Source organism: Nonomuraea sp. NPDC048881 (genome assembly GCF_040649795.1).
GTDB lineage: Bacteria > Actinomycetota > Actinomycetes > Streptosporangiales > Streptosporangiaceae > Nonomuraea.
The window spans coordinates 448,751-503,426 of sequence record NZ_JBEZGC010000008.1 but is presented as its reverse complement, the minus strand read 5'-3'; the positions used below and the strand labels follow the sequence as shown (position 1 = coordinate 503,426).

Sequence of the window (54,676 nt, the reverse complement as noted above, 5' to 3'; positions counted from 1 at the left end):
AACGCGGCGGCGCCGATCACGCCCAGCATGGCCAGCACCCCCGGCCTGAGCCGAGCCACCCCCCGCCCCTCCGCCCCCCGCCCCTCCGCTCCGCCCACCCCGCCCGCACCGTCGCCGACGGCCCCGCCCGCACCCCCGCGGGCGGCCCCGACAGTGGTCCTGGCAGCGCCTCCGACGGTGGTCCCGACGGTGGTCCCACCCGTGGTCCCGGTGGTGGTTCCGGCCGTGGCCCGGGTGGTGGCCATGGCGGCGCCCCCGACGGCGGCCATGGCGGCGGTCAGCGCTGTCGCGCCCACCAGCATCAGCACCCGCACGTCGGCCCCCGCACGCAGGGCCGCCGTGACGAGCGCGCCGCCCGCCACCGCGCCGAGCGTCCATGTGCCGTGCACCGTGGCCATGATCGGCCGCCCGAGCCCCCGCTCGACGGCCACCGCCTGGACGCTCAGGGCCACGTTCAGCAGGCCGAAGAGCACCCCGAGCAGAGCGGCCGAGACCATCAGCGGCCCGGAACCGGCCGCCAGCGCCGGGCCGGCCAGCGCCAGCGCCGCCGCCGGTGCGCAGACCCGCAGCAGCCCGCCCCCGGACCACCGGTCGCACAGCCGTCCGGCCACCGGCATGGCCGCGAGGGAGCCGGCGGCCAGCACCATGAGCAGCGTGCCGAGCCCGCCGGGCCCGAGCCCGAGGCGCGCGTCGGTGGCGGGCAGCGTGGCGGCCCACACCGCGTTCGTGACGCCCGTCAGCCCGTAGCAGAGCGTGATCGTTCCTCGTCCGGCCATGTCCTGATCCTTGCGGTGGCGCGGCGTCCGGGTCCAACACCTGTTCGAACGCGATTCACGCGCCTGCTGTGTGAATCAGGTAGGAAGGTGGCATGCCGGACGACGTCGAGATCCGCCTGCTGCGCCACTACGTGGCCGTCGCCGAGGAGTTGCACTTCAGCAGGGCCGCCCAGCGCCTGTACGTGGCGCAGCAGGCGCTCAGCCGCGACGTCCGCAAGCTGGAGGACCGGGTGGGCCGCCGGCTCCTGGAGCGCACCACCCGCAAGGTCGCCCTCACCCCGGAGGGACGCCTGCTGCTGACCCGGGCACGGGAGATCCTCGCCCTGTACGACGCCACCATGCTGGACCTGCGCGGCCGGCCCAGGTCGCTGACGGTCGACGTCGTCGGCGCCGGTCTGACCCCTGCCCTGGTGCTGGCCGCGGCCCGCGCCCACGCGCCGGGGGTGGAGTTCTTCGCCCGCTTCCACAGCGGCACCGAAGCGGCTCCGCCCCTGCTGGCCGACGGCCGCCTGGACGTCACCTTCGGCCGCAGCCCCGAACCCCCCGGCCTCGGAACGCCCGGCCCCGGAACGCTCGGCTCCGAAGCACTCGGCTCAGGAGCGTCCGGCCCCGGAGCGTCCGGCGTCAGAGCGCCGGGCCTGGGGGCGTCCGGCCGCGTGCGGTGGCGGCCGGTACGTCACGAGCGCATCGCGGTGCTGCTGCCCGAGCGTCACCCGCTGGCCCAGCTGCCCGCGATCCCCCTGGAGTCGTTGCGCGGCGCGAGCCCGTGCATCCGCGCCGGCGACCACGCCACGCCCGGCTGGGAGCACGCCGTCCTGCAGTTGCTGGCCCCCTTCGGCGTCGACGCCGCCCTGGCCCACCCGCACGTGCGCGGGGGCGACGAGCTGGCCCAGCACCTCCGCGACCGCGACGCGCCCATCCTCACGCTCACCACGCAACCCGACATCCCGGGGGCGGTCCTGCGCCCGCTCGTGGACCCGGTCGCCATGTTCCCCTGGACGATGATCTGGCGCGCCGACGACGACCATCCCGGCCTGCGCGCCCTCCACCAGGCCGTGGACGAGCTGGCCGCCGCCCACGACTGGCTCGGCGTCCCGGACGGCGCGTGGTTCCCCGGACCCGAGGCCGGGTCAGCCCGTCAGAAGGCGTAGTCGTCAGAAGGCGTAGCGGATGCGGCAGTAGGGGAGCCTGGCGGCGATCAGCCCGGTCAGGGCGGCGACGTAGCGGCCCTTGTGTCCGTTGCGGTAGCGGACGTTCCAGCCGCCCGTCTCCGACCGTTTGGCCTGCTGCAGCTCGGGCCGCCACAACACCTCCTCGGCCTTCGGATGCCAGCCCAGGTTGACCTGGTGGAGCCGGTCGTTGTGGGTCAGGAAGATCACCTCGGCGGCGAGCTGGGCGCGGGCCTCGGGCGACAGCGCGTCGTCGAGCCGCTCCAGCAACTCGGCCCAGTCCTCCAGCCAGCCGTCCCGGACCACCACCGGGCTCAGGTTGACGTGCACCTCGTAACCGGCCGCGACGAAGTCGTCGATCGCGTCGATGCGCTCGGCGACCGGCGAGGTGCGGATGTCCAGGAGCTTGGAGTCGGCGGCGGGCATGAGGCTGAACCGCACCCGCGTACGCCCGCGCGGGTCCCACCCGAGCAGGTCGCGGTTGACGTACTTGGTGGCGAAGCTGGCCTTGGCGTTGGGCAGGTCGCGGAAGAGCTCGACCAGGTCCCGGACGTTGTCGCAGATCGTGGCGTCGAGCGAGCAGTCGGAGTTCTCGCCGATGTCGTACACCCACAGGCGGGGATCGACCTGGTCGGGCCGGGGTCTGACGCCTTGGCGGGAGGCGTGCCGCCGCAGGTAGCCGGTGATCTGGTCGATGTTGGCGAACACCGTGATCGGGTTGCTGTAACCCTTGCGGCGGGGCACGTAGCAGTAGGCGCACGCCATCGCGCAGCCGTTGGCCGTGGAGGGCGCGATGAAGTCGGCCGAGCGGCCGTTGGGCCGGGCGGTCAGCGACTTCTTGACGCCGAGCACGAGCGCCTCGGTCTTGATCCGCACCCAGCGGGCCACGTTCGCCTCGTCGCCGTACAGCTCGGGGATGCGGTAGTGGCTCTCGACCTCGACGATCTCGGCGCCGGGGAACCTGGCGAGGATCTCGCGCCCGCGCGGCAGCGCGGCGGCCGCGGGCTCGGCGTAGATCCGCCGGACGTCGAGGAGGCCGGTCACGGCCGCTCCGGCTGTTCCATGGGGCAAGAGTATGCGGTCCGCGACGCGAGTTGCCAGGTCAGCACGGGTGCGCCGCAGCTTCGGCAGTGCTCGCGCCGGTACACCCAGCGCTCGGAGGGGGCGTCCGGGTCGCTCACCACCTGCCCGGCGTCCCGGCCGAGAGCGAGATACCGGACCGCCGTGTCCCACAGCCGCCCGGCGGCCTCGGCGCAGACGTCGCGGGCGTTCGGATGCAGGCCGACGAGGAACAGCAGCTCGGCCCGCCACGCGTTCCCGATGCCCGACCACACCTTCTGGTCCAGCACGGCAGCGCCCACCGGCCCGCCGAACGCGGTCAGCCGGGCCACGGCCTGCTCCGGCACGGCGTCCGCGCGCAGCGGATCGGGCCCGAGCGAGTCCCGCAACGCCGTCACCTGCCCGCGGGTCAGCGCCTCGCACCGCGAAGGCGCGATCAGGTCGTAGGCCACCTCGCCGGTCGCCAGCCGCAACCGGGTGCCGGGCCGCGGCGACGTCCCCGGATCGTCGTACCGCAGGAAGACGCCCCGCATGCCCAGGTGGACGTGCACGGTCGGCGCGTCCGCGAAGTGGTACAGCAGGTGCTTGCCGACCGCCTCCACCTCCGTCAGCACCCGCCCGTCCCACGGTCGCGCGTCGAACCGCCCCTGCGGCCCGGCGGCGAGCACCGTCCGCCCGGCCAGGTCCGCGTGCTGCCCGGCGGCGTGCCGGTGGATGAGATGTCCTTCGGGCATGCTCGGGCCCATACCCCCGTGAGCTGCGCCGACGCGCCGCGCGCGGCCGGTCCACTGAGTGGACCGAACGTTGCCCGCCGCCCTTCCGCCCCAACAGCATGGACGCGATGTAAGTGATCGCTCACGCAGAGCGACGAACGCTCGGGCGATCAGACCGTCCCACGGAAGGACGAGCACGATGAACGACAGAACAGCGAGAGCCCTGTCCCGGGCCCTCATCGCGACGGTGGTGGCGGGGGCGGTGGTGACGGCGGTGACGGCCCCCGGCGCGGCCCATGCGGCCGGCGTCCGGGCCGCGGCCGAACCGACGTGCGGGAGCTGGGTCTCCAGCGCCGTCTTCCCCGGCCTGTCGGCCCGGGCCTGTATCTGGGGCACCGGCGCCTCCTGGAAGCAGGCCCAGACCGAGGTCTTCAACGGCACGGGTTTCGCGGTGGAGGTCGAGACCCTGACCGCCACGCTCGACCCGCTCCCCGGCAACGCCCGGTGCACCGCCATCCACCTCCAGAACGGGCAGACCGCGTTCTGCGGCACGCGGAGCGTCCCCGACAACAACCCCTTCCAGTTCGACCGGGCCGTGGGCTCCGTCCAGGTCACCGACCTGGTCCACCGGGAGCAGTTCGCCTTCGCGTCCCCCTTCGTCGGCTGAGCGGGAAAGGGTGGTGAAGCCTTGACCGGTCCCGCGGAGGAGCCGGAGCAGGTCCGCCTGGTCCGCACCGCCGATCTGGCGGATCTGCGCTTCGGTTTTCCCGGCCTGTCGTTCAAGCGCCCGGCGGCCGGCCGGATCCTGGTCAGGACCGTGCCGGAGCGCGAAGGGCTGATCGTCGTCACGTTCGCCGCGCAGCACATCGTGGAGCAGGCGTTCTTCGAATCGGCCGGGGCCGGGCTGCCCGACCCCGTCCCGGTGCGGCCCCATCCGGCGCCTCCCGTCGTCTCCCGGATCAGCGGGCGCACCACGCTGGTCTTCGTCGTGGGGCCCGAGGACGAGGTGCCGTACACCGCCGAGGGCCTGCTGGCGGCCATGAGACGGCTGCCGCTGCGCACGGTGGGCGACGAGGGCCCGGCCGACCCGCTGCGCGACCCGGCGGGGGATCCGCGGACCGCGATCGAGCTGCCGTACCGGCTGCTGCTGTCACCGCCCCCTGACGTGCGCTGGACCCACCGCACGGCCCCCGCCGACGGCGCGGACCGGGTGGAGCTGTGGCACACGCGGGTGCGTGACACGCGGGCCAGGGCCGTGTGGACCAGGGACTTCCCCGGCGACACGCCGGTCGATCCGCCGCCCGACCCGCTTCCCACGTCGTTGACGCCCGCCGACCGGGCCGCGCTCGTCCACCTCACCAGCGACCGCGGGCTGTTCACCGAGCCGGGGCACCAGCCGTACGTGCCCGTGCCCGTCGAGGTCGGCCACCTGATCCTGTCCGCGATGGGCGGCTGGCTCGACGCCCTGGGCAGCTGGGACCCCCGCCCGGCGATCACCAACGTCAGCCAGTGGCGGCACCGCGCGGCCATGGGCCGCGACCACTACGTGCGGGTGCTCTACTCGGGCTACCTGTGCCCCTTCGGGCACCGCGCGGACCTGGTGAAGGTGACCGAGCGGAAGTTCGATCCAGATCGCCCGGAACATCCCGCCTACCTGGCCCAGCGCATCTTCATCACCTGCCGCGAACCGGTCCGGGACTTCCCGCCCGGCACGGCCCGCCGCGACGACGACGGCGAACGACTCGACGCCCTGTTCCCGTTCCGGCGGGTCGAGCTGCTGACCCTGGTCACCCCCGACCTCTCCCCGCCCGCCGACGTCCTGCCGGTGGGCGAAGGGCAGCACGCCTTCTTCCCCGCCGTCCGCGACCAGGACCCGTACCTGTTCAAGGTGCGCGCGACCGACCTGGCCGGGCGGGAGACCGAGTTCAGCACCCCGCTGCTGTTCCTCACCGAGAACTTCAACAAGGGCGCCGACCTGGTGGCGGCGGCAGCGGCGTACAACGCTCTGGACCCCGGTCCGGCGGAGGCCCCGCCGGACCGGCTGAGCGCCGCCCTGCACGGCGCCCGGGTCGCCGTCGCCGCGCCCGCCGCGCCCGGCGACACCACCGTCGAGGCCGCGACCCTCGTCTGGGGGGCCGCCCTGCCGACGGACCGCGACGACCGGCTCCACCAGCGGATCCCCGGCTTCCTCCCGGTGCTGCGCTGGGCCTCGGCGGTGGTCCCGGCCGTGAGCAGGCTCACCGGCGCGGCCGGGCCCCGCCAGGTCCGGTACGCCCGGCGCTACCGGGTGGCCGCCTTCGACCGGACGCCCGACAGGCCCGGCGACCCCGTCAACCCCGGCGAGGTCTTCCTGGAGCTGGTCGCCGGCACGTCCCCGCTGGTCATGGACTTCGACGACCAGCGGGACCGCGCCGGCGGCCTGGCCGCGCCCACGTTCACCGTCGCGGGCCTGTCCCGCCTGACCGGGCCCGTCAGCGCCGCCAGAACACCCGCCGCCGCAGCGGCGGACCCGCTCGGGACGGTCGCCGACGGCGCCTTCCGGCCCTCGGACTTCTTCGACGCGATCGGCGCGAAACTGTTCGGCGTCATCCCGCTGTCCGCCCTGGTCAAGGCGGCCGGCCTGGACGAGGAGCTGAAGGCGCCGCGATTCGTCACGCAGACCGTCAACGCCGCCACCGCCTTCCTCTCCGACCTGCGCCGCGCCGAACGCCAGCTCACCGGCGTGGCCGCGCGCTTCCCGGCGGTGGCCGCCGCGGCCGGGCGAGTGCAGACCACCGCGCTGACCCTCGCCGCCACCGTCGAGGCGTTCATCGCGGGAACGGCCGACCTCGGCCAGGTGGACGCGGCCTTCCGCGACTTCGGCGCCGCCCTCGACGCGCTCGGCGCCGGCCTTCCCGCCGACGTGGACCACGCCGTCGTCACGCTGCTCGGCCACCTGCGACAGGCCCTCGCCATCTGGGACGACGCCCCCGCCGGGGTACTGCCGCTGCGGCAGGCGATCGAGAGCGCCAGGGCGGGACTACGGCTGCCGGAGTCCGTCGCCGCCCGGCTGGAGTGGACGCCCGACATCCAGCCCTGGTCGTTGCGCGAGGGCGAGCCGCCGGTCTTCGTCCCGCACGACGGCCACGGCGACCCGGCGCGCGAGGGCCGCTTCTCCGTGGTCGTCGACCTGCGCGCCGGGCTGCGGCCCGACACCCGCCCGGCCGCCGACGTGACGTGCACGCTGGAGGAGTTCGACCTGGTGCTGCTGCCGGGCGTGCTGGAGGCGATGCGGCTGGACTTCCGGCGGATCAGGTTCACCATGCGGGCCGGCGAGAAGCCCGACGTCGAGGTGGCGTTCCGGAACGTCGAGTTCATCGGGGCGCTGTCGTTCGTCGAGACGCTGCGCCGGATCATCCCGCTCGACGGGTTCAGCGACCCGCCGACGCTCGACGTCTCCCCGCGCGGCGTGCTGGCGAGGTACGGGATGCCGCTGCCGAACCTGGCGATCGGCGTCTTCAGCCTGGAGAACATCTCCCTGAACGCCTACCTGGACCTGCCGTTCGCGGGCACCCGGCCGCTGGAGATCGGGTTCGCGTTCTGCCGCAGGGACGCGCCGTTCCGGCTCACCGTCTCGCTGTTCGGCGGCGGCGGCTGGTTCGGGATCGTGCTGTCGCCCGACGGGGTCCGCGCGCTGGACGCCGGCCTGGAGTTCGGGGCCGCGGCGTCCGTCGACTTCGGGGTGGCCAGCGGCAGCGTGTCGGTGATGGCCGGGATCTACTTCCACCTCGACGCCACGACCGGGCAGGCCGTCCTGTTCGGCTACTTCCGCGCCCGCGGCGAGGTGGACGTCCTCGGCCTGGTCTCCGCCTCCATCGAGCTCTACCTGGAGCTGGGGTACGAGGGCGGCGACGCGGTCGGCCGGGCGCGGATCACGATCACCATCGAGATCGGGTTCTTCGAGGAGTCCGTCGAGATCAGCTGCGAGAAGCGGTTCGGCGGCGCCCGGTCACCGACCGCCGCCGCGGAGCTCGCCGAGGGCGCGGTCGTGGACGGCGGCCAGGCGGGCGGTTCCGCCGCGACCTTCGCCCAGATGATGGCGCCGTACCGGGATCCGGTCACCGGCGCGCGACGGGACCCGGTCGCCGAGTACTGCGGCGCCTTCGCGGCGGTGGCCTGACATGAGCGAACGGACCGGACCGAGTACGGGGGAGCGCATGGGCACGTTCAAGGTTCTGTGGACGGCGTTGCCGGCCGGGCCGGCCGGGCCGGGCGAGGTGCGGCTGTCGGTCGCCGTCGGGCCCCGGCTGGAGGCGCCGCGCGGCCGGCTCGACGACGTCGCGGAGTTCACCGACTGGCCGAGGACGCTGCGCGAGACGGTGCTGCCGGCCCTGCGGATCGTGTGGGACGGCCACGCCGCCCCGGTCGTCCCGCGCCCCGACCCGAGATCCCCGGTTCCCGACTCCGACCTGTGGGGGAGACTCTTCCCGGCCGCCTCGCCGGTGCGGTCGCGCTCCCTGGCCGCCGCCGGCGCCCTCGGCGCGGCGGTCACGGGCGGGTCGCCGGGCGTGCGGGTGTTGCGGTCGTTCCCCGCGGCGCTGGTCCACGAGCGCATCGCCACGCTGTACGACCAGATCGGCCAGGCCGTGATCAGCGACCGCCTCACGCCTCCGGGAAACGGCGAGGCCGCCCTCGGGGACGGCCGCCCGCGACGGCCCTGGCGTCAGCCGTACACCGGTCTGGTCCGCGAACTTCCGGTGGCCGGCGAGATGAGCAGGTTCAGCGGCGACCCCCAGGCCGCCTACCGGGCCATCGACGGCATGATCGGCGGGAGCCCGAGCTCCGCCGCCGAGCTCGGCCCGGCCACCCTCGACCGGACGAGCGCGACCTACCGGGGTGACGAGACGAGGTTCGCGCTGGCCGAGGCCGTCAGGTTCTACGACCGGCCCAAGCCCCCCGGCAACGGCGGCGGCCCGGCGGGCGCGGAGACCGGGCGGCCCCGGCCGGAGCCGCCCGACGTGGAGTTCCACGGCGTCTGCGGCTTCCTGGCCGACTATCCGGAGCTGTGCCGCCGGCTCGGGCTCGTCCTCGACCTCCTCGTCCCCGTGCCGCCTGGGCTCGCCGCCGCCGGACGGCTCCGGGTGGCGTTCGAGGACGTGCCCCCGCCGTTCGACACCGACCGGCTGCGGCCGTGGACGCTCTACGACTTCGCGCCGGGGGAGCGCTTCACCGCCGCGTCGCCGCCCGGGCACCCCGTCCAGGGCGGCTGGCTCGGCCTCGGCGGCGACGACTGGACGGTCACCGACGCCGACGTCGACGGCGCGGCCATCAAGGCCGCCGACTTCACCGCGCTGATCGAGCGCATGCACGGCCTGAGCGGGCCGAGCGGCCAGCCGAGCGCCCAGCACCTGGGCACCGGCACGACGGCGCTCCAGGGCGCCGGGCTCACCGTCTTCCACCGCGGGCGGGACGCCTGGCTGGCCGCCCAGATCGGCGACGACGCCGCCCACCAGCGGGGACCGGACGACGCGGTGCCCGAGCTGCACGCCGGGCACCTGGTCCGCGGGTTCCGCGTGGACGCCGGGATCGTCGGCCCGGGCGGCGCCGTCACCAGCTGGCTCTCCCTGTGCCGCCGCCGGGGCTCCTACCTCATCCGCCGCGGCGGGCAGCCGCCGTACTGGATCGAGGGGATCGCCGACGACGAGGGCGCGGTCCGGGCGAGCGCCGTCACCCGCGACGCCACCAGGACCGACGAGCTGTACGTGCACCAGGCGCTGTTCGGCTGGGACGGCTGGAGCCTGGCCGCCCCGCTGCCCGGCCGCACGCTGGACAGGTTGGGCCGGCCGGTCGTCGCCGATCCGGAGGTGGACGCGAACTTCCCGCTCGACACCAAGTTCACGCCGGTGCCCGGCTCGCTGCCGGCGCTCCGGTACGGGCGCACCTACCGGCTGCGGGCCCGCGTCGTGGACCTGGCGGGCAACGCCCTGGACCCGGAGGCGCAGGCGCCCGCGTCCGCGCTGTCGCGGGCGATCACGTACTCGCGGTGGGAGCCGGTGCCGCCGCCCGTGATCGTCGAGCGCAGGCCGTTCAACGAGGGCGAGTCGAGCCAGTGCCTGGTCATCCGGAGCACCGTCACGGCCGCCGGACGGGACGTGCCCGCCTGGGAGTGGGCCCTCGACCGCCAGGACGTCCCCGGCCACACCGACCACCCGCCCGCCGCCGACGGGCTGAGCCGCCGGTACGTCTACTACGACGAGCGGTTCGTCGCCCCGCCCAAGACGTCGCTGCAGATGGCCGAGCGGCACGGCCGGTTCGACGACGCCATCGGCGGCGACCGGCCGCAGGAGGTGCGCAGACGGTTCTTCACGGCCGCCGCCCGCGAGGCCGGCACGTTCCTCGACACCGTGGTCAGCTACGCCGACGACCCGCGCCGCACCCGCGACCTGCTGTTCTTCGGCGAGATCGCGGTCGCCAAGCACGACGCCGCAGACCCCGAGCCGGCCACCCAGCTGCCCGTGACGCGCGGCGCCGGGCTGAAGCGCGGCGAGTTCGTCGTGCACACCGCCGCCGAGCTGATCCTGCCGTACCTGCCCGACGTCCTGGCCAGGGGCGTCACGCTGTACGGCCTGCCGGGCGCGCCGCCCATGTACCCCGTCTCCTTCTACGACGGCTTCCACGACGTCTGGCCGGACGCGGCGCCGTTCACCCTGCGGATCGAGGAGGGGGACGGGCCGCCGCGATGGCAGGACGTCCCGCGCCGGCTCACCGTCCACCTGCCCAAGGCCGAGACGGCGACCGTACGGCTCAGCTGCCGGCTCACCGCGGCCGATCTCGCCCTGCTGCCCGTCTGGCAGCGCCTGCTCGTCTCGGACTTCTGGCGCGACCTGACCGACGACGAACGGGAGCTGATCGCCGAGGAGACCGTGGCCGGGCTGAACTGGCTGCTCACCCCGTACACGGAGCTGCGCCTCGTGCACGCCGTCGAACGCCCGCTGTCACCGCCCGCGCTCGCCGGGCTGGACTTCGCCCGCGACCCCGGACAGACCTTCGCCGACCTGCGGGGCACCCTGCGCGCACACCCCCGCAGCACCGGGCACGTCGACATCGACGCCACCTGGACGCGCTGGACCGACGACGTCACCGAACCGGTCCCCCGCCGGATCAGGGAGCACGCCCACGTCGGCCGGGTCGAGCTGGCCCACGCCGACCGCGAGGAGGTGCGCCTGCCGCACTCGGCCACCCCGGTCCGCCACGACTTCGGCGACACGCTGCACCGCAACGTCGCCTACCGGCCGACCGCCACCACCCGGTTCCGCGAGTACTTCCACCCGTCGATCACCGCCGATCCCGGCCTCGTCACCAGCGCCGGCGAGCCGAGCGCCGGACCGTCCGGGCGGGGCTGGCCGGTGCCCGCGAGCAGGCGGCCGGAGCCGCCGAAGCCGTCGTACCTGCTGCCCACCTTCCGGTGGAGCCGGCAGGAGGACCGCCGCGAGCGGCGTCTGGTGTCGGTACGCGACGGGGCCGGCGTCCGGGTCCACCTGGACCGGCCGTGGTTCTCCTCCGGCGACGACGAGTTGCTGGCGGTCGTCCTCGACCCGCCCGGGGGCGACGCGCTGCCCGGCCGGCTGGCGACCCGGTGGGGCACCGACCCCGTCTGGTCGGACGCGACCGTGCTGCCCCCGCCCGCTCCCGGCAACTTCCCCGGCCCCGTCACCGCCGTCGGGCTGCGACTGGCCGAGTCGGGGGAGGGCCGCGAGCTGACCGGGGCCGTCGTGGCGTACGAGCCGTCGTACGACGCGGCCAAACGCCTGTGGTTCGCCGACGTGGACGTGGACCTGGGCACGGCCGGCCAGGCGTCGGCCTGCTTCCCGTACCTGCGCCTGGCCCTGGCCCGCTACCAGCCGCACGCGCTGACCGGGCTGGAGCTGTCGCCGGTGGTGCAGGCCGAGTTCGCGCAGCTCGTGCCGCGCCGGACGCTGACGGTCGAGGAGGTGTCCGGCGGGGGGCTGCGCGTCGTCCTCGCCGGGCCCGCCGCCGCCACCGAGCTCGGCGCGTCGGCCGGTGCCGGGCTGCCCGGGGTCGCGGCGAGCCACCGCGTCACCGCGACCGTCCAGCGGCGGCCCTTCACCAGCGCGGAGGAGCTCGACTGGACGGACACGCCGATCAAGGCCGAACTGACCTGCGGCACGGCCGGGGCCGGCTACCAGTGGTCGGCGGTGATCCCGCCGGCGGTGCTGGACATCGTCTGGCAGTACCGCCTCCTGGTCGAGGAGCGCGAACGCTACCGCACCGACCCCGGCACGGCCGACGAGACGGTCGTCATCGACGCGGCCGGGGGTGGTGCGCCGGAGCGGATCCCGGTGGGCGAGCGGCTCGCGCACGCGGACAGCGTCCCGCTGCGCGCCCGGCTGGGGCGGCTGGTCATCGACTTCGACGCCTAGCCGGACCGCCCGGCCGTGACCGGCGGCGACGGCCGCCGGTCCCCCCTTCAGACGGGCGGCTGGGGGCTCAGCGGCCGGGTGGCGGGCCTTCTGGGGCGGCCAGCAGGCTCAGGGCACGGCCCGCTCCCGGCACCCGGGCCAGATTGGCGCTGATGCACGCCGCGGTCTCGCGTACGGCGTCGGCCAGCAAGGGCAGCCGGTTCGTGCCGACCACCACGACGGCCGCCGCGGCCACCACGGCCCCCGTCGGCGCGCGCACGGGGGCGGCCACACAGCCCAGGGGCGGCAGGGCCGCCTCGAAGTCGAAGGCCACCCGCCGCTCGCGGGCGTCGCCGACCCGCCGCGCCCACTCGGCCGGGGAGTGCCCCTCCGGCAGGCTCCAACCGGGATCGGGACGGCGGCCCGACACCGGGTTGCCCACCGCCAGCACGACCTCGGCGGCGCTGGCCACCGGAAGCACCAGGCCGGGACGCATGCGGAAGACCTCGTCCACGGCCGGGTCGCCGATCCCCGAGACGACGATGACGTCGTCGCCGTCCCTGACCGCGATGGTCACCGCGCATCCGGCGGCGGCCAGCCGGCGCAGCGGCCGCACGGCGGCCGTGCTCAGCACCTGGGCCGGTGACCAGCGCTGACCCCAGCGGAACATCCGCGTGCCGATGCGGTAGCGGCCGCCGTCCTCGCGGTGGACCAGGCCGAGGTCGGTGAGCCGGCACAACAACCGGTGGGCGGTCGCCTTGGGCAGGCCGGTGGCCACGGCGAGCTGCGTCAGCCCGGCCTCCTCCACCCGCGCGAGCTCCTCCAGCACCGCGAACGCGCCGTGCAGCACCCCGCGCCCGGCGGCGGGCCCGGCTCGTCCGTCGTCACCGTGGCCGCCGCCGAGCTCTTCCGGGCAGAATTCCATCGCGCACCCCCCGGGTCGCACTGACCCACCCGTTCGTATCACCAGGACGGACGCGCTCCCCAGATTCCCGGCCGCCATAAGTGACTAACCAATCACTCAAAGTGATGCGGCGAGGCGAGTGCACACTTCGGGGGCCTGATCGCAAGAGGTGCGGACGGCTATAGGCGAGTTTCTCCGTCGATAGGGTGACGTGTCGCAATGACACGACTACTTATCGTGTGCGAGCGGTATCAGTCGTTCGGCCGGGCGGACACCGGCGACGGGCGCGATCAGTTCGCCAAGACCGCGCCCTTCGCCGGTCCTTTCCGTGCGCCGCAAAGCCCCGCCTCCAGGAAGGGACTACATGCGCAGCAAAGTCGTCGCGGTCTTCCCGGGCAGCGTAGCCATGCCCGCCGCCGGGGTGCTGGCGCCCCTGGCCGCCCGTACGCCGGCCGTCCCGGAGCTCCTGGCGGAGATCGACGCGGTCGCCGCCGAGTACGGCTCGCCACCGCTTAGCGCCTACCTGCTCACCCCGGACGCCCCCCGTCCGCCCGGCCCCGAGAGCCACTACCTGGCCCTGATGGCGGTGTCGTCAGCCACCTTCGACACCCTCGTACGGGAGGGGCTCCAGCCGTACGCGCTGGTGGGCCACGGCCTCGGGGAGCTGTGGGCCCTGGTCGCCGCCGGGGTGCTGAGCGCGGGCGACGGGGCGCGCCTGGCCTGCGCACGCAGCCGCGCACTGACCGGCCTGGGCTGGCCGGGCGCGATGATGTCCCTCGACGTCTCGGCCGTGCAAGCCCGGCACCTGGTCGCGCTGCTCGATCATCCCCATCTCGTGGTCGGGTGCGACGACACGCCGCGGCGGTGCGTCCTGTCGGGGCCGCGCGAGCTGATGCCGCAGGCGGCCCGGATCTCCGGACATCTGGGCTGGACGAGCGCCGTTCTCCGGGTTCCGCACCCCGCCCACACGCCCGCGGTCGCCGCCGCGGCCGCCGACCTGAGAGGGCGCATGCCCGGCGTCAGGACGGCTCCGGCCCGCTGGCCGGTGTTCTCGCCGACGCTGGGACGTCTGCTCACCCCCGACGACGATCCCGTCGCCGTCACCGCCGACGCCATGGTCGTCGCCGTGCACTTCCACCAGGCCGTCCGGGGGCTGGCCGCCCGTGGCGCGGAGGTCTTCCTGGAGTGCGGGGCGGGCGAGGACGCGGTCGCGCTGGTCCGCGCCATCGTCCCCGCCGCCACCGCCGTCTCCCCGCTCGCCGCCGACGGCCCCTGGCGGCCCGGCGAGCCCTTCCACCCCGCCGCCGTCCTGAACACCCCCGCGCCGGCACCGAACGGCTCCGCCCCCACGCCGGCTCCGGCCACGCACGGCGGCCCTCCCCTGCTCCTCGACCAGATAGAACCGCCGTGGCGCGACGAACCCGCAGCGCCGCCCCCGCGCGACGGGTTCCCAGGGCTTGGCCGGCGCGGCGAAGCGGTGGAGCGGGTCGCGTGGCCGCAGGCCGGTGCCGGGCTCGTGCCCGCCCCGGCCCGTCCGGGGGACGCCGATCAGGAGACGGGCCGAGCGGGGACGGCCGGTGGTGCGGCTCTCGGTCAGGAGGCGGGCTGGCCGGTGGCCGGTGGTGCGGCTCTGGGGCGGGAGGCGGGTCGGTTGGGGGCGGTTGGTGGGGCGGGGCTCGGGGAGGGGGCGCGTCCGCGGCTCGCGCCTGCGCCGCCACTCGCGCCGCCGCTCTTCCCGTCCGTCGACCGGATGTTGCCCCCGGGGACGCTTCTGCTGTGCGGCGGGGCCGACGTCCCGGCGTTGCGGGCGTTGACCGACGATCGTGACGACGTCGTGGTGGCCGACGCCGACACCATCGACTGGACCTGGCTCCCCCTGACGCCCCGGCACCTGCGGGTGGTCGCCCGCCCCGGCCCCGACGCCGGCCCGGTGCACGAGGCGATGATCGCCACCGCGGCGCGCTTCCCGCACCTCCACAGCATCGCCGCCCTCGTCATGGACGCACTGCGCCAGGAGGTGGTGCCGCACCCGATCGCCGGCCTGTTCACGGGGGCGATCCAGCCGCTGGCCGCCGAACTGGCCGGTTGCGCCTGCGTCGCGGTGGCGACCGCGGACGTCGACCTGCCCGCCGCGCTCGACGTCCTGGCCGCCGAACTGGAGGCGGCGCCCCCGCTGCTGGCCGCCTTCTACCAGGGCCCCCAGCGGCTCCTGTACGAGCTCACCCCGGCCTTCGGCGACCAGCCGTGGCAGGGGAACGGACGATCGTGGCCCTCGCCGACCAACACGGCATGAACGCCCCGCCCCGCCGACATCCCGGGGAAGCGACTCCTGACGAGACCGCGCCTTCCGCCGCCGCCACTCTTTGCGTACGCTGCATGACGGTAAGTGACAGGCAAGCATTCGTTCAGGAGGGGCATTGCGCAAGACAAGGCATGTCGCGGCGGTCGTCGCCGGGGCCGTCGCCCTGCTGTCGCTGGGGTTCACCGCGCCCGCGTCGGCCGCCACGGTCCTCGACTGCGACACCTTCGTCCACAACAACGACAACTACCTCGGCATCGCGATGTGCAGCAACCCGACGGGCCAGACCTGGCGATTCCGGGCCGTGATCACCTGCGGTTGGGCGCCCGACGTCGTCGGCGACTGGGTCGATCTCCCGCCGGGTCGCTCGGGCCAGTCGCAGGGCGTCTGCGGCCGGCTCGGCACGGGCGTCGGCGCCGTGGGCGTCGACGAGCGCCGCGTCTGACCCGGAAGACGACGAAACGCCGGTGAAGGCCCGCGGCCATGGTCGGGAGCCCTTCACCGGTGGAGCCGGCCGTCGACGGCGACCGTCAGGATCGGGCCGATGCCCTCTCCGTGCGGCGTGCGGGCATCGGTCCGTTCCTCCAGGTGGCCGTCGAACGGCGTCGATCGGGGGGCGCGGGCCGGCGGGGGGCTCGGCGGTGGCGGTCAGGGCCACGCGGCCGAGGATGTGGCAGGTGTTCGGGAACTCGGGGTGGTGGGCGGACAGTACTGATATGTGGATATGTCGATGCGTGCCCGGATCCGAGCTGGGGATCGGGCGGCCTTCTCGCGACTCTTCGACGAGTACGCCAAGGCCGTCTACAACCATGCCTTCCGCCTGACGGCCAACTGGAGCGAGGCGGAGGACGTCATGGCGTTGACGTTCCTGGAAGCCTGGCGATTACGCGCGAAGATCGATCCCGAGGGCGGCTCGCTGCGGCCGTGGCTGCTCGGCATCGCGACCAACGTCTCCCGTAACGTCCGCAGGGCCGCCCGCCGCCATGACGACGCCCTGGCCAGGATCCCCAAGGGCGAGTCGGTGCCGGACTTCGCCGAGGAGGTGGTCGGGCGCATCGACGACGCCGAACGGCTGGCCGCCGTCGGACGGGCGTTCGGCAGGCTCCGCAAGCAGGAGCAGGACGTGTTCGCGCTGTGCGTCTGGGCCGCGCTGGACTACGCCCAGGCCGCCGAGGCGCTGGGCGTGCCGGTGGGCACCGTGAGGTCCCGCCTGTCGCGGGCCCGCAGGAAGCTCGCCGGGTTCGCGGAACGCGAAGGACTCACGGAACACGGGGAACGCGGGGAACCTGGGCAATCCGGGGAACGCGGAGAAATCGCAGGATTCGGGGAACTCGCCGGGACGAGCCGACAGGTAACAGGTGACCGAGGCCCCACCAAGGAGGAGATCCGATGAACGTGCCGGTTGAGCGTGATCTTTCCGAGGGCCGTCGCCAACTGCTCAAGGAGTTCGTGATGACCGAGATCGAGAAGGCGCCCCGTACTCGTCCGTCCCGGGGCAGGCTGCTGGCTCCCGTCGGCGCGCTGGCGGCCGCCGTGGCCGTCGCCGTCCCGCTGCTGTTCGGGGGGCCGGCGTACGCGGTGTCCAGGGCCTCCGACGGGTTGATCGACATCAGCATCAGCGAGGCGCAGGACCCCGAGGGGCTGCAGGCCGAGCTGCGGGGCCTGGGGGCGAACGTGGTGGTCAGCTACGTGCCCGACGGCAAGAAGTGCGGCCCGGAGCCGCGCGCGGCCCGTTTCCTGAGCCAGGAGGAGGCGCCGCTGTCGGTGTTCCCGCCGCCCGAGGGGCATGAGGCCGGCTTCGTCATCGACCCCAAGGTGATCAAGGAGGGGCAGACGGGCGTGCTGGAGTTCAGTGTCAGCGAGGAGAGGAACGTCGCCGGGATCTGGGCGCGCGTCGCCGAGGGGCCGGTGGCCGACTGCGAACTGGTCGACACCGCGGATGCGCCGCTGTCGCACTGACGCCACCCTCCGCCCGTCCTCGCGGGAGGGACAGTACGCTCCTGGGACCTCAGGAGCTCTCCACGAAGCGCGCGCCTGGCCCGGGCGTGCGGCAGACGTCTTCCGGGGCGAGGTGGCTGTGCCCCGCGGCGCACTCGAGGACGACCTTGACCGGCTCGTCGCAGGAGCTCGCATCGTCGACGGGCCGGTGCCGGACGATGACAGACGGGCCCTGCGGGTCGGCGAGGTACGTGTCGCCCCATTCCAGGAGCGCCACGAGCGTGGGCCGCAACGCCCGGCCCTGCTCGGTGAGCTCGTAGGCGAAGCGCTGCCGATCCCCGGGATCCTGGTAGGGCACGCGGCGCATCACTCCCGCGGTCACCAAGGTCTCGAGCCGAGTCGCCAGGAGATTTCTGGCGATCCCGAGGCGGGACTGGAACTCTCCGAACCGGCGCGCGCCGTCCAGCGCTTCGCGAACGATCAGCAGCGACCAGCGCTCCCCCACCACCGAGAGGGCGCGCGCCACCGAGCAGTTCACCGGGTCGATTCGCCGCGTCTCCATGGGAGGAGTGTACCCATCTGGGTTTACAAGCTGTACTCAGCCCTCGTAGACTCCGGCCTGAGTTGAAGAATTAAACTCACAAGGAGAGCGACCATGCCCATGCTCGACGTGTACATTCCCGACGGCGCGCTCCAGCCGGACGCCGAGGCGGCCCTGCTGAACCGCATCACCGAGATCCTCATCCGCAACGAGGGATTCGACCCCGCCGACCCGGTGAGCCGTTCCGTCTCCTGGCTCTGGCTGCACCGACCGGCCGGCATCTACGTCGGCGGAGAACCCGCGGACGCACCTCGCTACAAGGTCGTCCCATCCGTCCCCGAGGGCCAGCTCGACGCGCAGCAGCGGGCGAGCGTCATCGCCGAGGTCACCGAGGCGATCCTCGACGCGGAGAACGGCGCCTGGCCGCGTGACGCCAGCCGGATCTGGGTATTCCCCACCGAGATCCCCGAGGGGCACTGGGGCGGCTGGGGTCAGATCAGGCCGCTCGCCACGATCCTCGCCCGGCTCGCCGGCGACCACACCGAACGGGCCCGTACGCTCGCGCGTGAGCGGATCGCCGCCACCCGAGCCGAACACGCCCGCCTGCCCTGATGAGCGGCGAACGGACGTTCGTCGGCGGGGCCTCGGTTCCCGGTCGGGGTCCTGTGCCGCTCCTGTGGCATCTGGCATGACCTCGCCGTCGGCGATCGCGTAGAGGTGTTCGACGCGGGCGCAGGCGACACTTCCGGCCGTCCCCGCGGCGAGGCTGGTCAGTGGGCGAGGCCGATGGAGGTGGGGATGCTCCAGGGGCCGCAGTCGGAGCCGAAGGTCGCCCTGTCGCAGCCCTGGACGACGAAGGCGAACGTGTTGACCTCGTGGCCGTTGGTCGTCGTGCCGACGCCGTCCCGTACGTAGGGGGCCATCACGTACTGGCCGCTCCAGGCGGTCAGCCGGCCCGTCCGGACCTGGGTGGCCTTGCCGCCGTCCTTGCTCCAGCGGACGTTGAAGAAGTCCCAGTCACGGCCGAGGCCGCTCCACTTGAAGACGAGGTTCTGGCCCTTCCGGTAGACGCGGACCAGGGCGCCGTCGCCGAGGTTCGGCGACCAGACGATCTTGCCGTTGGTGAAGCGTTGCCAGGAGCCCTTCTTGTCCGGGTATCCGAACTCCTTGGTGGTGGGGCAGCCGTACACGCTGCGCTCGCCGCCGTTGGAGCGCCACAGGCCGCCGATGAGACTGCCGGACGGCGCCACCAGCGACGGGTCGCACGCGCTGCCGGCCGCCGCCGCGGGCGCCGGTGTGGCGAGGCAGAAGGTCGCCGCGAGCAGGGCGGCGGCGGCCGTGCCGGTTCGGGATGGTGAGGCTGCGCGGCTCATGGGCGTCCTCTCGTCGAAGGTGTCGGCGCGCGTGCGGTGGGGCCTGGTGCGGGAGCGTTCGGGCGGCTCAGCAGTGCTTGCTCAGTGACATGCGCTTGACCAGGTCGAACAGGTCGGGGTCGAACTGGCCCTTGGCGATCCAGCGATAGGTCCGGCGGTCGTGCAGGTTCTTGACGAACTTGGTGCTGGTGCTGCCGTACACGCGGATGTCGCCGAGCAGGGCACCGGCGCCGTCCTTCAGGTGCGCCCACATCAGCCAGGCGTCGTCGTCGCCGAGGCTGGAGACGGTGGCGTCCAGGCGCGCCGTGCCGTTGGAGTACAAGGTCCAGGTGGCGCCGGGCTCGATCGTGCATTGGCCCGCCGAGAGGTAGCCGCGCCAGACGTACGTCTTCTGCTCCAGGGTGGACGCGCCGGCCGTCGAGGTGACGGACGACGTCAGGACGACGGCGGACACGAGCACGCCGGCGGTCTTGCGGACGACTTTCATGAGGACTCCTCGGGGCATGGGGGGTGGGCCGGGGGGCGGACGGCGGCCGCCGGGGGCGGGCCGATGACCTGGTAGCCGTGACGGGCGGCGACCTCGGCCAGATGGCCGGGATCGACGTCCCCGGCCGCGACCTCGGCGGCGAAGTGCTCGAATCCGGCGGGCCAGGTGAGCTGGAGCAGACGCAGGGGAGCGTCCTGGGCGTTGGCGAAGGCGTGCGGCACCCGGCGGGGGAGCAGGACGAAGGCCCCGGCGGCGACCTGCCACGACCGCTCGCCGCAGTGCATCCGCGCCGTCCCCGACAGCACGTAGAACGCCTCGTCGTCGTCCCGGTGCACGTGCAGGGGCGTGGCGAAGCCCGGCGGGCATTCCTGCTCGATGACGGTGAGCCGGTCGCCGGTCTCCGGCCCGCCCGCCTTCACGGTCATGGTGGTGCCGAGGAACGGGTGGACGGCGCCGCCGCCGGCCGGCAGATGGAGCGCGCTCATGGCCGTCTCCGCAGCGTGTGGAGCCGGATCGCGATGGACGTCATGCCTCACCACCCTTTGTAGCCTCACTCTAAAGTGCTACTCTAAAGTGGTACTCTAAATCGATGGATGACGTCAAGAGCCCCAAGCGGCGCTCGGCCCAGACCAGAAGCCGGATCGTGAACGCCGCCCAGGGGCTGTTCGTCGTGCGGGGCTACGCCGGCACGACCTTCCAGCAGGTCGCCGACGCGGCCGAGGTCTCGGTGCAGACGGTGTACTTCCACTACGGGACCAAGAGCGGGCTGCTCAAGCACGTGGTCGACGTCGCCTCGGCCGGTGACGACGAGCCCGTGCCGCTGCTGGAACGTCCGTGGTTCGCGGCCTTGCAGGCGTCGCGGGACCCGAGAGAGGTCGTGAGGGGGTGGGTGCACCAGAGCGGCGTCATCCTCGGCCGCGTCGCCCCCGTCCTGGCCGTGGTCCGCGACGCGGCGGCCGCGGACGCCGACATGGCCGCCCAGTGGGCCGTCAACAGCGAGCAGCGGCACACCGCCCACGGGCAGGTCGTCGCCATCCTCGACCGCCTGCACGCCCTGCGGCCCGGCCTGACCGCCGAGCGGGCCACCGACATCACCGTCGGGCTGCTGTCACCGGACCTGTTCCTGGTGATGACCCGCGAGTGCGGCTGGACGCCGGCGCAGTGGGAGAGCTGGAGCGCCGACCAGCTCTCCCACGCCCTCCTGCCCTCCTGACGCCCCGGCGGATCGTCCCGGCGGGCCGGCGTCCTGATAGACGGACGGACGGGCGGGCGTCGCGGATGGGCGGATGGGCGGATGGTGGGCAGGTGGTGGGCAGGCGGTCAGTCGGTCGGCTCCACGTCCGGCTGCACGTCCGGTTCCTCGTCCTTGCCGGACTCCTCGGCCACCTCGCGCCGCTCCTGCGCGACCTTCTCCTCCGGATCGGGCGGTGGCTCGACCGGCTCGGCGGGGATCGGCCGGGGAGTGTCCCGCACCTCGACCGCCGCACGCGCGGCGGTGGTGTCGCTCTCCCCGTTGACCCGTCCGACCGCGGGCGGCATGTCCTCGGGCAGCTTGTCCTGTTCGTCCATGACCCGCAACTGCCCTGACCTTGACCTCTTGAACGAAGATCGGCCTGCTCGGCATCTGCCGCGGTCGCGGCCCCCGGCTCACGGGCGGAGCCACCGGGGAAGCCTTCGCGTCACGGGACTCGCGCTGTTCGGCGGTCAGGCCGTGCGGCGGGCGCGGTTCAGGACGAGGACGCCGAGGACGACGGAGGCCAGGCCGAGGATCAGGTCCAGGTAGCCGCCGACGATGCCGTAGCCGGTGCCCGGACCGCCCTTGGCGGCGCCGATGACCCAGCCACCGATGACGATGCTGGTCACCCCCGCGGCCAGCGCGACGACGGCCCCGCGCTTCCCGGTCGCGGCCACGGTCGCGGTCCCGGTCCCGCTGCCGGTCCCGGTGCCGGGGGTGGCGCGGCGGCGGAGGCGGCCGGTGGCGCGGGCCAGGCCGAGGCCGCCGACGGCGACGCCGGCCAGGCCCAGCCCGGCGGCGATCAGGGACCACATCCGGCCGGTGGTCATGGCGTACGCGGCGACGGGGTCGGCCTGGGCCGCGAGCAGGTGATCGATGAACATGGCGGGTTCCTTTCGGCTGGACGTAGACGTGGAAAGCATGACCGCCGGGCCCGCCGCCGGTCGTCCGGCGGGAGCGGGCTTGCCGGGGTGCCGCCGGCGCCGCAGCCGGCTACCGCACGGGCGGCAGGCAGGCGCGGGCGTACCGCGTCCGCGGTAGGCGGCGCATGATCCTCCTGCCGGAGTCGTACGGCCGGACATGCGGCTATGGTGCGCGTATGAGCACAAGGCGGCTCGGCGTCGGAGCCGGGGTGATCGACTGGCTGATCGCGGCCGGCGTGGCGGCGGCGCTGGTGATCACCGGGTTGTCCGGGCAGCCTTCCGCCACCTACCTCGCGCCGCTCGGGTACGTACTGCTGGCGGCCGGCGGACTGGCGCTGGTCGCGCGCCGCCGGGCGCCGGTGCCCGTCCTGGCCGTGACGGGGTTGTGCGCGGTGGGGTACCAGGCGGCCGGGTTCGACGTGCCGGCGGTGGCGTACCTGTTCGCGGTGTACGCGGCGATGCGGGCCGGACGGCGGCTGGTCACCGTGGCCGCGAGCGTGATCGTGCTGGCCCTGCTGCCCCTGGCTGCGCTGGCCTCCGGCCTGCACGACACGGGCGAGGCGTTCGCGCAGGCCAGGGGCGCGCTGGAGCTGGCCTGGCTGGTCGCGGCCGGCGCCGCCGGGGAGGCGTTGCGGCAGGCGGAGGGACGGGCGGAGGAGGCCGAGCGCACCCGGGAGGAGACCGCGCGGCGGCGTGCCGACGAGGAGCGGCTGCGCATCGCGCGGGACCTGCACGATTCGCTCACCCACCAGATCTCGGTCATCAAGGTGCAGGCCGAGGTGGCCGTGCACGTTGCCCGCAGGAAGGGAGAGCAGGTGCCGCAGGCCCTGCTGGTGATCCAGGAGGCCGGACGCGAGGCGACCAGGGAGCTGCGCGCGACCCTGGAGGCGCTGCGCGACGACACGACTCCGCCGCACGGCCTGGACCGGGTCCCCGAGCTGCTGGAACGGGCCCGGACCACCGGCCTCGACGCGACGCTGACGATCGAGGGACAACGACGGGACGTGCCGGCCGCCGTGGACCGGACCGCGTACCGGATCGTCCAGGAGTCCCTGACCAACATCGCCCGGCACGCCGCCGCCGCGACCGCGGAGGTCCGCATCGACTACCGTCCCGACGCGCTGGCGATCCGCGTGGACGACGACGGCACGGCCACGCCGGAGGCCGCTCCCGTGCCCGGCGTCGGCCTGATCGGCATGCGTGAACGCGTCACCGCGCTCGGCGGCAGCCTGCGGGCGGCCCCGCGCGGCGCGGGCGGCTTCACCGTCCAGGCCGAGCTGCCGATGGACCGCACGCCGTGATCCGGGTCCTGCTGGTGGACGACCAGCCGCTGCTGCGCGGCGGGTTCCGCGCGCTGCTCGACCTGGAGGACGACATCGAGGTGGTCGCCGAGGCCGCCGACGGCGCGCAGGGCCTGGCCCTGGCCAGGGAGCACCTGCCGGACGTCGCGCTCATCGACATCCAGATGCCGGTCGTGGACGGCATCGAGGCGACCCGCCGCATCGCCGCCGACCCGGCCCTGGCCGGCGTGCGCGTGGTCATCCTGACCAACTACGGCCTGGACGAGTACGTCTTCAACGCGCTGCGCGCCGGCGCGGCCGGGTTCCTCGTCAAGGACGTCGTGCCGGAGGACTTCCTGCACGCCGTGCGCGTCGCGGCCCGCGGCGACGCGCTGCTCGCGCCGTCGATCACCCGCATGCTGATCGACCGGTACGTCACCCGGCCGCCCGCCGCCACCGCCGGCGCGGAGCTGCGGGAGCTGACCAACCGCGAGCGCGAGGCCGTCGCCCTGGTCGGGCGGGGGATGTCCAACGACGAGATCGCCGCCCACATGGCGATCAGCTCGATGACCGCCAAGACCCACGTCAACCGGGCGATGGCCAAGCTGCGCGTGCGCGACCGGGCCCAGCTCGTGGTCCTGGCCTACGAGTCGGGGCTGGTGACGCCGGGCACGGCGTGACGCGCCGGAGTCAGGCGGGCACGTCGTCCAGCCGCCAGCACAGCTCGTCCACCACGCCGACGACGCCGTTGACGCCGCGGGTCCGGCGGACGGCGTGCGCGGCCTCGGACCGGCGGTCCATCCGGCCCGACAGCGTGACCACGCCCTGCCGCACCGAGACCCGCACGTTCCCGGTGTCCATCCACAACGCCCGGCGCAGGACGTCGTCGCGGACGACGACGGCGATCTCCTCGTCACCGCGCAGGAACATCCTGACCAGGTCGCCGCGGCTGAGGATGCCCACCAGGCGGCCGTTGTGGTCGACCACGGGGATCCGGCGCACGTCGCGGGCGTTCATCAGCCGGGCGGCGGTGACCGCCGACCTCTCGGCGGTGATCGTGACCGGCGGGCTCGTCATCAGGTCCGCGGCCGTGACCGCGGTGGCCTTCCTGCTGCCGGGCCGGTGGCGCACCCGGGACAGCAGCGGCGGCCGGTAGTCCTCGCCGGGGAACTGCTCGCGGAACTCCTCCTTGCACAGCAGGTCGGACTCGGAGACGACGCCGATGACGTGCCGGTCGTCGTCGAGCACCGGCACGGCGCCGATCCCGCGGCCGGCCAGCGCCTCGGCGATCTCCTTGAACGGAGTGGCGGCGCCCACGGAGACGACCTCGCGGGTCATCACGTCCTCGACGGTCAGGTTCATCGTTCACCTCGGGGGTTCTCGGTCCTGACTCCATCCCATCCGGCGACGCGGCCCCGCCGTAGGGGCGTTGGTCCCTGGACGGCGGGCCGGGAGTCCCCACCGCCGCTTCAGGATCGCTCGCGCACCACCGCGACGGTGCAGCGCGCGTGGTGCAGGACGCCGCGCATCACCGAGCCGAGCACGAACGAGCCCAGCCCGCTCCTGCCCTGCGAGCCGAGCACCAGCAGGTCGGCCCGGTCGCCCGCGGCGACGAGCGTCTTGACGGGGTGGCCGCACTGGACGTCCGCGATCACCCTGACGTCGGGATGCCGTTCCTGCCACGGGGTGAGCTGCTCCCTGGTGACGCGCAGGTGGCTCTCCCGCAGCGCCTCGATGTCGCAGGAGAAGTCGGGCGCCAGCGCGAACGGCAGCGGCCAGGCGTGCACCGCCCGCAGGCTGCCGCCGCGCAGCTCGGCCTGCCGGAAGGCGTAGTCGAGGGCCGGTTCGCAGGCGGGGGAGCCGTCCACGCCGACGACGACCTCGTCGTGGGAGGCGGCGTCCCCGTCGCGGACGACGACCACCGGGCCGGGCGCCTGACCGGCCACGCTCATGCTGACCGAGCCGAGCACGGCACCGGCGAAGCCGCCCGCCCCCCTGCGCCCCACCACCAGCTCGGCGGCCTCGGCCGCCTGCTCCCGGAGGGCGACCGACGCCTTCCCGGTCATGACCCGGGTGCTCACCTCGACCGTGGGCCGGCGTTCGCCGACGATCTCCTGGGCCTTGGCCAGGATCTCCCGCGCGCGCTCGGTCATCGAGCTCTCCCACTCGACGGCGGCGATCTGCGGAACCTGGTACGGCCAGGTCTCCACCACGGACACGATCCGCAGCGCGGCCCCCGCCCTGAAGGCGTCGTCGGCAGCCCACGCCACGGCGTCGAACCCGGACGGCGATCCGTCGACACCCACCACGACCAGCTCAGACATCGCTCATACCTCCCCTACTCATTCAGCCGTCCGGGAGGTGAGCGGACAGGATCGCCAGCCCCAAAACTTGGAGAAATCTGGCGGCGGAGGCGATCCGGGGCGGCTCCGGACGGCTTCCGGCCCGCGAACTTGGGGTTTCTTCGCCCGCTCCTGACTTTGGGCAGGCGGGGACCGAGGAAGATCCACGGCCGGGAGGCAGCATGCCGGGACGGATCATGGTCGGCGTGGACGGGTCCGCGCCGTCGGACGCCGCGTTGGGCTGGGCCGCCGACGACGCGGCGCGTACGGGCGCGGAGCTGCACATCGTGCACGCCCTGGACCGGCAGCCGTACAGCGTGGGCAGGTTCCCCGACTTCGGGCAGTGGAACAACCTGCTGCTGGCGGCGTCCAGGGTGCTGGAGCGGGCCGAGGCGGCGGTCCGGGCGCGGCAGCCGTCCGTGCCGGTGCACGCCGAGATCGTGGAGGGGACGCCCGCGGCCGTCCTGCAGGATCAGGCGCGGCGGGCGGACGAGCTGGTCATCGGCAACCGGGGGCTCGGCGGGTTCGCCGGCGCGCTGCTCGGATCGGTGACCACGCAGGTGGCCGGTCAGGTGCGGTGTCCCGTGGTGGTGGTGCGCGCGGACCCGCCGGAGCGGGTCGGCGAGGTCGGCGTCGGGATCGACGACTCCGGCGTCTGCGAGCCGGCCATCGGCTACGCCTTCGAGCAGGCCAGGCTGCGCGGCGCCACGCTGCGCCTGATCCACGCCTGGCAGATCCCCGTGCACGCCTTCGCGCCGGAGATCGCCTACGACGTGGACGAGGTCCGGGCCGCCCAGCGCGCGGTGATCCGGACCAGGACGGCCGGATGGCGGGAGAGGTGTCCCGAGGTGACGGTCGTGGAGGACGTGCAGAGCGCCCATCCGGTCGAGGCGATCACCGGCGCGCCCTGCGACCTGCTGGTGGTCGGCTCCCGCGGCCGGGGCGCGTTCGGCTCGCTGCTGCTCGGCTCGGTCAGCAGAGGGGTGCTGCACCACGCGCGCTGCCCGGTCGCGGTGATCCGTCCCGCCGACGACGCCGAGGGCCGCGAGCCGCGGTGAAGGACGGGCGGCGCGAATCAGGGGCTGCGCCGCCGTCCCCAGTCCTCGCCGGCCCGCGCCCACTGGACCTCCCACTCCCGGTACCGCCGCTGATCCGTCCACCACCGGAACGCCGCGAACCCGCCCGCGGCGGCCAGGGCGATCACGGACATGAGCAGGAGACCGGTCACCACGCCCCTCGTCCGCAGGACGGTACGGGCGGTGGGCGGCGACACGGGCCGGCCGGCGGCGTCGATCCACAACGGGACCGTCGAACCGGCCCTGGCCACCCCGGGGACCGGCACCGGGCCGCTGCGCGCCGCGCCCGAGGACGTCGTCCAGCTCGCCATCGCCCGCTGCTCGCCCACCGGCATCTCGGTGAGGGCGACGCGGGCGGCCGGCGCGTCGGCCAGCAGCGTCGCCCTGACCTGGTGCCGCCCCACGGCGTGCGCGCTCTCCTCGTGGAGCGCGCCCTCGTAGGCCAGCCGGCCCACCAGGATGGCGGGCCAGACGCCCGCCAGCACCACGAGCCCGGTCACCAGCACCGCGAGCGCCTCCAGCCGGTCGGAACGGCGGCGCAGGGGATTGCCGTCGGGACGGTACAGGCGTACGCGCCGGGCCAGAAGGTCGATCAACGCTTTCAACGGACACCTCCTTGAAGCACTGTGCGGGCGCCCCGGCGGGGACGGCAGGGGCGGGCGGCTCTTGACGGGAGGACCTTCGTCCCGAGTCCGTCAGGACGGACGGGGCGGCCCCGCGTACGGATCACGGAGGACAAGGCGTGGTCACCCCGCCATCATGAACGAACCAAGAAGATCAACATGGCCGTTCTCCTGGGAAGACGTGCCAAGAGGCACCCCGGCCGGCCTCAGCCGGGCGCCAGCGAACGGGGGATCGAGTCCGACGGCCCGGCGGGATGCCCGGTACGCCCCGCCGCGTCATAGATCTTGACCCACCGGATCGCCGGGAACTGCTTGAGCGTCGGCCTGATCTGGTCGGCGATGGTGAAGGCCGATCCGCCGCCGTCGACCGGGCCGGTCAGGTGGACCCTGGCGATCCCGTCCGCGACGGTCAGCCTGCCGAAGCCGGTGGCCTTGGAGCTGACGAAGCGCAGGCCGCGCGCCCGTTCGGCCTCGGTAGGGCCGGCGAACAGCCGTTGCAGCGCGCCGTAGGCGGTCGCCGGCGGGGCCACCGGGCGGGTCACGGCCGCCGTGCGCGGGCTCCGGGCGGTGGTGTCGAGGAAGTGGTCGCGTACGGACACGGTCCGGTAGGACGTGGTGAGGTCGACGACGACCCGGCTCGGCCGGGTGAGCGTGCGGACCTGGTAGGCCACGCGCCTGGCCAGCCCGACGCCGAAGGTGAGCGTGGCCTCGAAGTCCCCGGTGTTGACGACCTGGACGACGCCGGGCAGCGCGTAGGTGCGGCGGGTGGGGCCGTAGGTGACCCGGCCCCGGCGGTCGTGGCCGTCGGCCTGGTCGAAGCGGACCTGGAGGAGGGCGTCGCCGACCGCGCCGACCGTCCGTCCGGAGCCGTCGGCGACCAGCCGGGACACGTAGCGCACGTCGTGCCGGGCCGGGACCGGGCCGCGGAACTCGAAGACCAGCCGGTCCAGGCCGGGCAGGTGCGCGGCCCGGATGCCGACCAGGACGGGGACGGCGGCCGGCCGCGCGGCCCGCGCGGGTAAGGCCGGCACGCCGGTGACGGTCACCGCCAGGGCGGCGGCGAGGAGGGAACGGATCGGGACCATGATCATCATCTCTTTCCCGTGAACGAACCTGGTCCCAGACTGACGCGCGCGACCGCGGGGCGACACCGCCGGACATCCTGAACTCCGTGGCCCTCCGGCACTCGCGCCGGCCCGGGAAGTGTCCTTGGACCCTCGTGGCGCGGGTCCTCCGGCCCTGTGCCGGGCGTCCTGGGAGGTCTCATCCTGGCGGGGTAGGCCGGACAGAGAAGACCGAACATTTCGGCGCGGTCGTCTTCTGGAGGTGGACCATGAGCACGTGCTCGCCGAGACAGGCCATGGACGCGGCGGTCGAGGCCGCTCGATGGGCCCCTTCCGTGCACAACACCCAGCCGTGGACCTTCTCGGTCTCCGACGTGGAGATCGGGTTGAAGGCCGACACCGGCAGGCAGCTCAAGGCCGGTGACGTGACCGGGCGGGAGCTGGTGATCAGTTGTGGCGCGGCGCTGTTCACGATGGGCGTCGCGATGCGGTGCGCGGGGTTCGAGCCGGTCGTCCGGGTCCTGCCGGATCCCGATCGGCCCGGGTTGCTGGCGACGGTCCGGCCGGGCCGGGAGAGCGAGCCGGACGAGGTGACGCGGGTGCTCGCGGGCGAGATCGAGCGGCGTCACACGCATCGGGCGGGTTTCGCCGACGTCCCGGTCCCTGACGCGTTCGTGGAGTCGCTGGTGAGGGCGGCGATGGGCGAGGGGGTCAGGTTGACGCCCGTCCGGTCGGCGGAGGCGGTGGAGGTGCTGGCCGCGCTGACCCGGGCCGCGCAGGGCGTGCAGGAGCAGGATCAGCGGTTCGGCCTGGAGGTCGTGCGGTGGGCCAGGCCGCCGGGCAGCACGCGGGCCGACGGTGTGCCGGCCGGGAGCTACCCGCGCGAGGGCGCGCCGACGGAGGCGGTCTTCCCCCAGCGTCACTACGCGTGGCGGCAGGGCTGGGGCGCGCCGGGCGGCCAGGACGAGACGGCGGTCGGGGTGGTCGCCGTGCTGACCACGCGGGCGGACGACCGGCGGGACTGGCTGGCCACCGGCCAGGCGCTGCAGCGGGTGCTGCTGCAGGCGTCGGCGCACGGGGTCAGCGCCGCCTTCCACACGCAGGCCCTGGAGCTGGAGCTGTTGCGGGAGTTCCTGCGGCTGGAGCTGTTCTCGGGGGAGCACCCGCAGATGATCATGCGGCTGGGGGTCACCTTCGAGGAGAAGGGCACGCCCCGGCGTCCGCTCTCCGACGTCCTGGGGTGAGCGCGGAGCCCCTTCTAGAATCCGCAGGCATGGGGACTGACAGGCTGCGCCGCAAGCCGTACGAGAAGGAACTCCTCCGCCTCCAGGAAGAGCTGGTGGAGTTGCAGGAGTGGGTGCGGGCCGAGGGGCGGCGCGTCGTGGTGATCTTCGAGGGGCGCGACGCCGCGGGCAAGGGCAGCACGATCAAGCGGGTCACCGAGTACCTGAACCCGCGGGTGGCCAGGATCGCCGCGCTGCCCGTCCCGACCGACCGGCAGCGGTCGCAGTGGTACTTCCAGCGGTACGTCGAGCACCTGCCGGCCGCGGGGGAGATCGTGCTGTTCGACCGGAGCTGGTACAACCGGGCCGGGGTCGAGCGGGTGATGGGGTTCTGCACGCAGGAGGAGTACACGCGCTTCCTGCACCAATGTCCGATCTTCGAGAGGCTGCTGGTCGAGGACGGGATCCTGCTGCGCAAGTACTGGTTCTCGGTGAGCGACGCCGAGCAGGAGCGGCGCTTCCGCGACCGGCTGGCGGACCCGATGCGCCGGTGGAAGTTGTCGGCGATGGACCTGGAGTCGATCACGAGGTGGGAGGAGTACTCCCGGGCCAAGGACGAGATGCTGGTGCACACCGACATCCCCGAGGCGCCCTGGTACGAGGTGGAGAGCGAGGACAAGCGGCGGGCCAGGATCAACATGATCGCGCACCTGCTGTCCACGATCCCCTACCGGCGGGTCGAGCGGGCGCCGCTGGAGATCCCGCCGCGACCGCCCGCCACCGGCTACCGGCGCCCGCCGCGCCGCCCCGGGGGGTACGTCCCCGACGTCACGGCCGACCTCTGAGCGGGCCCGGCCGGAAGCCGGTGGGCATGTTCGCGTCCGGGGCCGGGGCTCTGCAGGGATGTCACCTTTGCCGGGCCGGCTCCGTCTTACGGGTGACTGTTCGCGCCGGACCCCTTCAGAACCCTCGGAGTGATTCGTGAAACTCACCGTCTTCGGCGCCGGCGGCGGCGTCGGCCGGCAACTGCTCGCCCAGTCACTGGCCCAGGGGCACGACGTCACGGCGGTCGTGCGCGACCCGGCCAGGCTGGACGGGCTGCCGGTCCGGCTCGTGCCCGTCGCCGACCTGACCACGGCCGAGGCGGGCGACCTGCGGCCCGCCGTCGAGGGCGCCGATGCCGTCCTGTCGGCGCTCGGCCCGCCGAACAACGCCGCGGCCGGGGTGGCGTCCCGGGGCACCAAGGCCATCCTCGCGGCCATGGAGGCCGCCGGAGCCCGCCGGCTGGTCGTGGTGAGCGCCGCCCCGGTGGGCACCACCCCCTCTCCCGGCCGCCCCAACCCGCCCCGGCACGACCCGGGCGACGGGCCGTTCCTGCGATACGTGGTGTATCCGCTGGTCAAGGCCGCGCTGCGCCCGCAGTACCTGGACCTGGCCGTCATGGAGGACGCCGTGCGCGACAGCGGCCTGGACTGGACGGTGGTCCGGCCGGTGCAGCTCACCGACAAGCCCCTGACCGGCGCCTACCGGACGGCGGTGGGCCAGAACGTGCCCGGCGGCCGGTACGTCTCCCGCGCCGACGTCGCCCACGCCATGCTCGCCGCGCTCGGCCGTCCGGAGACGGTCCGGCAGGTCATCGGCATGGCCGACTGACAGTCTCGCCGATCAAGGAAATCCGGCGTACCGGACTTGATCCTCCCTTGTGGGGGAAAAGATGATTGTCTTTGCTTGTGTCCGGTGATCTGCTCGACGTCGTCCTGGTCGTTCTGGTGGTCGGGTTCGGCGTGGCGGGGTTCCGGCAGGGGTTCGTCGTCGGGGTGACGAGCTCGATCGGGTTCGTCGCCGGATGCGTGCTGGGCATCGCCGTCGCCCCCGCCGTGACGAACGCGCTCGTGACCGGCGACATCGCGCAGACGGCTTTCGCGGTCGTCATCGTGTTCCTGATCGCGCTGGCCGGCCAGTTCGCCGCGTCCACGCTGGGGGTGCGGTTACGCACGTACCTGCGCGGCGAACCGGCCCGGATCCTGGACTCCCTGGGCGGCGGGCTGGTCAACGCCACGTTCGTGCTGCTGGTCGCCTGGCTCGTGGGCAGCCTGCTGGTGTCCAGCCCGTGGACGCTGGTGGTGGAGCAGATCCGCGGCTCGGCGCTGCTGTCCACGCTCGACGCGGCGGCGCCCGAGGCGGCGCGGAACTGGCAGCGGCCCTTCAAGCGGTTCATCGACCGGTCCGACTTCCCGCCGGTGCTCGACACCATCGCCGGGATGAGCCCCGTCCGGGTGCCGCCGCCGGACGTGGCCGTGCTGCGCAGCCCGGCGCTGCGGCAGGCCAGGACGGGCATCCTGCAGGTCCAGGGGACCGCCTCCTCCTGCGGCAAGCGCATCACCGGCACCGGCTTCACGTACGCGCCCGACCACATCATGACCAACGCGCACGTCGTGGCCGGGGTGGACACGGACCTGCAGGTGGTCGACCACCAGCAGCGGCCGCACCCGGCGCAGGTCGTCTGGTACAACCCCCGGCGGGACGTCGCGGTCCTGTACGTCCCCGGCCTCGGGCTGCCCCCGCTCTCCTTCGACACCCGGGCCAGGGAGGGCCAGGACGCGCTGGTCGCCGGCTACCCGAACGGCGGCGGCTTCACGCCGGAGCCCGCCCGCGTCGCCGCGCGGCAGCGGGCCGGCAGCCCCGACATCTACCACGCCTCGCAGGTGACCAGGGACGTCTACCTGGTCCGGGGCAAGATCCAGCAGGGCAACTCCGGCGGCCCGCTGCTCGCCGTGGACGGCCGCGTGCTGGGCGTGATCTTCGCCGCCGTCGCCGGCCAGGTGGAGACCGGCTACGCGCTGACCGCCGGCGAGGTCGCGCCCGACGCCCGCCAGGCCGCCACGGCCACGAACCCCGTCAGCACCCAGTCCTGCGACTGACCCCGGCCGGCCCGCGGTGACCGGTGCTCACGCCGGCCCGGACGCCGCCAGCGGGAGCGGGTCGAAGGCGTGCCCGGCCCACAACCGGCGCGACGCCTCCTCCGGGTACGCCGCCGTGCCCGGCTCGGTGTCGATGATCCAGGTCAGCCGCTCGCCCGGCTCGTACGCCGGCCAGCCCGGGTCTCCGGTCGCGGCGAAGGCGGTCCACGCCGCCCGCACCCGGGCCGACAGCTCGGCGGCCTCCGGCGGCGGCTCCTGGCCGAGCAGCAGCCCGGCCGCGCCCGCGGTCAGGTTGCCGAACGTCAGCGGCAGGCCCAGCCCGTGGCACGCGCCGAGCATCCCGCCCATGCCGGGGGCGGGCCAGGTCAGCTCGTACAGGTGAGCCCGGCCGCGCCCGCCGTGGGCCTCGGCCAGCCGTACGGACGGCATCCGGAACAGCCAGTCGGAGTGGACCAGCTCGTACAGCCGCTCGTCGCCGGCCTCCGGGTGGGCGGCCCGGTAGGCCGCCGGGTCGGGGGCCAGCGCCCGCAGCGCGGCGGCCGCCTGCTCGGCGGTGACCTGGCCGAGCTCGCCGCCGAGCGCCATGAACAGCCGGTACTCGTCGCGGTTGTGCCCCACGAGCAGGTCCACCCCGCCTGCCGGCGACCGCCAGGGCGTCGCGGGCAGCACCTTGCCGTCCACGACCGGCGCGAACGGCGTGCGGACGTGCGCGGCCAGGCCCCAGCGCGGCCTGCCGCCCATGCCGGCCGCCACCGCGTCGCCGGCCTCGATCAGCCGTTCCGGCGGCAGGCGCGCCAGCGCGTCCGCGTGCGGGGTCGCTCCCAGCTCGGCGGCCACCGCGGCGGCGAGATCGGCGGCCAGCTCGGGGGTGAAGAACAGGCCCGGCACGCTCTGCGCGATCGCCCGGTGGAACAGGCCGGCCGCGCCGGGCATCGTCATCAGCGCCGCGATGCTCCCGGCTCCGGCGGACTCGCCGAAGACGGTGACCCGGTCGGGGTCGCCGCCGAAGGCCGCGGCGTTCTCGCGCACCCAGCGCAGGGCGGCCACCTGGTCCAGCAGGCCGCGGTTGGCGGGCGCGCCGCGGAAGTGCCCGAAGCCCTCGGCGGAGACCCGGTAGTTGACGGTGACCACGACGACGCCGTCCCGGGCGAGCACGCCGCCGTCGAAGAGCGGGTCGCCGGACCAGCCGTACATGTAGCCGCCGCCGTGGATCCACACCATCACCGGCAGCCGGGTCGCGCCCAGGTCGGGGGTCCACACGTTGGCGGTCAGCCAGTTCCCGTCGGTGCCGGCGTCGCCGGTGGCGCCCAGCAGCCTGGACTGCGGCGGCGGCGGGCCGAACGCGGCGGCCTCGCGCACGCCGTCCCACGCCTCGGGCGGCGCCGGGGCGGCCAGCCGCAGGCCGCCCACCGGTGGGCGCGCGTACGGCACGCCGCGGAAGACGGCCACGCCGCCCTCGGTCCGGCCGCGCAGCCGGCCCGTGCGCACGGTGACCTGCGGGTGAGCGGTTCCGGCGGCGCTCATGGCACGCTCCTCGTCCGGGGGACGGCTCCGACGGCCGTGCGCGGCCATCCTCACCCCGGACGCGGGCCGGCCGCATCCCGTTTTCCGACGGCCGGGCCACGGCGATGGCATGGGGCGGCCAGGTGAGGGTATGCGGTCCGGATCTCCCACCCCGGAAGGAGCCGCCGGAATGTCTGACCGCATCGCCGACCCGTGGGGTCCGCGCACGCCGTACGGGCCGCGCGAGGACGGCAGCGCCGAGGACTGGCCGGTCCGGGTGGACGCCTGCCTGGCGGAGGGGCTGACCGAGCAGGACGTCGAGTCGTGGGCCCAGTCGGCGTCCGTCCTGCACTCCAACGGCGACGCGATGGACATCGCGGTCAAGGACGGACGTATCATCGGCGTGCGCGGCCGTGCCGTGGACCGGGTCAACCACGGCCGGCTCGACCCCAAGGACCTGTACGGCTGGCAGGCCAACAACAGCCCCGACCGGCTGCTGCGCCCGCTCGTCCGCGAGGGCGGCACGCTGGTGGAGAGCGACTGGGAGACGGCGATGGGCCGGATCGTGGCCCGGTCGAAGGAGCTGCTGCGGGGCCCCGGCGGATGGGGGCCACCGGCCGCACCGTGCACCAGTTCCACACCCGGACCAAGACCGGCCGCGTCCCGCGGCTCGACGCCGCCGCCCCCGGGCCGTGGGTGGAGCTCAACGCGGCCGACGCCGCCGGGCTGGGCATCGGCGAAGGAGACCTGGTGCGGGTGGAGTCACCGCGCGGCCGGCTGGAGGCCCCGGCCCGGATCACCGGCATCCGGCGGGGCGTGGTGTTCGTGCCCATCCACTACGGCTACTGGGACCTGGAGCCGGGAGCGGCGCCCCGGGCGGCCAACGAGGTCACGAACTCGACCTGGGACCCCGTCTCCAAGCAACCGATCTACAAGGTCACCGCGGTCCGGGTGACCAGAGCGGGAGGATGACCGCGCTGCTGGCGCACTACCTGGGGCTGCTGCACCGATCGGAGGAGGAGCTGGCGTCGGCCTACCGCGAGGTCGCCGCGGCCCACGGCGACGAGCCGGACGTGGTGCACATCTGCCGGCGGCTCGCCGAGCAGTGCGACGAGCACGTACGGCGGCTGCGGCCGTTCGTGGAACGCTACTCCGAGGACGCCCCCGACGAGCCGGAGCGGCTGCACTCGACGCTGTTCTCCGGCTCTCGCGGCGGCGGTCTCGGCCTGCTGCGCGACCTGCACGACCTCTACCTCATGGCCGCCGAGTGCGACGTCTGCTGGACGCTGATCGGCCAGGCCGCGCAGGGCGCCCGCGACGAGCCGCTGCTGGCGGCGGTCCGCGACTGCGAGGACGAGACCGCCACCCAGATGACCTGGGCCCGCGGCCGGATGAAGCAGGCGGCCCCCCAGACGCTGGTCGTCGCGTCCAGGTAGCGCCCGGCCCCGGCGGTCAGCCGTCGAAGACGATCAGCTGGCGCAGGGCGGCGCCGTCGGCGAGCTGGTCCATCGCCTCGTTGACGGCCGTCAGGCCGATCCGGGCCGAGACCAGCCGCTCCACCGGCAGCCGGCCCTCGCGCCACATCTGGGCGAACACCGGGATGTCGCGGGCCGGCAGCGCCGAGCCCAGGTAGCTGCCGATGACGCTGCGCCCGCCGGCCACCAGCGCGAGCGGCGAGATCGAGGCGCGGGCGCCGGGCGCGGGCAGGCCCACGCTGACGGTGCGGCCGCCGGGGGCCGTCGCGGTCACCGCGGTCTCGAACGCCCGCGCGCTGCCCGCCGCCTCGACCACGACGTCCGCCTCGCCGGGCAGCTCGTCCGGGCCGTACACCTCGTGCGCGCCCAGCTCGCGGGCGGTGGCGAGCTTGGCCGGGTTGGCGTCCACGCCGATCACCCGGACGTCGTCGAGGGCCAGCGCGGTGAGCAGCGCCGCCATGCCCACGCCGCCCAGCCCGACGACCGTGACCGTCTGCCCGGGGCGCGGCCGGCCGGCGTTGAGCACGGCGCCGCCGCCGGTCAGCACGGCGCAGCCGAGCAGGGCGGCGACCTCGGCCGGCACGTCGGGATCGACCGGGACGACCGAGCGCCGGTCGACCACCACGTGCGTGGCGAACGCCGACACCCCGAGGTGGTGCAGCACCGCGACGCCGTCCCTGTGCTGGCGGACCGCGCCGCTCAGCAGGGTGCCGTCGTTGTTGGCGGCGCTGCCCGGCAGGCAGGGCGTCACGCCCTCGGTGGCGCAGCCGGCGCAGCCGCCGCACCTGGGCAGGAAGGTCATCACCACGCGCCGCCCGGGGGCGAGGTCGTCCACGCCGGGGCCGGTCCGCTCCACCACGCCCGCCGCCTCGTGGCCGAGCAGCATGGGCGTGGGACGCACCCGGTTGCCGTCCACCACCGACAGGTCGGAGTGGCACACGCCGGCCACCTCCACCCGCACCAGCAGCTCGCCCGGCCCCGGCGGATCGAGTTCGAGGTCGCAGACCGTCAGGGGCCGCGACTCCGCGTAGGGCCGGGACCGGCCGATCTCCTCCAGGACCGCGCCGCGAATGCGCATCAGTTCGCCCTTCTTCGTGTCGAGAGGTTGGCCAGCAGCACCCCGCAGCCGCCCAGGACGAGCCCGGCCACGGCGAGCGGGGGCAGCGGCTGCCCGGCCAGCGACCAGGCCAGCACGGCGGTCACGGCCGGGGTCAGGAAGAACACCGTGCTCACCCGGCTGGCCGGGGAGCGCAGCAACATCCGGTTGAGCAGGATGAACGCCGCGATGGAGTTGACCAGCGCCATCCAGCCGACCGACAGCCCGAACGCCGTCCAGTCCGACACCCGGACCGGGCCGAGCGCCAGGCAGGCCAGCCCGGCGGCGGGGGCGCTGACCAGCAGCTGCACCGCGGTGCCGCTCAGCGCGTCCATGCGGGGGGCGTACCGCTGCTGGTAGAGGGTGCCCGCGCTGAGCCCGGCCAGCCCCAGCAGGCACAGCGCCACCCCGGACGCGGACAGGCTGATCCGGTCGGCCACCGCCAGGACCACCCCGGCCAGGCCGAGCGCGAACCCGGCCCACTGCCCGGCGCCGACCCGCTCGCCCAGCACCCGTCCGACCAGCAGGATGACCACCGGGTTCAGCCCCTGCACCAGGGACACGACCGCGGCCGGCAGGCCCGCGCCGAGCGCGCTGTAGAAGGCGCCGAACTGCACGGCCTGGATCAGCAGCCCGGCCACGGCCACGTGCGCCAGGTCCCGCCCCCGGGGCCACGGCACCCGCCTGACCAGCGCGTACGCCCCCAGCAACACTCCGGCGACGGCGAACCTGCCGAACATCAGCAACAGCGGCGGCGCCGCCCTGACCCCCGGGATGCCCGCGATGAACGCGCTGCTCCACAGGACGACGAACACCCCGGGCGCCACCGGCCACCGCCTCCCGGCGCGCCGGACGGGCGCCGTGGCGGCGGCGGTCTCCCGCACGCGGGCAGGCGTCATCGCAAGGTCCTTCCGGATGAAGACGGATCAGGAGGCGCGCAGGGCCGAGCGGCGCAGCCCCCACAGCTCCTCGTCGGAGGTGCACACGCCGACGGCCCCGTGCCGCAGCGCCTCCACCACGTCGTCCGCGCTCTGCACGAACCCCGCGGCCAGGCACGGCACGCCCACCGCCCGCACCTGGCGCTCGACGTGCCGCAGCACCATGGCCGGCATGAGTTGCACCAGGTCGGGCCGCGACCGGGTGATGGACTGCAGGCTGCGCCGCAGGTTCGACCGGTCGGTGACGAACACCTTCTGCATGGTCAGCAGCCCGAGCCCGGTGGCCCGCTCGATCATCGCCTGCCGCGTGGAGACGACCCCGACCGCGCCGATGCCCTGCAGGTACGCCAGCGCCCCGGGATCGTGCCCCAGGCCGGGGGTCGAGTCGATGTTGACGAACCCGATCTTCCGGGCGGCCACCGTGCGCTGGACCGTGGCCGCCAGGTCGCCGAGCGGGATCGAGGCCAGGATGCCGATCGGCGTGGCGGAGGAGGTGAACCGCTCGACCATCTCCACCCCCACCAGCGACGCGGCGACGGGATGCTCGGCCAGGGCGGCGAGCAGGCGCTGATCCAGCGGGGCCTTGTGTCGAGCGTTCACCGCATCCACCTTAGTGCGCCGTGTTTTCGAAGGACGCGGGCAGCCCCAGCTTGCCGGGGTTCATGATGCCCCGCGGGTCCAGCGCCTGCTTGACCGCCACCAGCGTGGGGTAGCCGCTGCCCAGCGCGTCCCGCATGTACGGCGAGCGCAGCAGGCCGACGCCGTGGTGGTGGCTGATCGCCGCGCCGTGCCTGACGAGCACCTCGGCGGCGGCGTCCCAGGCGGCCCGGTACCAGGCGCGCCGCTGGTCGCGCTCGACGTCGCCGCGCAGCGAGAAGTACAGGCAGGCGCCGTCGGTGTAGGCGTGCGACTGGTGGGCCGAGGCGCGCAGCGTGCCGGGGACGGCCTCGATGGCGGCCACGACCTCGTCGTACAGGGCGGGCAGCGCGGCCCACGGCCCGGCGATCTCGCAGGTGTCGGAGACGAACCCCGGCCCCCGGACGAAGCCGTCGGCGGCCTTGCCGACGATCATGCGCTCGTCCAGCCAGCGGGCGAAGACGGCCGCGCCGTCCAGTTTCACCGGCGCGCGTTCGGCGCAGACCTCCTCGGCGATCTTCATGACGGCGTCCACCAGCACCGGGTCGCCCTCGTCGGCGACGAGCAGCAGGTTGGTGCCGGGCTCGCCGAAGTGGGTGCCGCTCTCGTGCGCGTCGTACAGGCGTAGCGCGGCCGGGGTGGCGCCGCGCTGCAGGATCTCCCGGCACGCGTCGAGCCCGGCGGCGAAGGTGTCGAAGCCGTAGGCGATGCCCACCGCGTAGTCGGGCAGCCGGTGCGTACGCAGCCGCAGCCGGGTGATGACGCCGAGTGTGCCCTCCGAGCCGATGAACAGCTGCCGCAGGTCGGGGCCCACCGCGGCGCGCGGGTAGGTGCCGTAGCTGGCGGTGGTGCCGTCGGGCAGCACCACGTCCAGCCCGACCACCATGTCCTCGATCTTGCCGTAGCGGGTGGAGAGCTGGCCCGCGCCGCGGCAGGCGGCCCAGCCGCCGACGGTGGAGATGGCGAACGCCGACGGCCAGTGGCCGGTGGTGGCGCCGTGCGTCTCCTGCAGCTCCTTCTCGAACAGGTCGCCGAACATGCCGGCCTGCACCTCGACGATCATGGATTCGGCGTCGAAGGACAGGATGCGGTTGAGCCGGCACACGTCCAGCACGACGCCGCCGTGCACGGGCAACGCGGCGCCCAGCACGTTGCTGCGCCCGGCCGAGACGGTCAGCGGGATGCGGTGCTCGTGGCAGATCCGCACCACGGCGGCCACCTGCTCCTCCTCGTCCACCTCGACCACGACCGCCTCCGGCGTGGCCGGACGGCCGTCGGTCTCGCCGATGGAGGTGCCCGCCCACCAGTCGCGGGTGCGCAGGACCACCTCGTCCCGGTCGGTGTGCACGGCGGCGCCGAGCGCGCGCAGCTCCGCCACCACGCTCTCGGGGACCGGCACGACCTGGCCCTGCAGGCTGGCCGGGCCCTTCCCCGGCGGGCAGTCGGCGGCCCAGCGCGGCGTCGTGGGCGCGCCCACGACGTAGTCGCCGCGGTTGAACGGGTGGGTGACGGTCTGCCTGCTGATCATGAAAGTCCCTCCATCAGAACGCTCTTCTCGCGGTCCACGCCGCGTACGTAGTCCTCGACCTGCCGGGCCACCTCGTCGTCGGAGAGGCCGAGCTCGCGCTGGAGCAGCCGGCCCACCTCGGGAGCCGCCTCGACCGACAGGTCGCGGGCGAAGACCCGCATCCGGGTGCGCCGCGACAACACGTCGTCCACGTTCCTGGCCAGCTCGCAGCGGGCCGCGTAGACCACCTCGGCCCGCAGGTACTCGCTGCCCTCGACGACCGGCCCGGCCAGCGACGGGTCCTCGGTGATCAGGTCGGCGACGAACCGGGCCTCGGTGCCGTACCGCTCGCCCAGGTGGGCGCCGAGCCCGCCGGTCGCGGTGGTCGCCTCGGCGTCGTAGCCCGCGCCGCCGAGCAGCGGCAGCCGCGCGGTGCGGCAGCGGGCCTTGCGGCCGAGCACCTTCAGCGCCTCGTCCACGGCCAGCTCGCCCATGTGCCTGCTGGTGGTCAGCTTGCCGCCGGTGACCGTGACCAGGCCGAAGCCGTCGATGATGATCCGGTGGTCGCGGCTCATGTCGAGCGTGGCGCCCTCCTTCTCGCCGACCAGCGGGCGCAGCCCGGCGATCGAGCCGATCACGTCGTCCGGGGTGAGGTCGGCGTCGAAGGCGGTGTTGGCGCCGTCGAGCAGGTACTGCATCTCCTCGCGGGTGCACAGCACCTCGTCGGGCGAGCCGTCGTAGTCGGTGTCGGTGGTGCCGACCACGACCACGTCGCCCCAGCGGGTGCAGGTGGCGCGGCGGGCCCGGCCTGGCACCGGGACGGTGACCGTGCCGTCCACCGGCAGCCGCGTCCACGGCACCACGATGTGCACGCCCTTGGCCGGACGCACCCGCGGCCGGTGCGCCGGGTCGGACAGCGCGTCCAGGGTGTCGGTCCACACGCCGGTGGCGTTGACGACGACCCCGGCGCGCACCTCGACCGTGCGGCCGTCCACCTCGACGCGGGCGCCGCGCACCCGGCCGCCCTCCTTGACCAGCTCGCGGCAGGTGGCGCCGTTCAGCACGGTGGCGCCGAAGTGGGCGGCGGTCCTGGCGATGGTCAGGGTCAGGCGGGCGTCGTCGGTGCGGCTGTCGTAGTAGAGCAGGCCGCCCTTGAGCCGGTCGGCGCGCAGCCGCGGCGCCCTGGCCAGCACCTCGGCCACGCTGAGCCGCTGGTGCAGCCGGCCGATGCGCCAGCCGCCCGCCAGGTCGTAGGTCCACAGCAGGCCCTCGAAGGCCTTGGCGATGCGGGCGTCGAAGACGCCGTCCTCGGAGAGGATCGGCAGCACGAACGGCAGCCGTCGCACCAGGTGGGGCGCGTTGCGGCGGAAGCGCTGGCGCTCCAGCAGCGAGCGGCGCACCAGCGGCAGGTTGCCCTGCTCGATGTAGCGCAGGCCGCCGTGGACCATCTTGGAGGACTTGGAGGAGGTGCCCGAGGCGAAGTCGTCGCGTTCCACCAGCGCCACGCTGAGGCCGCGGGTGGCGGCGTCCAGCGCGGCGTAGCAGCCGGTCACGCCGCCGCCGACGACGAGCACGTCCACCGGCCTTCCGGCCAGCCGCTCGATCTGCGCCTGACGGTCCAGCCGCAGCGGGGTGCGCCGGATGGCGCTCCTGGTCTCCGATCTGGGCTTGCGTTCTGGAAGCCGGATCACGAGGGGGATTCCTCCTGTTGGTACGAGATGTGCCGGGAGAGCAGGTCACGCCAGGCGGCGCGGGCCTCCTCGCGGGCGGCGTCGGGCAACGTGGGCTCGAAGACGGGGACGTCGCCGAGCCCGGCGAGGGCGGCGGGCAGGTCGGGCCAGAGCCCCGCGCGCACGCCCCCGAGGTAGGCGGCGCCGCGCAGGCTGGCCGTCTCGTTGGCGCGGGCGCGGCGGACCGGCCGCCCGACGAGGTCGGCCTGGCTCGCCATCAGCACGTCGCTGCTGGCCAGGCCGCCGCCGCAGAACAGATCGGTGACCGGCGCGCCGAGCGCCTGCTCCACCCCGTCCAGCAGGTCGCACACCGAGTGCGCGATGCCCTCAAGGACGCCCCGGGCCAGCTCGGCCCGGGTGGTGGACAGGCTGAGCCCGGTCAGGACGCCGGTGGCCTCGGGCGACCAGACCGGGGTGCGCATCCCGGCCAGCGCGGGCAGGAACCGCACCCGGCTCGGCCCGGGATGCTCGCGGGCCAGCGCGGTCAGCTGGGCGGGGGAGTCGAACAGCCCGATCTCCTCGCACAACCAGCGCACCGCCGAGCCGGTCGTGGCGGCGTAGCCCTCCAGGCTGAACACCGCCGCGCCGCGCGAACGCCAGCCGACCAGCGTCAGCACCCCCGGCACCGCCCGGCGATGCGCGGGCGGCCGGTCGCCGGCCACGGCGTCCAGGAACGTTCCCGTGCCGTGCACGCACATCGCCTGGCCCGGCCGGTGCGCGCCGAGCGCGATCATCGCGGCGTGCTGGTCGCCCATCACCGACAGCACCGGCAGCCGCACGCCGAGCACCGACGGGTCGGTGTGGCCGTAGTCGCCGTCCTCGTCCAGGATCTGCGGCAGCACGTCGCGGGGGCAGCCGAGGAAGTCCCGCCACGGCTCGTACCAGTCGCCGGTGCGCAGGTCGTAGGCGCCGGCGGCGACCGCGTTGGTGGCGGACATGACGTGCCGCGCGCCGCCGGTCAGCCGCCACACCAGCCAGGTGTCGACCGAACCGAAGGCCACCCGTCCCGCCTCGTGCGCCCGGCGTGCGGCCGGGTCGTCGCGCAGCACGTCGGCGGCCCACAGCAGCGGCGCGCGCGAGCCGACCGGCCGGCCGGTGTGCTCGACCAGGCGGGCGTCCCAGCCGGGCTCCCATTCCCGCAGCCGGGCGGCGTAGCGGCGGTCCTGCCAGACCACGGCGGGGGTGAGCGGCTCGCCGGTGACGGTGTCCCACAGCAGCACGGTGGCGCGCTGGGTGGCGATCGACACGCCGGTGACCTCGACGTCGTGCGCCCGCGCCCACTTCAGCGCCTGCGCGCAGACCTCGGCGGTCTTCGCCCAGATCTCCATGGCGTCCTGCTCGACCCGCAGATGGTCGGGGGAGTGGACCGAGATGGGCCGGTAGGCGGGCGGGGCCGCCGAGCCGTCGTCCAGGACGACCGCGGCGCGCGTGCCCGTGGTGCCCTCGTCGACGCTGAGGATCCCCCGCCGGGTAGGGCCGGTCATCGGCGCTCGTCCCTCTTCCGCAGCGCGATCTCCTCCTCCTCCAGGTTGACCGCCACGCGGGTGGGGTCCCACTTGATCAGCAGGCAGGTGACCAGGCCCACCAGCGGCACCACCGAGAGCACCATGAGGCTGGCGCCGACCCCGATGCCCGCCTGCAACTGCGGGAACAGGTACAGGCCGGCGACCGAGCCGAGGCTGCCGAGCATGCCGGTCACGCCGGTGCCCAGGGTGCGGATGTCGCTGCGGTAGGACAGCGCGGCGATCGACTTGCCGTTCGGGCCGGGCCCGGCGGAGTGGAAGAAGATGAACAGCACGGGCAGCAGCGCGGCCAGCGCGACCGGCAGCTCCTTGAACGTCGCGCCCATCACCAGCAGCGCCACGAACACCACCGCGTACCCGGCCATCGAGCTGACCCGCAGGCCGAGGCGGCGGCCCGTGTAGGCCGCCAGGCAGCCGCCGACGATGCCGACCGCGTTGAACGCCATCGACCCGATCGTGGCCTTCTCGAACTCCTTGCCGAACAGCTCCAGGCTGATCACCGGCAGGTACCAGCCGACCGCGAAGTACTGCATGGCCTGGGTGAGCGAGATGACCGTGGACAACACCGTGCGCGGCAGGTACGGCCTGCGGAACAGCACGCCCGCGTCCCCGAACCCCACCTGCCGTCCCTGCTCGGCCGCGACGCCGTCCCGCCCGGCGTCCTCCTGGACGGCGAAGCCGTACATGCGGCGCAGGGCCGCGGCGGAGTCGCGCAGCCGGCCCTTGGCGGCCAGCCACGTCGGGCTCTCCACCAGGAAGGCGAGTTGCAGGACCAGCAGCACGACGGCGAAGACGGCCGAGGAGCCCACCGACCAGCGCCAGATGTCCGCGCCCACGTCGAAACGGTAGAACACCAGCGTGAGCAGCAGGTTCGTGGTGGTGGCGGTGTACCAGACGCCTTGCCAGAAGTTGAGCCTGCCCTTGAGCGCGGACGGCGTGTACTCGGCCAGCAGCGCCATGGCCACCGCGAAGTCGATGCCGTACGCGATGCCGACCAGGCCGCGGCCGGCGAAGACGGTCTGGAAGTCGGAGCCGGCGGCGGTCAGCAGCGCGCCGAGCGCGAACACCACCTTGGTCAGCAGCAGCGGCTTGACCCGGCCGATCCGGGCGGCCAGCCAGCCGCCGAACGGGTTGGAGATGATGGCGATGGCCGGCGCCATGGCGGTGAGCACGCCCACCTGGCCCGGCGACAGGCCGAGCTGCTTGACCATGGGGGACAGGCCGGCGCCCAGGGCCGCGTTGGAGTAGGCGTCCAGGAACAGGCCCGCCAGGGCGAGGAACCAGATCCAGTTGGCCCGGCCGGCCAGCCTCGTCAGGGTGTTGATGACGTCGGCCGCGTCTCCGGCGTTGCGGATCCGCGTGACCGAGGTGTTCTGCACGGGGGCGTCGCTCATGCCCAGCCGCCTTTCAGGGGGGTGTGATCCCTTGCCAGCGGTCTGGATACGACAAAGGCACAGACGAAGACCACTGACAGGGATCTCTTCGTCTGTGCCTGCCGATTGACGGGACACTATGTGCCGGTTGTCCGGTATGTCAAGCGGTCGCGGTCGTATCGCCGCAGCTCGCACGCCCTGCCCGGCGGACCGGCCGGTCAGGAATACCTGATCTCCCACCAGCCGCGGGTGCACGACCACTTGCCCGCGGCCTTCACGCAGGCGCGGAACTTGCGGCCGTTCGGGGCGTCCACCGCGTACGACGTGACGCTGCGGCGTCCGCCGCCCCGGACGACCGCGTGGCAGGCGTGGTAGGTGCGGCCCCCGTCGTCGGTCCAGTCGATGGAGATGCGGTCGCCGGAGCGCAGGCTGGTGCCCCACGCCCACCACACGTTCCGGCCGTGGTAGACGCCGTCGGCCTCGTACAGGTAGACCATGCCGCGGCGGCCCTTCGCCTTCGCCATGCGGTGCCAGGGCTTGGGCACGTCCCGGCTCACCCGCAGCCGCGCGCCGCACGAGTAGTTGATCGGCCCGGCGGCCTGCGTCCGCGACGCCTGCCGGGCGTCCTGGACGGAGGCGCCGGCGGGCGAGGCGACGGTCAGGAGGCCGCCGGCCACCACCGCGGCGAGCGCCAGAGCTGGAAGGTTGCGCATGTGCTCCCCCTTGGTGCGGAATCGTGTGATCGCAACGTAGGGGCGCCGGTGTTGAGGATCCGTTGAGCCCGTGTTGATCTCCGCCGGGGGCCGCGCCGCCGCTGGTCAGCCGCCCGGAGGCGCCGGGGTCCGGTCCAGGTCGGCGCGGACGATGCCGTACATCACGCCGTCACGCCACTCGCCGGCGCGGAAGCCGCCACCGCGCAGCACGCCCTCCCGGGTGAAACCCGCCTTCTCCAGCGCCCGCTGCTCGGCCACGTTGCCGAGCTCGGTGGTCGCCTGCACCCGGTTGACCGGCGAGTGGTCGAACAGGTAGCGCGCCAGCAGCCGCTGCGCCCGCGTCCCGTGCCCCTTGCCGCGGAAGCCGGGCGCCACGATCAGGCCCATCTCCCAGCAGTACGACACCCGGGAGGTGAGCTGCCTGCGCCACGACACGAGGCCCGCCCGGTCCTCGCCGGAGGCGATCACGAGCATGCCGCCGTCCTCGCCGAGGATCCCGTTCTCCTCCCAGAGGCGGCGCAGGCGGTGGGGGTCCTGCCAGCCGTACCACTGGTACTCGCCGCTGCTGTCCGGGTCGCCGATCAGCCGGGTCAGGAACCCCAGATCGTCCTCGCGGACGGCGCGCAGTTCGATCGTCATGATCGCGACACTATGTGACGGACGTGACGTCGGCGCGGGCCCGGCGTCCGGCCCGCAGCGCCAGGGCCAGCGCCGCCAGCAGCGCCGCGCCCGCGAACGGCAGCCACGACAGCCCGGACGGCGGCCCGAACGTCCCGCCCACCTCCGCGCGGTCGAGCACGGCGGCCACCGCGAGCGCGGGCAGCGCCTGGGCCGCTCCCGAGACGAGCGCGAGGACGGCGAGCCAGGCGACCCGCGCCGCGTTGCCGCGGCGGTACGGCTCGCCCTCGAACACCGACGTCAGCAGCCCTCCGACCAGGAGGGCGGCGACGAGCGCGCACAGGCCGCCCACCAGCACGTCCGCCCGGAAGAGCACCTGCTCGGCCGCCGTCGACTCCCAGACCCGCAGCGACAGCTCCCCGCCTCCCAGGGAGAGGCCGCGGGGCAGCTTGACCCCGCTCAGCCCGAGCCGGTCGGCGGCCTCCAGGCGGGGGACGACGCGAACGACGATCTCCCCGTCGGCCTGCGTGGCGCCGTTGACGGCGTAGGCGACCCCCCACACCCCCGCGACGGCTCCGGCGAACCTGACCACGTAGAGGGCCAGCCGCACGAACAGACGATCCATGGACGCTCCAAGGAGACGGACCGATGGTTGTTCATCATGCCCGCCGGAACGGCCCCGCGTACAGACGGCCCCGGCTCACTCGCAGGTCTGGTCTTCCGGGCTGCAGAACCTGACCTCGGGGACGTCGGCCGACGGCTCGTCCAGCAGGGGCCGGGGCTGACCGCGCAGGTGCCGGTCGAAGAAGGCGGTGACGTAGGCGCGGGTGAGGCCGAGTGCGCGGGCGCCGGGCACGGCGGCGCCGTCCTCGATGCCGACCTGGTCCATCAGGACGCCCAGGTCGGTGAAGGACGTGTGCGCGGCCCCCGTCAGCAGCAGCCAGCGCTTCCATCCGGTCAGCCGCGCCCAGACGCGCTCCCACGTGGCGGCCGGCTCGCCCGTGCCCGGCGTGTACGTGGCGGGCTTGCCCAGGAACAGGAACGGCCGGGACGTCCCGGCCGCCGGGAGCGTCGTCTCCACGCTGCCGTCGAGGTCGATGCCGGCGCGCAGCCGGGTGTCGGCCGCGATCGAGGCGACGGTGGCGGCGCCGCCCACCGAGTGACCGGCCATGGCGATCCTGGACGGGTCGATCAGGCGGGCCCCCTTCCACGGCGCGTGCGCGCCGGTGAGCCGGTCGAGCACGAAGGACACGTCGGCCGCCCGGCTCCTCTCCAGCTTCGCCCACCAGGCCGGGCCCTTGTCGTCGATCTCGCAGGTGACGCAGGTGGTGACCCGGCCGTCCGGGAAGGAGGTGGCGACGTTCTCGTAGGTGTGGTCGATGGCGGCCACCGCGTACCCGTGGCTGGCCAGCTCCTCGGCCAGGGCGGTGAGCTCGGTGCGGGGCTTGCTGTGCCCGGGGGACAGGACGACGAGGGGCAGGCTGCGGGGGCGTCCGGCGGGGCGGGCGTCGGTGAAGGCGTTGGTCCGGGTCCTGCTCAGGGTGTCGGCCGGGAGGCTGGTGATCCCGCCGTCCTTGAGCAGCAGCTCCGACGCCTTCGCCGTCATGTACGGGGCGCGGTGGCGGCCCGGCGACCTGGCCGGGTACCAGAGCGAGACCATCAGCTCGCGCGCCTTGACCGAGGGGACCCACGGGTCGGGGCGCGAGGTGTCCTTCAGGTACAGGGACGTGGTGCCGACCGGCCGGGAGCCGGTCGGGGCCGGCAGGTACGTCGCGGGCGCGGCCGCCGCCGACGACGCCGCCGATGCCGCCGCGGCCGCCGCCGCCGGCGTGCCGTGGACCAGCCCGGCGGCCAGGACGGCGGCGAGCCCGGCGACGGCCGCGGTCCCGCCGGCCCGGTTCGTTCTGAGGTGCTTGATCATGCATCGCAATATACTCCGAGAGTATATACGCGGTGTATAAGAGAGCGGAGTGCCGGACACGCTCAGGGAGTGAGGCCCCGCCGCGCGGGTCAGCCGGCGGGCGGGGCGGCGGACGGGGCGGCGCGGAAGCGGCGGCGACCAGGATCTCGGCCGTGTGCAGGCCGACGCTGATTGGACTCTCCCCCACGGGGAGACCCCACGCTATGGGGGATTCCACCCAGATCTACCCGGAGGATCCATGACCCCGCGACTGGTCCATTGCCATCCCGTCACCTGTCTCAACGTCACGGGCATGGGAGAGCCCGGCGGCGCCGAGCACCTGTCGGCCATCGGCGCCCTGTACGCCGTGGCCTCCGCCATGGGCGGCGCCGCCGGGCCGCTGGAGGGGCGGTGGTGGGTGGAGGACACGTCGCTGCCGCCGCTGGAGACCCCGCGCGACCAGTGGCGGTGGCACCTGCTGCTGCCGTTGCCGGGGATGCCCGAGCCGGGGGCGGCCGAGGCGGCGCGTGAGCGGGCCCGCCCGTCGGGGGCCGCCGTGGACCGGGTCCAGGTCGTCACCTTCACCGAGGGCGAGTGCGTGGAGCTGCTGCACGAGGGGCCCTACAGCGAGGAGAAGAGGTCGCTGGAGGTGATGGAGGCGTTCATGGCCGAGCACGGGCTGGTGCCCAACGGGCTGCACCACGAGATCTACCTGACCGAGTTCGCCGACCCCGACCCGAAGACGCTGCTCAGGCAGCCGGTCGCCCCCCGGCCGGAAGAGGCGGCTCACCGGTAGACGGCCAGGTGCAGGCGGTGTCGGCGGACGCCGGTCACGTCCGCGTGCCGGACCGCAGCGCGCCCCGCAGCAGGGGGCGGGCCGCCAGGGCGACGAGCACGGCGGCCAGCACCCCGACGCCCGCCATGAGGACGGCCCTGGTCAGCGCCCACGGCAGCGACTCGACGCGGTAGACGCTCACCAGGGGGAGCACCACCACGGCGACCCCCGACACGGCCGCCACCACGCAGACCGGCAGCGCCGCGACGACCGCCTGCCGCACGAGCACCCTGCCCAGCGCCCGTTCCGGCGCCCCGGCGGCGGCCAGCGCGGCGAACGAGCGGCGATGGTCGATCAGCTCCTCCGCCTGGTGCGCCACCAGGGCGATCGACGAGGTCGCCAGGGCCAGCAGGAGCGCGACGTCCACCAGCGCGTGGCCCTGGGAGTAGCCCACGGAGGCCTGCTGAGCCCCGGCTCCCGCGCCGAAGAAGACGGTCAGGCTCACCACCGACAGGGCCCTGGCCCACGCCCGGGGGTCGGCCTCGACCAGCCGCGCGGCCAGCAGCGTCTCCGGCGACCGGGCCCGCCGCCCGGCCCTGCGGGCATACGCCCTGATCAGCCAGGTCGTGGCCAGGGTCGCGCCGATCAGCAGCAGGACCAGCCCGGCCGCCATGGCGGTCGCCGTCCCGTACTTGCCGACGACGGGGAAGCGGCCCTTGACCGACAGCCCGAGGACGAGCAGGCCCACGCCCGCCGCGAACAGGACCAGGTCCAGCACCCGCGGCCCCCGCACGCGTGCGCGGCGGGTCACGCCCAGCGGCGAGGTGACGACGTGCCGTCCGGCGCGGGCCCCCGACAGGACCCCGCCGAGCGTCACCAGCGCGACGACCACGGGGATCTGCGGCAGCGGCCCGCCGAGGTGGGTGACGACGTGGAGCGCGCCGCCGGTCAGCGAACCGGCCAGCGCCAGCAGGCCGCCCTCCAGCGCGCCCAGCCGCCGTACGTCGCCCGGCGTCGCGCCCGCCAGCCGCAGGGCGGCCAGTCGTCGTTCCCTGGTGGCCGAGGCCAGCCGGTTGGCCTGGTGGACCAGGCCGGCGACCGGCACGGCCAGCAGCGCCAGGCCGAGCCCGGTCAGCGAGCCGTCCTCGTCCTGGAAGTCGGCCATGCCGACGGCCGTGCAGACCAGGAACGTGGCCACCGCCGCCCCGGCGGCGACCAGCCGGGCGCGCACGCGTTCGGCCCGCGAGCGTCCCCTGTGCAGCATGCCGAGCACGGTGATCATCGTTCCGCCCCCACCAGGACGGCGCCGTCGCGCAGCGGGATCTCGCGGTCGGCGTAGGCGGCCACCCGGTTGTCGTGGGTGACCAGGACGACGGCGGCCCGGCCGGCGCGGGCCGCGCCGAGCAGCGCGCCCATCACCTGCTCGCCGCCGAGCGTGTCCAGGGCTCCGGTGGGCTCGTCGGCGAACACCACGCGCGGGCCGGTCACCAGCGCCCGCGCGATGGCGACCCGCTGCCGCTGCCCGCCGGACAGCTCGCCGGCGCGCCGCCCGGCGCAGCCGGACACCTCCAGCCGGGCCAGCCACTCGGCCGCGGCGGTCATCGCCTCCTGCCTGCCGTGCCGGTCGAACAGCAGCGGCAGCGCGACGTTCTCCGCCGCGGTCAGCTCCGGCACCAGCTCGCCGAACTGGAAGACGACCCCGAAGCTCTGGCGTCGCAGCCGGGTCAGGTCGTCCTCGGGCAGCGTGTCGATGCGCGTGCCGTCGAGGACGACCTCGCCGGACTCCGGCCGGACGACCCCGGCCAGGCAGTGCAGCAACGTCGACTTGCCCGCGCCGCTCGGACCGGTGATCGCCACGATCTCGCCCTCCGCGATCGCGAGCGAGACGCCGTTCAGCGCCCTGGTGCCGCCGAACGACTTGCCCAGGCCCCTGGCCTCAAGCATCGGTGTCCTCCTTCATCCGCGCGAGCGCGGTCTCGATCCAGCGCAGGTCGGCGTCGAGGTGCTGGAGCGCGTAGTCGGCCGCCAGCACCTGGGCGGGCGAGCCGGTCGCCTTCTCGGCGGTCAGCTCCCGCATGCGGGCCAGGTGGGCCTCGCGTTGCCGCAGGAGGTGGCCGTCGGCGGCCTTCCCCGCGACGGCGACCCGGGCGAACAGGGGGCTGGCGACGTACGGCGCCGACGGCTCGACGGCGTTCAGCCACCGCTCCAGCTCCGCCCGGCCGGCCTCGGTGATCGCGAACAGGGTGCGCTCGGGGCCGCCCTCCTGCCGCGTCTCGGCCACCTCCGCCAGTCCGTCGCGTTCCAGGCGTTGCAGCGTGGCGTAGACCTGCCCGTACGCCAGGGGCTTGGCGCCGGCGAGACGGTGATCGTGCTCTTTCTTGAGCTCGTAGCCGTGCTTCGGCCGCTCGGCGAGGAAGCCGAGCAGCACGTGACCGGTTGACATGATCACGACTATACATTCAATGAATAGTCAGGCAAGCGGAACCGGCGGGCCTCACACGAGGCGGGCCTCGTACGCGGCGATGACCAGGTGTACCCGGGTGCGGGCGCCGAGTTTGGTCAGCAGGCTGCTGACGTGCGTCTTGACCGTGCTCATGCTGACGAACAGGGCGCCGGCGATCTCCGCGTTCGACAGGCCCCTGGCGACCAGGACGAGCACTTCGCGCTCGCGTTCGGTGATGTCCAGGCCGCCGTCCCCGGACGGGGGCCGCACGTAGCGCTCGACCAGCCGCCGCGTCGCGGTCGGCGCCAGCAGCGACTCGCCGGACGCGACCACGGCCATGCTCCTGATCAGCTCGGCCGGCGGCGTGTCCTTGAGCAGGAAGCCCGCCGCGCCCGCCCGGAGCGCCCCGTAGACGTAGTCGTCGAGATCGAAGGTGGTCACGATGAGCACGCGCGTCTCCGGCCGCTCCGCGCAGATGCGGCGGGTGGCCTCGATGCCGTCCATCTCCGGCATGCGCACGTCCATCAGCACCAGGTCGGGACGGTCGCGTCCGGCCGCCGTCACCGCCTGCGCGCCCGTGGCGGCCTCGCCGACCGCCTGGAACCCCGGCGTGGAGTCGATCAGCCGCCGGAAGCTCGCCCTGATGAGCGCCTGGTCGTCGGCCACCAGCACCCTGATCACAGCGGCAGCCTCGCCCTCACCCGGAAACCGCGCACGGGGCGGACGCCCGCCTCGAACTCGCCCCCGAAGACGCGCACGCGCTCGCGCAACCCGGTCAGGCCGTGCCCGTACGGCCGCGCCCGGCCGCGCGTGCCGTCGTCGGTGACCTCCACGGTCAGCGCGTCCGGGAGGCGTTCGATGCGGACGAGGGCATGCCGGGCGCCGGCGTGCTTGAGCACGTTGGTCAGCGCCTCCTGGACGATCCGGTAGACCGTCGGCCCCAGCTCGCCGTCCACGGCGCCGTCGATCGACAGCTCCACCTCCAGGCCCGCCGCCCTGGTGCGCGCGACGAGCGCGTCGAGATCGGCCAGGCCGGGGGCCGGGGCGAGCTCGGCCGCGTCGTCCTCGCGCAGCACGCCGAGCAGCTGCCTGGTCTCCCGCAGGGCCGACCTGCTGGTCTCCTCGATCGAGGCGAGCGTGCGGCTCATCTCCTCCGCCCCGCCCACGTGTCCCGCCACGCCCGCCTGCACCGCGATCGTGCTGAGGCTGTGGCCGATGACGTCGTGCAGCTCCCGGGCGATCCGCAGCCGCTCGGCGACGGCCTCCGCACGGGCCCGCTCCTCCGCCTGCGCGGCCAGCTGCCCGGTGTAGAGCCCGCGCTGGCGTACGGCCGTGCCGGCGGCCCACGCGGCGAGCAGGATCGCCAGCGCCAGCCCGAGCCGGTCGCGGACCGCGGCCGTCAGGGGGACCTCGGCCACGCCCTGCGCGGCCACCGCGCCCGCCACCAGCAGCGGCAGCACGGCCCTGCTCCGCGTGGCCAGCGTGTACAGCACGAGCGGCAGGCAGAGCAGCTCGGCGTGGGGAAGCAGGAACTCCCGCATACCGAGCCCGCCCAGCAGGACGACCACGAACACCGGCCCCGGCCACAACCGCCTGACCGCCACGGGCAGCCCGGCCGCCAGCGCCGCCGCGAAGTCCAGCACACCGGGCTCGGCCGGGTTCCGCGACGAGGTGAGCCCGGCGTAGCCGAGCGCGACGACCAGCGCGACGACGGCGTCGAGGGAAATCCAGCCCCATGCGGGCACCCGGTTCAGCAGCGGCGGACGGATCTGTTGGCGCACGGTGCGAACCTAACCCGGCGGCCACGCCGCCCGTATCGGTCCCAGGACCGATGCGCGCCGGGCCGGAGGCCGTGGAGGGTGAGGAACATGATCGAAGTCACCGGACTCACCAAACGCTTCGGCCGGACCCCGGCCGTGCAGGACCTCACCTTCACGGTCCGGCCCGGCCGGATCACCGGCTTCCTCGGCCCGAACGGCGCCGGCAAGACCACCACCATGCGCGTGCTCCTCGGCCTCGAACGGCCCACCGCCGGACGGGCCACCGTGAACGGCCTGCCCTACCGCGCGCTGGACCGGCCCCTCACCCAGGTCGGCGCGCTGCTGGACGCCTCCGCCGTGCAGGGCGGGCGGCGCGCGGAACAGCACCTGTGGTGGCTGGCCCGCTCCAACGGCCTCGACCGGGCCCGCATCGGCCCCCTGCTGGAGCTCGTGGGGCTCGGCGGAGCGGCGGGCAGGCGCGTCGGCGGGTTCTCGCTGGGCATGAAGCAGCGGCTCGGCCTCGCCGCGGCGCTGCTCGGCGACCCCGAGGTGCTGGTGCTCGACGAGCCGGCCAACGGGCTCGACCCCGAGGGCATCCGCTGGATGCGCGGCCTGCTCAGGTCGCTGGCCGCCGAGGGCCGCACCGTGCTGGTGTCCAGCCATCTCATCAGCGAGATGGCGGTCACGGCCGACCACCTCGTCGTCCTGGCGGGGGGCAGGCTGCGCGCCGACGCCGCGCTGGGCGAGCTGGTCGGGCCGGGCGGCTCGCTGGAAGAGACGTTCATGGAGCTCGTCGGAAGGGGGGAGCGGTGAACGCGCTCGCGGCCGAGTGGATCAAGTTGCGGACCCTGCGTTCCACCTGGTGGGCGCTCGGCGTCGGGGTGCTGGTGTCGCTCGCGCTCACCGTGCTCGGCGCCGCCACCGTCATCTCGCGCTGGGACCCGGGCCGCACGGGGGACCAGGCGGCCATGGGGGTCGTGGTCGCCGTGTACGTGGGGGTGGTCCTGGCCCAGCTCCCGCTCGGCATGCTGGGCGCGATGACCGCCAGCGGCGAGCACACGTCCGGCATGATCGACGTGACGTTCGTGGCGATGCCGTCGAGGGCGCGCGTGCTGGTGGCCAAGGCGGTCGTCCTGGGCGGCGTCGCGGTGGCCGGCTCGCTGCTCATCGCGGTGCCCGGCTACCTCTACGGGCGGGTCGTCGCCGCGGAGTTCCACCCGTCGTCGCTGCCCGCCGGGGCCTGGACGGTCGTCGCCGGCGGCACGCTCATGATCGTCGTGGCCACCCTGCTCGGGCTGGCGCTCGGCACGGTCCTGCGCAACGGCGCGGCGGCGACGGCGGCGCTGGTGGTGATCGTCCTGGTGGCGCCGTTCGCCGCCCGCGTGCTGCCGGGCGGCGACGTGGTCAACTGGGTCCTGCCCGGGTACCCGGCCCTCCAGCTGATCGAGCAGGTGCCGGACGTCATGCCGACCTGGGCGGCGTTCGCCGTGCTCGGCGCGTGGGCGGTGGTCCCGCTGTCCGTCGCCGTGGTCGCCGCCGCGCGTTCCTGACGCCGGGCGTGCCCGCCGGGCAGAGGCCGGGGCCAGGGGGCAGGGTTCACGGCAGGGGGCGGGGCAGGGTTCAGGGCAGGGCGAGGAGGCTGACGGCGAGGGCCGCGGCGCCCAGGCCGACGAGCTGGCCGCGGTGGATGCGCTCGGCGAGCACGCCGCGGGCGAGCAGCACCGTGCCGGCCGGGTAGAGGGCGGTCACCACGGCCACCACGGCCAGGTCGCCGCTGCGGGCCGCGAGCAGGAACAGCAGGTTGGCCACCGAGTCGAGCACGCCCGCGGTCGCCGACAGCGCGTACGCGGGCCGCTCGGAGCCCAGCCGGCGGCGCAGCAGCCCGGCCGCGGTCAGGGTGACGGCCGAGGAGACCGCCCGTCCCACGATCAACGGCGCCACCCCGCTGTCGGACGGCGCCTGGTGCAGGAAGACGAGCTGGAGGGCGATCGCCGACCCGGCGCCGAAGGCCAGCAGCAGCGCCGTCCGCGACGGACGCGCCGACCCCGCGCCGTGCCCCGCGCTGACCAGGACGACCGCCACCAGCGCGAGCGGCAGCCCCACCAGCCCGGCGGCCGACAGATGCTCGCCCTGGAGCAGCCCCACGGCGACGGGCAGCGCGGCCGACACCAGCGCGGTCACCGGCGACAGCACGTTCATCGGGCCGATCGCCAGCGTGCGGTAGAGCAGGGCGAACACGGCCGCCGAGGCGACGCCCGAGGCCGCGCCCCAGCCGAGCGCGGCGGGGCTGAACGACGCGCCGAGCATCGGCCACAGCAGCAGCTCGACCACGAGGCTGGCCG

Annotated in this window: 54 protein-coding genes (2 of these 54 cut by a window edge); 22 read left to right on the top strand and 32 right to left on the bottom strand. The window is 74.4% G+C overall.

Annotation, left to right across the window (positions count from 1 at the left end):
* Positions 1-776 carry the 5' portion of an MFS transporter gene (locus AB0C33_RS29565; RefSeq protein WP_358293654.1) on the bottom strand. It extends 586 nt beyond the left edge of the window, so 776 of the gene's 1,362 nt are visible here — the first part of the coding sequence; it begins with the start codon at positions 774-776; its stop codon lies off the left edge, out of view.
* A 92-nt stretch (positions 777-868) separates the two neighbouring features.
* Between AB0C33_RS29565 and AB0C33_RS29560 the strand changes: the two genes are divergently transcribed.
* Positions 869-1,927, top strand: a complete 1,059-nt coding sequence (locus AB0C33_RS29560; protein ID WP_358293652.1) for a LysR family transcriptional regulator — start codon at positions 869-871, stop codon at positions 1,925-1,927.
* Between the two features lie 3 nt (positions 1,928-1,930).
* On the opposite strand, the gene AB0C33_RS29555 is transcribed toward AB0C33_RS29560, so the two are convergent.
* Positions 1,931-2,989: a spore photoproduct lyase family protein gene (locus AB0C33_RS29555; RefSeq protein WP_358293650.1), complete on the bottom strand. Its 1,059-nt coding sequence runs from the start codon at positions 2,987-2,989 to the stop codon at positions 1,931-1,933.
* Positions 2,986-3,738 (bottom strand): DNA-formamidopyrimidine glycosylase family protein, encoded by a 753-nt coding sequence (locus AB0C33_RS29550; protein WP_358293649.1) that lies wholly within the window; start codon positions 3,736-3,738, stop codon positions 2,986-2,988. The genes AB0C33_RS29555 and AB0C33_RS29550 overlap by 4 nt, the downstream gene beginning before the upstream one ends.
* A 178-nt stretch (positions 3,739-3,916) precedes the next feature.
* On the opposite strand from AB0C33_RS29550, the gene AB0C33_RS29545 reads away from it, so the two are divergent.
* Genes AB0C33_RS29545 through AB0C33_RS29535 form a run of 3 tightly spaced genes read left to right on the top strand, consistent with a single transcriptional unit; the run spans position 3,917 to position 12,137 of the window.
* On the top strand, positions 3,917-4,384 hold the full coding sequence (locus tag AB0C33_RS29545; protein WP_358293648.1) for a hypothetical protein: 468 nt from the start codon (positions 3,917-3,919) through the stop codon (positions 4,382-4,384).
* A gap of 21 nt (positions 4,385-4,405) precedes the next feature.
* On the top strand, positions 4,406-7,876 hold the full coding sequence (locus AB0C33_RS29540; protein WP_358293647.1) for a hypothetical protein: 3,471 nt from the start codon (positions 4,406-4,408) through the stop codon (positions 7,874-7,876).
* A 1-nt stretch (position 7,877) separates the two neighbouring features.
* Entirely contained in the window at positions 7,878-12,137 is a 4,260-nt protein-coding gene (locus tag AB0C33_RS29535) for a hypothetical protein (protein ID WP_358293646.1), read from the top strand.
* A 67-nt stretch (positions 12,138-12,204) separates the two neighbouring features.
* On the opposite strand, the gene AB0C33_RS29530 is transcribed toward AB0C33_RS29535, so the two are convergent.
* Positions 12,205-13,041 carry a helix-turn-helix domain-containing protein gene (locus AB0C33_RS29530; protein ID WP_358293644.1) on the bottom strand — a complete coding sequence of 279 codons (837 nt, stop codon included), beginning with the start codon at positions 13,039-13,041 and terminating at the stop codon, positions 12,205-12,207.
* A gap of 343 nt (positions 13,042-13,384) precedes the next feature.
* On the opposite strand from AB0C33_RS29530, the gene AB0C33_RS29525 reads away from it, so the two are divergent.
* From AB0C33_RS29525 to AB0C33_RS29510, 4 genes are all read left to right on the top strand, one after another.
* Positions 13,385-15,313: an acyltransferase domain-containing protein gene (locus AB0C33_RS29525; protein ID WP_358293642.1), complete on the top strand. Its 1,929-nt coding sequence runs from the start codon at positions 13,385-13,387 to the stop codon at positions 15,311-15,313.
* 124 nt (positions 15,314-15,437) lie between these two features.
* Positions 15,438-15,764, top strand: coding sequence for a hypothetical protein (locus AB0C33_RS29520; protein WP_358293641.1), 327 nt, complete (start codon positions 15,438-15,440; stop codon positions 15,762-15,764).
* Between the two features lie 285 nt (positions 15,765-16,049).
* Positions 16,050-16,712 (top strand): RNA polymerase sigma factor, encoded by a 663-nt coding sequence (locus tag AB0C33_RS29515; RefSeq protein ID WP_358293640.1) that lies wholly within the window; start codon positions 16,050-16,052, stop codon positions 16,710-16,712.
* Entirely contained in the window at positions 16,709-17,278 is a 570-nt protein-coding gene (locus AB0C33_RS29510; protein WP_358293638.1) for a hypothetical protein, read from the top strand. The genes AB0C33_RS29515 and AB0C33_RS29510 overlap by 4 nt, the downstream gene beginning before the upstream one ends.
* A 49-nt stretch (positions 17,279-17,327) precedes the next feature.
* Here AB0C33_RS29510 and AB0C33_RS29505 read toward each other — a convergent pair whose 3' ends face one another.
* Complete coding sequence (locus AB0C33_RS29505; protein WP_358293637.1) at positions 17,328-17,819, bottom strand: helix-turn-helix domain-containing protein; 492 nt, start codon at positions 17,817-17,819, stop codon at positions 17,328-17,330.
* Positions 17,820-17,912: 93 nt separating this feature from the next.
* On the opposite strand from AB0C33_RS29505, the gene AB0C33_RS29500 reads away from it, so the two are divergent.
* A complete protein-coding gene (locus AB0C33_RS29500; protein ID WP_358293635.1) occupies positions 17,913-18,410 on the top strand; it encodes a hypothetical protein in 498 nt (165 codons plus the stop codon).
* A 158-nt stretch (positions 18,411-18,568) separates the two neighbouring features.
* On the opposite strand, the gene AB0C33_RS29495 is transcribed toward AB0C33_RS29500, so the two are convergent.
* The 3 genes from AB0C33_RS29495 to AB0C33_RS29485 all read right to left on the bottom strand — a co-directional run bounded on the left by AB0C33_RS29495 (position 18,569) and on the right by AB0C33_RS29485 (position 20,143).
* Entirely contained in the window at positions 18,569-19,171 is a 603-nt protein-coding gene (locus AB0C33_RS29495; protein WP_358293634.1) for a hypothetical protein, read from the bottom strand.
* Positions 19,172-19,238: 67 nt separating this feature from the next.
* The gene (locus AB0C33_RS29490) at positions 19,239-19,658 is read right to left on the bottom strand and encodes a DUF6294 family protein (RefSeq protein ID WP_358293633.1); all 420 of its coding nucleotides are present in this window, start codon (positions 19,656-19,658) and stop codon (positions 19,239-19,241) included.
* Positions 19,655-20,143, bottom strand: coding sequence for a cupin domain-containing protein (locus tag AB0C33_RS29485; RefSeq protein ID WP_358293631.1), 489 nt, complete (start codon positions 20,141-20,143; stop codon positions 19,655-19,657). The genes AB0C33_RS29490 and AB0C33_RS29485 overlap by 4 nt, the downstream gene beginning before the upstream one ends.
* 104 nt (positions 20,144-20,247) lie before the next feature.
* On the opposite strand from AB0C33_RS29485, the gene AB0C33_RS29480 reads away from it, so the two are divergent.
* Entirely contained in the window at positions 20,248-20,871 is a 624-nt protein-coding gene (locus AB0C33_RS29480) for a TetR/AcrR family transcriptional regulator (protein ID WP_358293629.1), read from the top strand.
* Between the two features lie 107 nt (positions 20,872-20,978).
* On the opposite strand, the gene AB0C33_RS29475 is transcribed toward AB0C33_RS29480, so the two are convergent.
* Together AB0C33_RS29475 and AB0C33_RS29470 are read right to left on the bottom strand one after the other, a co-directional pair.
* A complete protein-coding gene (locus AB0C33_RS29475) occupies positions 20,979-21,227 on the bottom strand; it encodes a hypothetical protein (RefSeq protein WP_358293628.1) in 249 nt (82 codons plus the stop codon).
* A gap of 135 nt (positions 21,228-21,362) precedes the next feature.
* The gene (locus tag AB0C33_RS29470) at positions 21,363-21,776 is read right to left on the bottom strand and encodes a DUF6223 family protein (protein ID WP_358293626.1); all 414 of its coding nucleotides are present in this window, start codon (positions 21,774-21,776) and stop codon (positions 21,363-21,365) included.
* 215 nt (positions 21,777-21,991) lie between these two features.
* On the opposite strand from AB0C33_RS29470, the gene AB0C33_RS29465 reads away from it, so the two are divergent.
* Entirely contained in the window at positions 21,992-23,116 is a 1,125-nt protein-coding gene (locus AB0C33_RS29465; RefSeq protein WP_358293624.1) for a histidine kinase, read from the top strand.
* Positions 23,113-23,775: a response regulator transcription factor gene (locus AB0C33_RS29460; RefSeq protein WP_358293622.1), complete on the top strand. Its 663-nt coding sequence runs from the start codon at positions 23,113-23,115 to the stop codon at positions 23,773-23,775. Before AB0C33_RS29465 ends, AB0C33_RS29460 begins: the two co-directional genes overlap by 4 nt.
* A 10-nt stretch (positions 23,776-23,785) precedes the next feature.
* Here AB0C33_RS29460 and AB0C33_RS29455 read toward each other — a convergent pair whose 3' ends face one another.
* Positions 23,786-24,457 (bottom strand): CBS domain-containing protein, encoded by a 672-nt coding sequence (locus tag AB0C33_RS29455; RefSeq protein WP_358293620.1) that lies wholly within the window; start codon positions 24,455-24,457, stop codon positions 23,786-23,788.
* Positions 24,458-24,564: 107 nt separating this feature from the next.
* Complete coding sequence (locus AB0C33_RS29450) at positions 24,565-25,419, bottom strand: universal stress protein (RefSeq protein ID WP_358293618.1); 855 nt, start codon at positions 25,417-25,419, stop codon at positions 24,565-24,567.
* A 200-nt stretch (positions 25,420-25,619) separates the two neighbouring features.
* Between AB0C33_RS29450 and AB0C33_RS29445 the strand changes: the two genes are divergently transcribed.
* Positions 25,620-26,495 carry a universal stress protein gene (locus tag AB0C33_RS29445; protein WP_358293616.1) on the top strand — a complete coding sequence of 292 codons (876 nt, stop codon included), beginning with the start codon at positions 25,620-25,622 and terminating at the stop codon, positions 26,493-26,495.
* 17 nt (positions 26,496-26,512) lie between these two features.
* On the opposite strand, the gene AB0C33_RS29440 is transcribed toward AB0C33_RS29445, so the two are convergent.
* Together AB0C33_RS29440 and AB0C33_RS29435 are read right to left on the bottom strand one after the other, a co-directional pair.
* Positions 26,513-27,118 (bottom strand): hypothetical protein, encoded by a 606-nt coding sequence (locus tag AB0C33_RS29440; protein ID WP_358293614.1) that lies wholly within the window; start codon positions 27,116-27,118, stop codon positions 26,513-26,515.
* Positions 27,119-27,342: 224 nt separating this feature from the next.
* Positions 27,343-28,221 (bottom strand): hypothetical protein, encoded by an 879-nt coding sequence (locus tag AB0C33_RS29435; protein WP_358293613.1) that lies wholly within the window; start codon positions 28,219-28,221, stop codon positions 27,343-27,345.
* A 248-nt stretch (positions 28,222-28,469) separates the two neighbouring features.
* On the opposite strand from AB0C33_RS29435, the gene AB0C33_RS29430 reads away from it, so the two are divergent.
* From AB0C33_RS29430 to AB0C33_RS29415, 4 genes are all read left to right on the top strand, one after another.
* Positions 28,470-29,444 (top strand): nitroreductase family protein, encoded by a 975-nt coding sequence (locus AB0C33_RS29430; protein ID WP_358293611.1) that lies wholly within the window; start codon positions 28,470-28,472, stop codon positions 29,442-29,444.
* A gap of 29 nt (positions 29,445-29,473) precedes the next feature.
* Complete coding sequence (ppk2, locus tag AB0C33_RS29425) at positions 29,474-30,268, top strand: polyphosphate kinase 2 (RefSeq protein WP_358293609.1); 795 nt, start codon at positions 29,474-29,476, stop codon at positions 30,266-30,268.
* Between the two features lie 136 nt (positions 30,269-30,404).
* A complete protein-coding gene (locus tag AB0C33_RS29420) occupies positions 30,405-31,076 on the top strand; it encodes an NAD(P)H-binding protein (protein ID WP_358293607.1) in 672 nt (223 codons plus the stop codon).
* Positions 31,077-31,153: 77 nt separating this feature from the next.
* Complete coding sequence (locus AB0C33_RS29415; protein ID WP_358293605.1) at positions 31,154-32,344, top strand: MarP family serine protease; 1,191 nt, start codon at positions 31,154-31,156, stop codon at positions 32,342-32,344.
* Between the two features lie 27 nt (positions 32,345-32,371).
* Here the strand turns inward: AB0C33_RS29415 and AB0C33_RS29410 are convergent, their stop codons facing one another.
* Positions 32,372-33,868 carry a carboxylesterase family protein gene (locus tag AB0C33_RS29410; protein WP_358293604.1) on the bottom strand — a complete coding sequence of 499 codons (1,497 nt, stop codon included), beginning with the start codon at positions 33,866-33,868 and terminating at the stop codon, positions 32,372-32,374.
* A gap of 582 nt (positions 33,869-34,450) precedes the next feature.
* On the opposite strand from AB0C33_RS29410, the gene AB0C33_RS29405 reads away from it, so the two are divergent.
* Entirely contained in the window at positions 34,451-34,819 is a 369-nt protein-coding gene (locus AB0C33_RS29405; protein WP_358293602.1) for a molybdopterin dinucleotide binding domain-containing protein, read from the top strand.
* Positions 34,816-35,283, top strand: coding sequence for a hypothetical protein (locus AB0C33_RS29400; protein WP_358293601.1), 468 nt, complete (start codon positions 34,816-34,818; stop codon positions 35,281-35,283). Before AB0C33_RS29405 ends, AB0C33_RS29400 begins: the two co-directional genes overlap by 4 nt.
* A 16-nt stretch (positions 35,284-35,299) precedes the next feature.
* On the opposite strand, the gene AB0C33_RS29395 is transcribed toward AB0C33_RS29400, so the two are convergent.
* The 11 genes from AB0C33_RS29395 to AB0C33_RS29345 form a co-directional block, all read right to left on the bottom strand.
* The gene (locus AB0C33_RS29395) at positions 35,300-36,400 is read right to left on the bottom strand and encodes an alcohol dehydrogenase catalytic domain-containing protein (RefSeq protein WP_358293599.1); all 1,101 of its coding nucleotides are present in this window, start codon (positions 36,398-36,400) and stop codon (positions 35,300-35,302) included.
* Positions 36,400-37,317: a DMT family transporter gene (locus tag AB0C33_RS29390; RefSeq protein WP_358293598.1), complete on the bottom strand. Its 918-nt coding sequence runs from the start codon at positions 37,315-37,317 to the stop codon at positions 36,400-36,402. Before AB0C33_RS29390 ends, AB0C33_RS29395 begins: the two co-directional genes overlap by 1 nt.
* 27 nt (positions 37,318-37,344) lie before the next feature.
* The gene (locus AB0C33_RS29385; RefSeq protein ID WP_358293597.1) at positions 37,345-37,956 is read right to left on the bottom strand and encodes a glycerol-3-phosphate responsive antiterminator; all 612 of its coding nucleotides are present in this window, start codon (positions 37,954-37,956) and stop codon (positions 37,345-37,347) included.
* A gap of 10 nt (positions 37,957-37,966) precedes the next feature.
* A complete protein-coding gene (locus AB0C33_RS29380; protein WP_358293596.1) occupies positions 37,967-39,520 on the bottom strand; it encodes an FAD-binding oxidoreductase in 1,554 nt (517 codons plus the stop codon).
* Complete coding sequence (locus tag AB0C33_RS29375; RefSeq protein ID WP_358293594.1) at positions 39,517-41,190, bottom strand: glycerol-3-phosphate dehydrogenase/oxidase; 1,674 nt, start codon at positions 41,188-41,190, stop codon at positions 39,517-39,519. Before AB0C33_RS29375 ends, AB0C33_RS29380 begins: the two co-directional genes overlap by 4 nt.
* Positions 41,187-42,713 (bottom strand): FGGY family carbohydrate kinase, encoded by a 1,527-nt coding sequence (locus AB0C33_RS29370; RefSeq protein WP_358293593.1) that lies wholly within the window; start codon positions 42,711-42,713, stop codon positions 41,187-41,189. Before AB0C33_RS29370 ends, AB0C33_RS29375 begins: the two co-directional genes overlap by 4 nt.
* On the bottom strand, positions 42,710-44,146 hold the full coding sequence (locus AB0C33_RS29365; RefSeq protein ID WP_358293592.1) for an MFS transporter: 1,437 nt from the start codon (positions 44,144-44,146) through the stop codon (positions 42,710-42,712). The genes AB0C33_RS29370 and AB0C33_RS29365 overlap by 4 nt, the downstream gene beginning before the upstream one ends.
* Before the next feature lie 197 nt (positions 44,147-44,343).
* Positions 44,344-44,838 carry a hypothetical protein gene (locus tag AB0C33_RS29360; protein WP_358293591.1) on the bottom strand — a complete coding sequence of 165 codons (495 nt, stop codon included), beginning with the start codon at positions 44,836-44,838 and terminating at the stop codon, positions 44,344-44,346.
* Between the two features lie 105 nt (positions 44,839-44,943).
* Positions 44,944-45,477 (bottom strand): GNAT family protein, encoded by a 534-nt coding sequence (locus AB0C33_RS29355; protein ID WP_358293590.1) that lies wholly within the window; start codon positions 45,475-45,477, stop codon positions 44,944-44,946.
* A gap of 10 nt (positions 45,478-45,487) precedes the next feature.
* Positions 45,488-46,081, bottom strand: a complete 594-nt coding sequence (locus AB0C33_RS29350) for a hypothetical protein (protein ID WP_358293589.1) — start codon at positions 46,079-46,081, stop codon at positions 45,488-45,490.
* 75 nt (positions 46,082-46,156) lie between these two features.
* Positions 46,157-47,377 carry an alpha/beta hydrolase gene (locus AB0C33_RS29345; protein WP_358293588.1) on the bottom strand — a complete coding sequence of 407 codons (1,221 nt, stop codon included), beginning with the start codon at positions 47,375-47,377 and terminating at the stop codon, positions 46,157-46,159.
* A gap of 238 nt (positions 47,378-47,615) precedes the next feature.
* Between AB0C33_RS29345 and AB0C33_RS29340 the strand changes: the two genes are divergently transcribed.
* The gene (locus tag AB0C33_RS29340; protein WP_358293587.1) at positions 47,616-48,152 is read left to right on the top strand and encodes a hypothetical protein; all 537 of its coding nucleotides are present in this window, start codon (positions 47,616-47,618) and stop codon (positions 48,150-48,152) included.
* Positions 48,153-48,186: 34 nt separating this feature from the next.
* On the opposite strand, the gene AB0C33_RS29335 is transcribed toward AB0C33_RS29340, so the two are convergent.
* The 5 genes from AB0C33_RS29335 to AB0C33_RS29315 are packed head-to-tail and all read right to left on the bottom strand — an operon-like array spanning position 48,187 to position 52,355.
* Complete coding sequence (locus AB0C33_RS29335; RefSeq protein WP_358293586.1) at positions 48,187-49,413, bottom strand: hypothetical protein; 1,227 nt, start codon at positions 49,411-49,413, stop codon at positions 48,187-48,189.
* Positions 49,410-50,075, bottom strand: coding sequence for an ABC transporter ATP-binding protein (locus AB0C33_RS29330; RefSeq protein WP_358293585.1), 666 nt, complete (start codon positions 50,073-50,075; stop codon positions 49,410-49,412). The genes AB0C33_RS29335 and AB0C33_RS29330 overlap by 4 nt, the downstream gene beginning before the upstream one ends.
* Positions 50,068-50,574: a PadR family transcriptional regulator gene (locus AB0C33_RS29325; protein ID WP_358293584.1), complete on the bottom strand. Its 507-nt coding sequence runs from the start codon at positions 50,572-50,574 to the stop codon at positions 50,068-50,070. The genes AB0C33_RS29330 and AB0C33_RS29325 overlap by 8 nt, the downstream gene beginning before the upstream one ends.
* A gap of 51 nt (positions 50,575-50,625) precedes the next feature.
* Complete coding sequence (locus AB0C33_RS29320) at positions 50,626-51,255, bottom strand: response regulator transcription factor (protein WP_358293582.1); 630 nt, start codon at positions 51,253-51,255, stop codon at positions 50,626-50,628.
* Entirely contained in the window at positions 51,252-52,355 is a 1,104-nt protein-coding gene (locus tag AB0C33_RS29315) for a histidine kinase (protein ID WP_358293581.1), read from the bottom strand. Before AB0C33_RS29315 ends, AB0C33_RS29320 begins: the two co-directional genes overlap by 4 nt.
* Positions 52,356-52,442: 87 nt before the next feature.
* Here AB0C33_RS29315 and AB0C33_RS29310 point away from each other — a divergent pair, with 87 nt between their 5' ends.
* Complete coding sequence (locus tag AB0C33_RS29310) at positions 52,443-53,147, top strand: ATP-binding cassette domain-containing protein (protein WP_358293579.1); 705 nt, start codon at positions 52,443-52,445, stop codon at positions 53,145-53,147.
* Positions 53,144-53,884 carry an ABC transporter permease gene (locus AB0C33_RS29305; RefSeq protein ID WP_358293578.1) on the top strand — a complete coding sequence of 247 codons (741 nt, stop codon included), beginning with the start codon at positions 53,144-53,146 and terminating at the stop codon, positions 53,882-53,884. The genes AB0C33_RS29310 and AB0C33_RS29305 overlap by 4 nt, the downstream gene beginning before the upstream one ends.
* 70 nt (positions 53,885-53,954) lie before the next feature.
* On the opposite strand, the gene AB0C33_RS29300 is transcribed toward AB0C33_RS29305, so the two are convergent.
* A protein-coding gene (locus tag AB0C33_RS29300; RefSeq protein WP_358293576.1) for an EamA family transporter crosses the window boundary here: on the bottom strand, positions 53,955-54,676 show its 3' portion. The gene runs 115 nt beyond the window's last position; the window shows 722 of its 837 coding nt (coding positions 116-837); its start codon lies off the right edge, out of view; its stop codon occupies positions 53,955-53,957.

What these genes read in the sequence shown, in the direction of transcription:
- AB0C33_RS29560 (WP_358293652.1), top strand. Translation starts at nt 869, where the DNA reads ATGCCGGACGACGTCGAGATCCGCCTGCTGCGCCACTACGTGGCCGTC.
- AB0C33_RS29550 (WP_358293649.1), bottom strand. Translation starts at nt 3,738, where the DNA reads ATGCCCGAAGGACATCTCATCCACCGGCACGCCGCCGGGCAGCACGCG.
- AB0C33_RS29545 (WP_358293648.1), top strand. Translation starts at nt 3,917, where the DNA reads ATGAACGACAGAACAGCGAGAGCCCTGTCCCGGGCCCTCATCGCGACG.
- AB0C33_RS29535 (WP_358293646.1), top strand. Translation starts at nt 7,878, where the DNA reads ATGAGCGAACGGACCGGACCGAGTACGGGGGAGCGCATGGGCACGTTC.
- AB0C33_RS29530 (WP_358293644.1), bottom strand. Translation starts at nt 13,041, where the DNA reads ATGGAATTCTGCCCGGAAGAGCTCGGCGGCGGCCACGGTGACGACGGA.
- AB0C33_RS29525 (WP_358293642.1), top strand. Translation starts at nt 13,385, where the DNA reads ATGCGCAGCAAAGTCGTCGCGGTCTTCCCGGGCAGCGTAGCCATGCCC.
- AB0C33_RS29515 (WP_358293640.1), top strand. Translation starts at nt 16,050, where the DNA reads ATGCGTGCCCGGATCCGAGCTGGGGATCGGGCGGCCTTCTCGCGACTC.
- AB0C33_RS29510 (WP_358293638.1), top strand. Translation starts at nt 16,709, where the DNA reads ATGAACGTGCCGGTTGAGCGTGATCTTTCCGAGGGCCGTCGCCAACTG.
- AB0C33_RS29505 (WP_358293637.1), bottom strand. Translation starts at nt 17,819, where the DNA reads ATGGAGACGCGGCGAATCGACCCGGTGAACTGCTCGGTGGCGCGCGCC.
- AB0C33_RS29500 (WP_358293635.1), top strand. Translation starts at nt 17,913, where the DNA reads ATGCCCATGCTCGACGTGTACATTCCCGACGGCGCGCTCCAGCCGGAC.
- AB0C33_RS29495 (WP_358293634.1), bottom strand. Translation starts at nt 19,171, where the DNA reads ATGAGCCGCGCAGCCTCACCATCCCGAACCGGCACGGCCGCCGCCGCC.
- AB0C33_RS29490 (WP_358293633.1), bottom strand. Translation starts at nt 19,658, where the DNA reads ATGAAAGTCGTCCGCAAGACCGCCGGCGTGCTCGTGTCCGCCGTCGTC.
- AB0C33_RS29485 (WP_358293631.1), bottom strand. Translation starts at nt 20,143, where the DNA reads ATGAGCGCGCTCCATCTGCCGGCCGGCGGCGGCGCCGTCCACCCGTTC.
- AB0C33_RS29480 (WP_358293629.1), top strand. Translation starts at nt 20,248, where the DNA reads ATGGATGACGTCAAGAGCCCCAAGCGGCGCTCGGCCCAGACCAGAAGC.
- AB0C33_RS29475 (WP_358293628.1), bottom strand. Translation starts at nt 21,227, where the DNA reads ATGGACGAACAGGACAAGCTGCCCGAGGACATGCCGCCCGCGGTCGGA.
- AB0C33_RS29470 (WP_358293626.1), bottom strand. Translation starts at nt 21,776, where the DNA reads ATGTTCATCGATCACCTGCTCGCGGCCCAGGCCGACCCCGTCGCCGCG.
- AB0C33_RS29465 (WP_358293624.1), top strand. Translation starts at nt 21,992, where the DNA reads ATGAGCACAAGGCGGCTCGGCGTCGGAGCCGGGGTGATCGACTGGCTG.
- AB0C33_RS29455 (WP_358293620.1), bottom strand. Translation starts at nt 24,457, where the DNA reads ATGAACCTGACCGTCGAGGACGTGATGACCCGCGAGGTCGTCTCCGTG.
- AB0C33_RS29450 (WP_358293618.1), bottom strand. Translation starts at nt 25,419, where the DNA reads ATGTCTGAGCTGGTCGTGGTGGGTGTCGACGGATCGCCGTCCGGGTTC.
- AB0C33_RS29445 (WP_358293616.1), top strand. Translation starts at nt 25,620, where the DNA reads ATGCCGGGACGGATCATGGTCGGCGTGGACGGGTCCGCGCCGTCGGAC.
- AB0C33_RS29435 (WP_358293613.1), bottom strand. Translation starts at nt 28,221, where the DNA reads ATGGTCCCGATCCGTTCCCTCCTCGCCGCCGCCCTGGCGGTGACCGTC.
- AB0C33_RS29430 (WP_358293611.1), top strand. Translation starts at nt 28,470, where the DNA reads ATGAGCACGTGCTCGCCGAGACAGGCCATGGACGCGGCGGTCGAGGCC.
- ppk2 (WP_358293609.1), top strand. Translation starts at nt 29,474, where the DNA reads ATGGGGACTGACAGGCTGCGCCGCAAGCCGTACGAGAAGGAACTCCTC.
- AB0C33_RS29410 (WP_358293604.1), bottom strand. Translation starts at nt 33,868, where the DNA reads ATGAGCGCCGCCGGAACCGCTCACCCGCAGGTCACCGTGCGCACGGGC.
- AB0C33_RS29405 (WP_358293602.1), top strand. Translation starts at nt 34,451, where the DNA reads ATGGGGGCCACCGGCCGCACCGTGCACCAGTTCCACACCCGGACCAAG.
- AB0C33_RS29400 (WP_358293601.1), top strand. Translation starts at nt 34,816, where the DNA reads ATGACCGCGCTGCTGGCGCACTACCTGGGGCTGCTGCACCGATCGGAG.
- AB0C33_RS29395 (WP_358293599.1), bottom strand. Translation starts at nt 36,400, where the DNA reads ATGCGCATTCGCGGCGCGGTCCTGGAGGAGATCGGCCGGTCCCGGCCC.
- AB0C33_RS29390 (WP_358293598.1), bottom strand. Translation starts at nt 37,317, where the DNA reads ATGACGCCTGCCCGCGTGCGGGAGACCGCCGCCGCCACGGCGCCCGTC.
- AB0C33_RS29380 (WP_358293596.1), bottom strand. Translation starts at nt 39,520, where the DNA reads ATGATCAGCAGGCAGACCGTCACCCACCCGTTCAACCGCGGCGACTAC.
- AB0C33_RS29370 (WP_358293593.1), bottom strand. Translation starts at nt 42,713, where the DNA reads ATGACCGGCCCTACCCGGCGGGGGATCCTCAGCGTCGACGAGGGCACC.
- AB0C33_RS29365 (WP_358293592.1), bottom strand. Translation starts at nt 44,146, where the DNA reads ATGAGCGACGCCCCCGTGCAGAACACCTCGGTCACGCGGATCCGCAAC.
- AB0C33_RS29360 (WP_358293591.1), bottom strand. Translation starts at nt 44,838, where the DNA reads ATGCGCAACCTTCCAGCTCTGGCGCTCGCCGCGGTGGTGGCCGGCGGC.
- AB0C33_RS29355 (WP_358293590.1), bottom strand. Translation starts at nt 45,477, where the DNA reads ATGACGATCGAACTGCGCGCCGTCCGCGAGGACGATCTGGGGTTCCTG.
- AB0C33_RS29350 (WP_358293589.1), bottom strand. Translation starts at nt 46,081, where the DNA reads ATGGATCGTCTGTTCGTGCGGCTGGCCCTCTACGTGGTCAGGTTCGCC.
- AB0C33_RS29345 (WP_358293588.1), bottom strand. Translation starts at nt 47,377, where the DNA reads ATGATCAAGCACCTCAGAACGAACCGGGCCGGCGGGACCGCGGCCGTC.
- AB0C33_RS29340 (WP_358293587.1), top strand. Translation starts at nt 47,616, where the DNA reads ATGACCCCGCGACTGGTCCATTGCCATCCCGTCACCTGTCTCAACGTC.
- AB0C33_RS29335 (WP_358293586.1), bottom strand. Translation starts at nt 49,413, where the DNA reads ATGATCACCGTGCTCGGCATGCTGCACAGGGGACGCTCGCGGGCCGAA.
- AB0C33_RS29330 (WP_358293585.1), bottom strand. Translation starts at nt 50,075, where the DNA reads ATGCTTGAGGCCAGGGGCCTGGGCAAGTCGTTCGGCGGCACCAGGGCG.
- AB0C33_RS29325 (WP_358293584.1), bottom strand. Translation starts at nt 50,574, where the DNA reads ATGTCAACCGGTCACGTGCTGCTCGGCTTCCTCGCCGAGCGGCCGAAG.
- AB0C33_RS29310 (WP_358293579.1), top strand. Translation starts at nt 52,443, where the DNA reads ATGATCGAAGTCACCGGACTCACCAAACGCTTCGGCCGGACCCCGGCC.